Source organism: Parvularcula maris, assembly GCF_024505085.1.
Taxonomy (GTDB): Bacteria; Pseudomonadota; Alphaproteobacteria; order Caulobacterales; family Parvularculaceae; genus Parvularcula; species Parvularcula maris.
Map to the genome: position 1 here is coordinate 1 of NZ_JANIBC010000015.1, position 54992 is coordinate 54992.

Annotated in this window: 55 protein-coding genes and 1 pseudogene (1 of these 56 running past the window's edge); 36 read left to right on the forward strand and 20 right to left on the reverse strand. The window is 65.5% G+C overall.

Annotated features, from left to right (window positions below; all coding sequences use genetic code 11):
* Positions 1-134 precede the first annotated feature (134 nt).
* Positions 135-536, forward strand: coding sequence for a hypothetical protein (locus NOG11_RS12700; protein ID WP_256620144.1), 402 nt, complete (start codon positions 135-137; stop codon positions 534-536).
* A 62-nt stretch (positions 537-598) separates the two neighbouring features.
* Positions 599-967 (forward strand): Mpo1-like protein, encoded by a 369-nt coding sequence (locus NOG11_RS12705; RefSeq protein WP_256620145.1) that lies wholly within the window; start codon positions 599-601, stop codon positions 965-967.
* Here NOG11_RS12705 and gcvA read toward each other — a convergent pair.
* Entirely contained in the window at positions 918-1826 is a 909-nt protein-coding gene (gene gcvA / locus NOG11_RS12710; RefSeq protein WP_256620146.1) for a transcriptional regulator GcvA, read from the reverse strand. The two genes, NOG11_RS12705 and gcvA, sit on opposite strands and share 50 nt — an antisense overlap.
* Before the next feature lie 116 nt (positions 1827-1942).
* Here gcvA and cysG point away from each other — a divergent pair, with 116 nt between their 5' ends.
* The 8 genes from cysG to NOG11_RS12750 all read left to right on the forward strand — a co-directional run bounded on the left by cysG (position 1943) and on the right by NOG11_RS12750 (position 8228).
* Positions 1943-3328, forward strand: a complete 1386-nt coding sequence (gene cysG, locus NOG11_RS12715; RefSeq protein ID WP_256620147.1) for a siroheme synthase CysG — start codon at positions 1943-1945, stop codon at positions 3326-3328.
* Entirely contained in the window at positions 3325-3693 is a 369-nt protein-coding gene (locus NOG11_RS12720) for a DUF2849 domain-containing protein (protein WP_256620148.1), read from the forward strand. Before cysG ends, NOG11_RS12720 begins: the two co-directional genes overlap by 4 nt.
* 2 nt (positions 3694-3695) lie before the next feature.
* Positions 3696-5369: a nitrite/sulfite reductase gene (locus NOG11_RS12725; protein WP_256620149.1), complete on the forward strand. Its 1674-nt coding sequence runs from the start codon at positions 3696-3698 to the stop codon at positions 5367-5369.
* A complete protein-coding gene (locus NOG11_RS12730) occupies positions 5353-5751 on the forward strand; it encodes a DUF934 domain-containing protein (protein ID WP_256620150.1) in 399 nt (132 codons plus the stop codon). The genes NOG11_RS12725 and NOG11_RS12730 overlap by 17 nt, the downstream gene beginning before the upstream one ends.
* Complete coding sequence (locus tag NOG11_RS12735) at positions 5748-6464, forward strand: phosphoadenylyl-sulfate reductase (protein WP_256620151.1); 717 nt, start codon at positions 5748-5750, stop codon at positions 6462-6464. Before NOG11_RS12730 ends, NOG11_RS12735 begins: the two co-directional genes overlap by 4 nt.
* Before the next feature lie 83 nt (positions 6465-6547).
* Positions 6548-7048: a nuclear transport factor 2 family protein gene (locus tag NOG11_RS12740; protein WP_256620152.1), complete on the forward strand. Its 501-nt coding sequence runs from the start codon at positions 6548-6550 to the stop codon at positions 7046-7048.
* 310 nt (positions 7049-7358) lie between these two features.
* Complete coding sequence (rbfA, locus tag NOG11_RS12745) at positions 7359-7730, forward strand: 30S ribosome-binding factor RbfA (RefSeq protein WP_256620153.1); 372 nt, start codon at positions 7359-7361, stop codon at positions 7728-7730.
* Between the two features lie 114 nt (positions 7731-7844).
* Positions 7845-8228: a hypothetical protein gene (locus NOG11_RS12750; RefSeq protein ID WP_256620154.1), complete on the forward strand. Its 384-nt coding sequence runs from the start codon at positions 7845-7847 to the stop codon at positions 8226-8228.
* Positions 8229-8262: 34 nt separating this feature from the next.
* Here NOG11_RS12750 and NOG11_RS12755 read toward each other — a convergent pair whose 3' ends face one another.
* Both NOG11_RS12755 and NOG11_RS12760 read right to left on the reverse strand, forming a co-directional pair.
* The gene (locus NOG11_RS12755) at positions 8263-9615 is read right to left on the reverse strand and encodes a TrkH family potassium uptake protein (protein ID WP_256620155.1); all 1353 of its coding nucleotides are present in this window, start codon (positions 9613-9615) and stop codon (positions 8263-8265) included.
* 11 nt (positions 9616-9626) lie between these two features.
* Entirely contained in the window at positions 9627-10280 is a 654-nt protein-coding gene (locus NOG11_RS12760) for a potassium channel family protein (protein WP_256620157.1), read from the reverse strand.
* Positions 10281-10415: 135 nt separating this feature from the next.
* Here NOG11_RS12760 and truB point away from each other — a divergent pair, with 135 nt between their 5' ends.
* Together truB and NOG11_RS12770 are read left to right on the forward strand one after the other, a co-directional pair.
* Positions 10416-11375, forward strand: coding sequence for a tRNA pseudouridine(55) synthase TruB (gene truB, locus NOG11_RS12765; RefSeq protein ID WP_256620158.1), 960 nt, complete (start codon positions 10416-10418; stop codon positions 11373-11375).
* A 153-nt stretch (positions 11376-11528) separates the two neighbouring features.
* Positions 11529-11792, forward strand: coding sequence for a hypothetical protein (locus NOG11_RS12770; protein WP_256620159.1), 264 nt, complete (start codon positions 11529-11531; stop codon positions 11790-11792).
* A 104-nt stretch (positions 11793-11896) separates the two neighbouring features.
* Here NOG11_RS12770 and NOG11_RS12775 read toward each other — a convergent pair whose 3' ends face one another.
* Together NOG11_RS12775 and NOG11_RS12780 are read right to left on the reverse strand one after the other, a co-directional pair.
* Positions 11897-12049: a hypothetical protein gene (locus tag NOG11_RS12775; RefSeq protein ID WP_256620160.1), complete on the reverse strand. Its 153-nt coding sequence runs from the start codon at positions 12047-12049 to the stop codon at positions 11897-11899.
* A gap of 31 nt (positions 12050-12080) precedes the next feature.
* Positions 12081-12374: a hypothetical protein gene (locus NOG11_RS12780; RefSeq protein WP_256620161.1), complete on the reverse strand. Its 294-nt coding sequence runs from the start codon at positions 12372-12374 to the stop codon at positions 12081-12083.
* A 124-nt stretch (positions 12375-12498) separates the two neighbouring features.
* On the opposite strand from NOG11_RS12780, the gene NOG11_RS12785 reads away from it, so the two are divergent.
* Positions 12499-13893 (forward strand): amidohydrolase, encoded by a 1395-nt coding sequence (locus NOG11_RS12785; RefSeq protein ID WP_256620162.1) that lies wholly within the window; start codon positions 12499-12501, stop codon positions 13891-13893.
* A gap of 1 nt (position 13894) precedes the next feature.
* Positions 13895-15181, forward strand: coding sequence for an amidohydrolase family protein (locus NOG11_RS12790; RefSeq protein WP_256620163.1), 1287 nt, complete (start codon positions 13895-13897; stop codon positions 15179-15181).
* A 137-nt stretch (positions 15182-15318) separates the two neighbouring features.
* On the opposite strand, the gene NOG11_RS12795 is transcribed toward NOG11_RS12790, so the two are convergent.
* From NOG11_RS12795 to NOG11_RS12815, 5 genes are all read right to left on the reverse strand, one after another.
* On the reverse strand, positions 15319-15594 hold the full coding sequence (locus tag NOG11_RS12795; RefSeq protein WP_256620164.1) for an HPr family phosphocarrier protein: 276 nt from the start codon (positions 15592-15594) through the stop codon (positions 15319-15321).
* A complete protein-coding gene (locus tag NOG11_RS12800; RefSeq protein WP_256620165.1) occupies positions 15591-16010 on the reverse strand; it encodes a PTS sugar transporter subunit IIA in 420 nt (139 codons plus the stop codon). Before NOG11_RS12800 ends, NOG11_RS12795 begins: the two co-directional genes overlap by 4 nt.
* Entirely contained in the window at positions 16007-16456 is a 450-nt protein-coding gene (locus NOG11_RS12805) for a hypothetical protein (RefSeq protein ID WP_256620166.1), read from the reverse strand. Before NOG11_RS12805 ends, NOG11_RS12800 begins: the two co-directional genes overlap by 4 nt.
* A gap of 177 nt (positions 16457-16633) precedes the next feature.
* The gene (locus NOG11_RS12810) at positions 16634-18445 is read right to left on the reverse strand and encodes a sensor histidine kinase (RefSeq protein WP_256620167.1); all 1812 of its coding nucleotides are present in this window, start codon (positions 18443-18445) and stop codon (positions 16634-16636) included.
* Positions 18414-19109, reverse strand: a complete 696-nt coding sequence (locus NOG11_RS12815) for a response regulator transcription factor (protein WP_256620168.1) — start codon at positions 19107-19109, stop codon at positions 18414-18416. Before NOG11_RS12815 ends, NOG11_RS12810 begins: the two co-directional genes overlap by 32 nt.
* A gap of 171 nt (positions 19110-19280) precedes the next feature.
* Between NOG11_RS12815 and NOG11_RS12820 the strand changes: the two genes are divergently transcribed.
* The 3 genes from NOG11_RS12820 (at position 19281) to NOG11_RS12830 (ending at position 23520) form a co-directional block, all read left to right on the forward strand.
* On the forward strand, positions 19281-21335 hold the full coding sequence (locus tag NOG11_RS12820; RefSeq protein WP_256620169.1) for a TonB-dependent receptor: 2055 nt from the start codon (positions 19281-19283) through the stop codon (positions 21333-21335).
* Between the two features lie 3 nt (positions 21336-21338).
* Positions 21339-22520, forward strand: coding sequence for a PepSY-associated TM helix domain-containing protein (locus NOG11_RS12825; protein WP_256620170.1), 1182 nt, complete (start codon positions 21339-21341; stop codon positions 22518-22520).
* 67 nt (positions 22521-22587) lie between these two features.
* Positions 22588-23520 (forward strand): hydrogen peroxide-inducible genes activator, encoded by a 933-nt coding sequence (locus NOG11_RS12830; protein WP_256620171.1) that lies wholly within the window; start codon positions 22588-22590, stop codon positions 23518-23520.
* A 252-nt stretch (positions 23521-23772) separates the two neighbouring features.
* Here NOG11_RS12830 and NOG11_RS12835 read toward each other — a convergent pair whose 3' ends face one another.
* Positions 23773-25353 carry a winged helix-turn-helix domain-containing protein gene (locus tag NOG11_RS12835; RefSeq protein WP_256620173.1) on the reverse strand — a complete coding sequence of 527 codons (1581 nt, stop codon included), beginning with the start codon at positions 25351-25353 and terminating at the stop codon, positions 23773-23775.
* Positions 25354-25473: 120 nt separating this feature from the next.
* On the opposite strand from NOG11_RS12835, the gene NOG11_RS12840 reads away from it, so the two are divergent.
* Positions 25474-26538 (forward strand): serine hydrolase domain-containing protein, encoded by a 1065-nt coding sequence (locus NOG11_RS12840; protein WP_256620175.1) that lies wholly within the window; start codon positions 25474-25476, stop codon positions 26536-26538.
* Positions 26539-26547: 9 nt separating this feature from the next.
* Here NOG11_RS12840 and NOG11_RS12845 read toward each other — a convergent pair whose 3' ends face one another.
* From NOG11_RS12845 to NOG11_RS12855, 3 genes are all read right to left on the reverse strand, one after another.
* Positions 26548-26838 (reverse strand): 4a-hydroxytetrahydrobiopterin dehydratase, encoded by a 291-nt coding sequence (locus NOG11_RS12845; protein ID WP_256620177.1) that lies wholly within the window; start codon positions 26836-26838, stop codon positions 26548-26550.
* A gap of 249 nt (positions 26839-27087) precedes the next feature.
* Positions 27088-27978 (reverse strand): IS1 family transposase, encoded by an 891-nt coding sequence (locus NOG11_RS12850; protein WP_256620178.1) that lies wholly within the window; start codon positions 27976-27978, stop codon positions 27088-27090.
* Between the two features lie 195 nt (positions 27979-28173).
* The gene (locus tag NOG11_RS12855; protein WP_256620179.1) at positions 28174-29526 is read right to left on the reverse strand and encodes a hypothetical protein; all 1353 of its coding nucleotides are present in this window, start codon (positions 29524-29526) and stop codon (positions 28174-28176) included.
* Positions 29527-29880: 354 nt separating this feature from the next.
* Here NOG11_RS12855 and NOG11_RS12860 point away from each other — a divergent pair, with 354 nt between their 5' ends.
* From NOG11_RS12860 to NOG11_RS12880, 5 genes are all read left to right on the forward strand, one after another.
* The gene (locus tag NOG11_RS12860) at positions 29881-31401 is read left to right on the forward strand and encodes an MFS transporter (protein ID WP_256620180.1); all 1521 of its coding nucleotides are present in this window, start codon (positions 29881-29883) and stop codon (positions 31399-31401) included.
* An 89-nt stretch (positions 31402-31490) separates the two neighbouring features.
* A complete protein-coding gene (locus NOG11_RS12865; protein WP_256620181.1) occupies positions 31491-32531 on the forward strand; it encodes a DUF1036 domain-containing protein in 1041 nt (346 codons plus the stop codon).
* Positions 32532-32659: 128 nt separating this feature from the next.
* Positions 32660-33334 (forward strand): pyrimidine 5'-nucleotidase, encoded by a 675-nt coding sequence (locus NOG11_RS12870; RefSeq protein WP_256620182.1) that lies wholly within the window; start codon positions 32660-32662, stop codon positions 33332-33334.
* Positions 33335-33469: 135 nt separating this feature from the next.
* Positions 33470-34288, forward strand: coding sequence for a 2,3,4,5-tetrahydropyridine-2,6-dicarboxylate N-succinyltransferase (dapD, locus tag NOG11_RS12875; protein WP_256620183.1), 819 nt, complete (start codon positions 33470-33472; stop codon positions 34286-34288).
* An 85-nt stretch (positions 34289-34373) separates the two neighbouring features.
* The gene (locus tag NOG11_RS12880) at positions 34374-34721 is read left to right on the forward strand and encodes a MarR family winged helix-turn-helix transcriptional regulator (RefSeq protein WP_256620184.1); all 348 of its coding nucleotides are present in this window, start codon (positions 34374-34376) and stop codon (positions 34719-34721) included.
* A gap of 268 nt (positions 34722-34989) precedes the next feature.
* Here NOG11_RS12880 and NOG11_RS12885 read toward each other — a convergent pair whose 3' ends face one another.
* Complete coding sequence (locus NOG11_RS12885; RefSeq protein ID WP_256620185.1) at positions 34990-35898, reverse strand: c-type cytochrome; 909 nt, start codon at positions 35896-35898, stop codon at positions 34990-34992.
* A 137-nt stretch (positions 35899-36035) separates the two neighbouring features.
* Here NOG11_RS12885 and NOG11_RS12890 point away from each other — a divergent pair, with 137 nt between their 5' ends.
* Positions 36036-36899, forward strand: a complete 864-nt coding sequence (locus NOG11_RS12890; RefSeq protein ID WP_256620186.1) for a prephenate dehydratase — start codon at positions 36036-36038, stop codon at positions 36897-36899.
* 157 nt (positions 36900-37056) lie between these two features.
* On the opposite strand, the gene NOG11_RS12895 is transcribed toward NOG11_RS12890, so the two are convergent.
* Both NOG11_RS12895 and NOG11_RS12900 read right to left on the reverse strand, forming a co-directional pair.
* Positions 37057-37761, reverse strand: coding sequence for a response regulator transcription factor (locus NOG11_RS12895; protein WP_256620187.1), 705 nt, complete (start codon positions 37759-37761; stop codon positions 37057-37059).
* Between the two features lie 247 nt (positions 37762-38008).
* On the reverse strand, positions 38009-38686 hold the full coding sequence (locus NOG11_RS12900) for a YggS family pyridoxal phosphate-dependent enzyme (protein WP_256620188.1): 678 nt from the start codon (positions 38684-38686) through the stop codon (positions 38009-38011).
* Positions 38687-38696: 10 nt separating this feature from the next.
* Here NOG11_RS12900 and NOG11_RS12905 point away from each other — a divergent pair, with 10 nt between their 5' ends.
* Positions 38697-39287 (forward strand): thiamine phosphate synthase, encoded by a 591-nt coding sequence (locus NOG11_RS12905; RefSeq protein WP_256620189.1) that lies wholly within the window; start codon positions 38697-38699, stop codon positions 39285-39287.
* 100 nt (positions 39288-39387) lie between these two features.
* On the opposite strand, the gene NOG11_RS12910 is transcribed toward NOG11_RS12905, so the two are convergent.
* A complete protein-coding gene (locus NOG11_RS12910) occupies positions 39388-40617 on the reverse strand; it encodes a porin (RefSeq protein WP_256620190.1) in 1230 nt (409 codons plus the stop codon).
* A gap of 192 nt (positions 40618-40809) precedes the next feature.
* Between NOG11_RS12910 and NOG11_RS12915 the strand changes: the two genes are divergently transcribed.
* The 8 genes and pseudogenes from NOG11_RS12915 (at position 40810) to NOG11_RS12945 (ending at position 48067) form a co-directional block, all read left to right on the forward strand.
* Positions 40810-41265 carry a DUF3576 domain-containing protein gene (locus NOG11_RS12915; RefSeq protein ID WP_256620191.1) on the forward strand — a complete coding sequence of 152 codons (456 nt, stop codon included), beginning with the start codon at positions 40810-40812 and terminating at the stop codon, positions 41263-41265.
* A gap of 115 nt (positions 41266-41380) precedes the next feature.
* Positions 41381-43690, forward strand: a pseudogene (gene leuS, locus NOG11_RS12920) (leucine--tRNA ligase); the annotation flags it as partial.
* 27 nt (positions 43691-43717) lie between these two features.
* Positions 43718-44263 carry a class I tRNA ligase family protein gene (locus NOG11_RS15220; RefSeq protein WP_370468291.1) on the forward strand — a complete coding sequence of 182 codons (546 nt, stop codon included), beginning with the start codon at positions 43718-43720 and terminating at the stop codon, positions 44261-44263.
* Complete coding sequence (locus tag NOG11_RS12925; RefSeq protein WP_256620193.1) at positions 44263-44892, forward strand: hypothetical protein; 630 nt, start codon at positions 44263-44265, stop codon at positions 44890-44892. Before NOG11_RS15220 ends, NOG11_RS12925 begins: the two co-directional genes overlap by 1 nt.
* On the forward strand, positions 44889-45938 hold the full coding sequence (gene holA / locus NOG11_RS12930; protein ID WP_256620194.1) for a DNA polymerase III subunit delta: 1050 nt from the start codon (positions 44889-44891) through the stop codon (positions 45936-45938). The genes NOG11_RS12925 and holA overlap by 4 nt, the downstream gene beginning before the upstream one ends.
* Positions 45935-46663: a tRNA (guanosine(37)-N1)-methyltransferase TrmD gene (gene trmD / locus NOG11_RS12935; RefSeq protein ID WP_256620195.1), complete on the forward strand. Its 729-nt coding sequence runs from the start codon at positions 45935-45937 to the stop codon at positions 46661-46663. The genes holA and trmD overlap by 4 nt, the downstream gene beginning before the upstream one ends.
* Positions 46660-47061 (forward strand): 50S ribosomal protein L19, encoded by a 402-nt coding sequence (gene rplS / locus NOG11_RS12940; protein WP_256620196.1) that lies wholly within the window; start codon positions 46660-46662, stop codon positions 47059-47061. Before trmD ends, rplS begins: the two co-directional genes overlap by 4 nt.
* A 442-nt stretch (positions 47062-47503) precedes the next feature.
* The gene (locus NOG11_RS12945; RefSeq protein WP_256620197.1) at positions 47504-48067 is read left to right on the forward strand and encodes a hypothetical protein; all 564 of its coding nucleotides are present in this window, start codon (positions 47504-47506) and stop codon (positions 48065-48067) included.
* Positions 48068-49212: 1145 nt separating this feature from the next.
* Here NOG11_RS12945 and NOG11_RS12950 read toward each other — a convergent pair.
* Entirely contained in the window at positions 49213-50181 is a 969-nt protein-coding gene (locus tag NOG11_RS12950; protein ID WP_256620198.1) for a TraB/GumN family protein, read from the reverse strand.
* Positions 50182-50377: 196 nt separating this feature from the next.
* Between NOG11_RS12950 and NOG11_RS12955 the strand changes: the two genes are divergently transcribed.
* The 3 genes from NOG11_RS12955 (at position 50378) to NOG11_RS12965 (ending at position 54541) form a co-directional block, all read left to right on the forward strand.
* Positions 50378-51922, forward strand: a complete 1545-nt coding sequence (locus NOG11_RS12955) for a flagellin N-terminal helical domain-containing protein (RefSeq protein WP_256620199.1) — start codon at positions 50378-50380, stop codon at positions 51920-51922.
* An 89-nt stretch (positions 51923-52011) separates the two neighbouring features.
* Positions 52012-52293: a hypothetical protein gene (locus tag NOG11_RS12960; protein ID WP_256620200.1), complete on the forward strand. Its 282-nt coding sequence runs from the start codon at positions 52012-52014 to the stop codon at positions 52291-52293.
* A 97-nt stretch (positions 52294-52390) separates the two neighbouring features.
* Entirely contained in the window at positions 52391-54541 is a 2151-nt protein-coding gene (locus tag NOG11_RS12965) for a TonB-dependent receptor (RefSeq protein ID WP_256620201.1), read from the forward strand.
* A gap of 251 nt (positions 54542-54792) precedes the next feature.
* Here NOG11_RS12965 and NOG11_RS12970 read toward each other — a convergent pair whose 3' ends face one another.
* Positions 54793-54992 carry the 3' end of an ABC transporter ATP-binding protein gene (locus NOG11_RS12970; RefSeq protein ID WP_256620202.1) on the reverse strand. The gene runs 751 nt beyond the window's last position, so only the last 200 of its 951 coding nucleotides appear in the window; the start codon falls outside the window, past its right edge; it ends in the stop codon at positions 54793-54795.

Genomic DNA, 54992 nt, shown 5'->3' on the forward strand with positions numbered 1-54992 from the left:
GCGACGACGTACCGCCCGCTCCAGCCTCCACCACACACAGCCGCCCACGGGCGGTCCCTGGTGCTGCCCCGCTCATCGACAGGAGCTCACCTCTCCGTTAGATTGGCTGCGCCAGAGGCAGGGGAGAACGGCATATGGATCACGGTTTCTTCGAGTTCGGTCAGATCGGGGTGTTCACCTTCGTCATCCTGATCGTCTTCATCGGCGGGTTGTTTCAGTATCTCCGGGTCCGCTCCACCAACGAGACCCTGCGCAAGCTGGCTGAGAGCGGCCAGCCCATCGACCGGGAGCTCCTTGGCTCGGTGCGCAGCACGGAGAGCGATGGCGGCCCGTCGAGCTACTTCGTCGGCGGCATCGTCACCATCGCGGCGGCCGCGGCGCTTTACGTGTTCGGCCAGCAGCTCGGCGACATCACCGGCGATCCGCAGCTAGGCCCGGTCATGCGGGCGGTGGCGGTCTTCCCGGCGTTCATCGGCGGGGCTCTCCTCGTGGCAGGTCTCGTCGTCGGCCTCACCCGCAAGGGCCGGACCGAGTAGGCGCCGTTTCCCCGCCGCAGCATTCGGTGGTATGAGCGTCTTGCCGAAAAGCAGGAGGCACCATGCGCGACTACACCAGTTTCGAGCAGTTCTGGCCGCACTATCTGCGCGAGCATGCGGATAAGGGCACGCGGATGCTGCACTATATCGGCACCGCACTGACCCTCGTCGTGGCTGCTGCGGCGATCCTGACCGGCAAGCTCTGGATGCTGCTCCTGATCCCGGTGGTGGGCTACGGCTTCGCCTGGGTCAGCCACGCCTTCGTCGAGCGCAACAAGCCCGCCACCTTCACCTATCCGCTCTGGTCGCTTCTGAGCGACTACCGCATGTTCTTCCTGGCGATCACCGGGCGTCTTGCGCCGGAGCTCGAGAAGGCGGGCGTCACCGGGCCTGAAGCGAGCGCTCCGCCTCGGCCTTCAGCCACCCCGTAAAGGCGGAGACATCAGGCAACACCGCCTTCGCCTCGGGATAGACCAGCCAGTAGGCGAAGTCCGTCGGCGTTTCGTGGGCGAAAGGAATGACCAGCCGCGCGGCTTCCAGGTCTGCCACGGCGAGCGCGTAGCGGGCCAGCGCCACCCCCTTGCCAGCCACCGCCGCCTCGATAGCGAGGGACGACTGGTTGAAGCGCGGGCCTCTCGTGCCGGAAGCGGCCTCGATGCCCGCCGCGCGCAGCCACATCTCCCAGTTGGGCATGCCGTCCTTGTCGCTGTCGTCGTGGATCAGCGTGTGGTGGGCGAGGTCCTCGGGCGAGCGTAGGGCGTTCTGTCCCTTGGTGAGGGCGGGGCTGCAGACGGGGACGATGGTCTCCCCCATCAGCCGCTCGCTCACGAGCCCGTCATAACCGCCGCGCCCGAACCGCACCGCCACATCCACATCGGCCGAGCCGAAATCGACGATCTCCATATCGGCGTGGACATAGATATCGGTCTCGGGGCGCTGCTGCTGGAAGTCGTCGAGCCTGGGCACCAGCCATTTGGAGGCGAAGGAGGGGGCGACCGAAACGGTGACCTTGGAGGGGCCTGTTCCGGCCTGCATCAACCTCGTTCCGGCAGCGAGACGGTCGAAACCCTCCCTCATCTGCGGCAGGGCAGCGAGGCCCGCTTCGGTGAGCTGCAGGCCCTTGGGGTCGCGGGTGAAGAGGGGCGTGCCGAGCCAGTTCTCCAGGATCCGCATCTGCTGGCTGATGGCACCGGGGGTCACTGCCAGCTCGTCGGCCGCTTTAGAAAAGCTCAAATGACGTCCGGCGGCCTCGAAGGCCCTGAGGGCGTTGAGGGGCGGTAGTTTTCTCATCTTGTCCTCCTCAGTGAGGAAACCTAATCGACTATCGGACGAACATTCGTTTGCTAGGCAGCTTTGGTGACACCAGATAGGCCTGACGCCGAAGTTGGATAGGTTTTCTTAAGATCATGCGCTACTTCCCCGCATTCATGGACCTCCAAGGCCGCGACGTTCTCGTTTCCGGTGCCGGCGAGCTCGCCGTTCGGAAGGCTCGTTTGCTGGCTCCTTCCGGTGCCAGGCTCACCTTCTTCATGGCCAGCGACCATACGCTTGCTGCTGATGAGTTCGCAGACCAAGCCAGATTTGTTGCAGGCCCCATCAGCGATTCTGCTTTTGAAAACAGCCCCGCCCTTCTGATCGCCGCAACCGGCGATCCGGGCGAGGACGAGCGCGCCGCAAAACTCGGCCGAGCCTACGGCGTGCCGGTCAACGCCGTGGACATGCCCGAGCTCTGCGACGTGGTGATCCCCTCGATCGTCGAGCGCGGCGACCTCGTCGTCGGCATCTCCACCGGCGGCGCTGCGCCTGTTTTGGGCCGGAGGCTGCGGGAGCGGCTGGAAGCGATGCTGCCCAGCCGTCTGGGCGATCTCGTGGCCTTCGCGAAGGAGCGCCGCGACATCGTTGCAGCTAAGCTCTCCCCCAAGGAGCGCCGCGCTTTCTGGGAGCGGTTCTTCGAAGGCCCCGCCCGCGATGCAGTGCTTTCAGGCAACCGGGCAAGGGCCGAGCAGGCTTTCGCCGACGAGCTGCAGGGCAGGACCGAAGGCCATGTCTTCATCGTCGGCGCAGGACCGGGCGACCCCGAGCTTCTGACCCTCAAAGCCCTGCGCGTCTGCCAGGAGGCCGATGTGATCCTGCACGACAACCTCGTCTCGGATGAGATTCTTGCCCTCTGCAGGCGGGATGCCGAGCGGGTCTATGTGGGCAAGAAGCGCTCGAACCATTCTCTGCCGCAGGAAGCCATCGGCCAGCTCATGGTGCGCCTCGCGCGTGAGGGCAAAAGGGTGGTGCGGCTCAAGGGCGGCGACCCCTTCATTTTCGGCCGCGGCGGCGAAGAGCTTGATGCGCTCAAGGCCGCTGGCGTGCCTGCCACGGTGGTGCCGGGCATCTCCGCCGCCATGGGCTGCGCGGCCAGCGCTGAGCTGCCGCTGACCTATCGGGGTATCGCCCAGTCGGCGACCTTCGTGACCGCCGAGGCCGGGAACGGCGCGGAAACCGGCATCGACTGGCAGGCGCTGGCGAGGCTGGGCGGCACGATCGTCGTCTATATGGGCGTGCGCAAGGCGTCGGGCGTGGCCCATGATCTGATCCAGGGCGGCCTCGCCCCCCAGACCCCTGTCGCCGTCATCGCCGACGGTACGAGGGATACGGAACGCGTCATCAGGGCCGATCTCGGCTCGCTGGGCACAGCGGCGGCGCAGATCGAGGCGCCGGGCCTTCTCGTCATCGGCGAGGTGGCCGCCATGGCGCGCGGCGAGGAGCTGATCGCGCTCGCCGAAGAAAGGAGCGCGGCATGAGCGACGCGAGACCAGACCCCAACCGCCAGCCGGTCAAGATCCAGGCCGGCGGCGTCAAGAAGGGCAAGAACCAGGGCCTGAAAGTGGTCACTGCTAACGACCTTCTCACCGGGGAGGTTATATACTTCACCATGGATCGTCAGTGGTCGGTCAGCCTCGACGAGGCCCATGCGGTGGAGGGGCAAGATGCGCTGAACCTTCTGACCGAGGCGGCACTGGACGAAGCAACCGCCGTCGGCCCTTATCTCATGGATGTGGAGGAGGACCTCTCCCCCTCCGGCCGCGGGCGCCTGCGCGAGCTGATCCGCGAGACCGGCCCGACCATCCACCCCGAGTTCGCTCGGGCGAAAGGAACGGTGCACTGATCATGTACGTCTATGACGAATATGACCGGGCCATGGTGCTCGACCGGGTGGAGGAGTTTCGCGGCCAAGTGCAGCGGCGCCTCTCCGGCGCGATCACCGAGGACGAGTTCAAGCCCCTGCGGCTGATGAACGGCCTCTATCTGCAGCTTCACGCCTATATGCTCAGGGTCGCGGTGCCCTACGGCACGCTCTCGCCGCATCAGCTTCGCGTCCTCGCCTCGGTAGCACGGGACTACGACCGCGGTTACGCCCATGTCAGTACGCGGCAGAACTTCCAGTTCAACTGGCCGAAGCTGAAGGATGTGCCGGACATCCTCGCGCGGCTCGCCGAGGCCGAGATGCACGGTATCCAGACCAGCGGCAACTGCATCCGCAACACCACCACTGATCCTTTCGCCGGTGCTGCCAAGGACGAGGTCGAGGACCCACGCGTCACTTGCGAGGCGATCCGTCAGTGGTCGACCTTCCACCCCGAGTTCTCCTTCCTGCCTAGGAAGTTCAAGATCGCCGTGACGGCGACGGCCCATGACCGCGCGGCGATCCAAGTGCACGATATCGGCCTCGAGATCGTTCGTAACGAGGCTGGCGAGGCAGGCTACCGCGTCCTGGTCGGCGGCGGGCAGGGGCGGACGCCCCATATCGGTCACTTCATCCGCGAGTTCCTACCGAAGGCGGAGCTTTTCTCCTATCTCGAAGCGATCCTGCGGGTCTATAACCTGCACGGACGGCGCGACAACCTCTATAAGGCGCGGATCAAGATCCTCGTCAGCGAGATGGGCGTCGAGGCCTTTGCGAAGGCTGTCGAGGAGGAGTTCGAGCATTTCCGGACCCTCGGGCCGGGCGGCTCGGTGGACCTTCCGCCTACCGAGTGGAAGCGGATCGCCTCTCATTTCGAAGGACCGAACCTCAGCCCCCGCGATACCGACAGCGCAGCCTTTGGCGATGCTCTTGGGCAGGACAAAGGCTTCGCCCAGTGGGTCAGGACCAATGTCCACCCCCACCGTCAGCCGGGCTATGTCTCGGTGACCGTCTCCCTCAAGCCGCAAGGCAAACCGCCGGGGGACATCACGGACGACCAGCTCGAAGCGTTGGCGGACATCGCCGAACGCCACGGCTATGGCGACGTGCGCACCACCCACGAACAGAACATGGTGCTGCCCCATGTAGCGCTGGACGATCTTCATACGGCCTACCAAGCGCTTAGCGAGGCGGGGCTCGGCACGGCCAATCACGGCCTCGTCTCGGACATCATCGCCTGTCCGGGGCTCGACTACTGCAACCTCGCTAACACCCGCTCCATCCCGGTGGCGAACCGCATCCAGGAGCGCTTCGCGGACATCGAGCAGCAGCAAGCGATCGGTGAGCTGAAGGTCAAGATCTCCGGCTGCATCAATGCCTGCGGCCACCACCATGTGGGTCATATCGGCATCTTGGGTGTCGATAAGAAAGGCGAAGAGTTCTACCAGCTCACCCTGGGCGGCAGCGCCGATGAGAACGCCGCCATCGGCGACATCGTCGGGCGCGGTCTGTCCACGGAGGAGGTGGTCGACGCCGTCGAGCGCGTGGTCGAGCGCTATCTCGAGCTACGAGGCTCACCGGAAGAACGCTTCATTGAGGCCTATCGCAGGGTCGGGGCGGAACCGTTCAAGGAGGCGCTCTATGCCGACGCTGTTTGACCTGCGCGAAGGTGCTGTCCGCCAGGAGGGCATTGAGCCATCCGTCAGCATACCCTCGGGCCGTGACCTGGTTGCCGAACCGCTCGACCTGGAAGGCGTCACCGCCATCCGCCTCGACATGCCCGGTTTCAAGGACGGGCGCGCCTTCAGCCAAGCGAGGCTGCTGCGCCAGCGCTTCGGCTTCGAAGGCGACCTGATCGTCGGCGGACACGTCCTGCCCGACCAGGCGCAGGCGATGCTCCGTGTCGGGGTGAACCTTGTCGAGCTCGCCGATGACGTGCGCGTCGACGCTTTCGCCCAAGGCGTGAAAGCCTACCGCTACGCTTATCAGCGCCCTGCGGAAGGCCGTCCGGTCTTCGAGCTGAGGAGGGAAGAGCGATGACTGCCGCCGTGCTTCAGATGCCTGCTCAGTCCCCTGAGGAACGTGTTCGCGCTCTATCGAAGGAGTTTTTTGGCGCCTCCGCCGAGGATATTCTCGAACGCGCTATCGCCCACGAGTTCGCCGGGGAGATTGCCCTTGTCAGCTCGTTCGGGGCGGAGTCGGGGGTGCTCCTGCACCTCGTCTCGCGGGTGGCGCCGGACACGCCGGTGATCTTCCTCGACACCCAAAAGCACTTCGCCCAGACCCTCACCCACCGCCGCAAGCTGGCAGCGAGCCTGGGGCTGACCGATGTGCGCGACATCACACCGAACGAAGAAGAGCAGCAGGCGGAGGACCGCACCGGCGACCTTTGGCGCCGCGACCCCGATGCCTGTTGCGACCTGCGCAAGGTCCGCCCGCTGAAGGGTGCACTCGACGGCTTCGATGCCTGGGTCACCGGGCGCAAGGCCTTTCACGGGGGCGGCCGCGCGCATCTTCCGGCGTTCGAGTGGAACGGCACCCACTTCAAGGTGAACCCGCTGGTAAGTTGGGCGCAAAGCGATGTCAAAGCGTACACGGAAAAGCACGACATCCCCGCCCACCCGCTGGTCGCACAAGGCTACCCCTCCATCGGCTGCTGGCCCTGCACCATGCCGGTGGAGGAGGGCGAGGATGTCCGCGCGGGCCGCTGGTCTGGCTCCGGCAAGGTGGAGTGCGGCATCCATACGAGATAGGCGGCTGCACAAAACTGGCGTCCGTCCCTTGCGCTTCGTTCATTCTTTCCCAGTTGGTACTCATCAATGAGGGAGGAAGAGACGTGCTACGATCACTGATAGGCGGCGCTATCGCCGCGGTCATGTCTTACGGCCTGGCTGCTGCAGAAGATCAGTCCAAAGACCTTCTGCATGAGACCATGCTGCTTCTCGATGGGCAGGTCTTCAGGGCCGCGTTCGAGACCTGCGACGTGGCCGTTCTCAAGCGGCTGATGACGGAGGATCTCGAGTTCTACCACGACAAGGGCGGCAAGACCGACACCCTGGACGGCTTCATCGAAAGCGTCGTGCCTGGCTGCAAAGAGCAGCGCGCAGGGAAAAGGCCCAAGGTCGATCGCGTCCTTTATCCCGAAACCGTCCAGGTGCGGACCTTGGGCGATTGGGGCGTGATGCAGACCGGCAAGCACGGCTTCTACGGCCCGGACGAAAAGGGGGAGAGGATCCTCTACGAGACGGGTCTTTTCACCCACCTCTGGAAGAAGGACGGAGACGGCTGGAAGATCGCCCGCGTCATCAGCTACGACCATCTGCCGCCTGCGAAGTGAGACCAGGCCACGTGCACGGTTTTCACGCCGCCCTGGTTCGTGTCCAGAACGGCTGCTGGCAAGGCGCGGAGCCGCCGGAAGGGCCATCCCCTTGTCTGGCTTCGCAACGAAGCCAGGGGCCGTTCTGGCCGAACCCCGAAGGGGTCGCGGCTGAAGACCGCCGCTGCCGCGTCAGTCCTCCTCGAATATGCCAGCATGTCCTTCGTCGTCCTTCCTAACATCGCCCGCCTTCAGCCTTGACCAGGGCGGCGTGAAACCCGTGCACGGGGCCTAGCTTGCTAGGCCCCGCCGCCGGCCCTACCTCTAGCGGATGTCCAGAAGCCGCCACACGACCAAAGCCCCCTCCCAGCGCCAGCTTCGCGCCGGTGAGCTGATCCGTCACGAGCTCGCGCAGATCCTCCAGCGCGAGGAGGTGCATGACGACAGCCTGTTCGGGCTCAACGTGACGGTGACCGAGGTGCAGGCCTCGCCCGACCTGCGCAACGCCACCGTCTACGTCACCACCCTCGGCGGGCAGGAGACCGACGATGCGGTGCGGCGACTTTCGGTTGCGTCGGCGAAGATCCGCCGCGTGCTGGCGCCGAAGCTCGCCATGAAGTTCATCCCCGACCTTCATTTCAAGCGCGACGCCAGCTTCGACACGGCGGACAGGATCGACCAGCTCCTGCGTCAGGGCCGCTAGTTTCGACCCTGCCCAAGATCGGGTCTAGCCGGACCCGTTCTGAATTGTTAATGAGACGTTAGAGAAACCAGTACGCAGGGCGCCAGGGAGCCTCGCGGACCTTTGGAGGGTGGCATGTTTTTCCGGCGGAAGAAGAACGAGGACGAGTTCGAGCAGAGCTTCGGTGACGAGCCGAAGGTCGAGGGCAGCCTTCCCGACCTCGTCGAGGAGGAGCCTCAGCAGTCGCTCGCCCCCGTGCCGGGACACACCGCACCGGCGCTGGCCGGGGAGACCACCATCCGCCTCTTCCCCGGCTTTGAGACCGAGGACTTCGAGGTTGGTTTCGCCACCGAAATGGGTGATCCGAACTTAGTGATGCGCTGGAAGGACGGCGGCGAGTGGTTCACCGTGCCCGCCATGTTCAACCGCGCCGTCCTGTCCTCCATGGACGAGCGCGAAAGCGCCAACGACCTGCCTCGCCTCCTGCGCAGCTACGGCTACGACGTCGGTGGGCATTGATCCTTCCAGCGTGGCTTAGGGTACGACTTTCCGATCAGCCCAAATAGATCGGGCTCGACGGGTACCTCACCCGCGGCGGCGTCTTGGTGGCGAGGAAGAATCCCAAGGTCAGCGGTCCGACCCGGCCAATGAACATCAAGAAGCAGATCACCGCGCGACCCATCTGGGACAGCTCGCCGGTCACCCCCTGGCTGAGCCCTACCGTGCCGAAGGCCGATGCCGCCTCGAAGAGAAGCTCGAGGAAGTCACCGTCCTCGCTCAGCACCAGCACGAAGAGAGAGCCGACGATGATGCTGGCGCCGATGGTGATCAGCGCCATGACCTTGAGCACCTGATCGAGGGCGATGCCGTGACCGAAGGCGTTGAGCCGGTCCTGCCGCCTGAAGAAGGCGGCGGTGGCCAGCATGGCGAGAAGGAAGGTCGTGACCTTGATCCCGCCAGCGGTGGAGGTCGGGCCGCCGCCGATCACCATGAGGACGATGGTCAGAAGGGTAGTACCGTCCCTCATCCCGGCGGTGTCGGTGGTGTTGAAGCCCGCCGTCCTCGGCGTCACCCCCTGAAACCAGGACACCCAAAGCCTGTCCCCTAGGCCCGGCAGGCTGCCGAGGGTCTGCGGGTTGTTCCACTCGAGAAGGGCGAAGCCCCCCGCGCCGATGACGATCAGAAGCGCCGTCCCCGCCAGCATCAGCTTGGTATGCAGGCTGTACTGCCGCCACCCCCTCCGCCGGGACAGGTCGGACAGGACAGCGAAGCCCAGACCCCCGACAATGAAGAGGGCGGTGATGACGATGTTGACCAGCGGGTTCGACGCGTACCGGGTCAGACTGTCCGGGTTCAAGGAGAAGCCTGCATTGTTGAAGGCGGAGATCGAGTGGAAAAGCGCGTGCCAGAGCCCCTCGCCGAACCCCATCTCGGGCACCATGACAAAGGCCAGAAGCGCAAAGCCGAGAAGGACCGCGACGAGCACCACCTGAAAGATGACGGTGACGAGGCGCAGAAGCTGGTGAACCGAGGTCTGACCGAGATCCTCCTGGAGGAAGAGCTTCTGCGGTAGGCCGATGGGCAGCCCCAAGGAGGAGAGCACGATAACCGCAAAGGTCATCAGGCCCAGGCCGCCAAGCTGGATGAGTGCGGCGATCACCGCCTGGCCGAAAACGCTAAGTTCGCTACCGGGGTCGATCACGACGAGACCTGTCACCGTCACCGCCGAAGTGGCCATGAAGACCGCGTCCGACCAGGTGATGACGGTGATGCTGGCCACGGGCAGACGCAGCAGGACCGCCCCCAGACCGATCAGCCCCGCATAAAGAAAGGCGAGAAGGGCAGGGGGAGGCAGATGGATCGTCCCGCCCCGGACCAAGCTCGCTAGGCCTCTCGCTCTTGCCACGACCGCCTTGCCTAGTTGCGATCCACGAAGGACCGCATGGCCGGTCGCGTGCCGATGAGGAACAGGCTGTCGCCCTCGGCGACCTCCTCGTCCCCGCCGCAGGCCACGGGCACCTTGCCGCGTAAGAGTCCGAGGCAGCGAAGGTCGTAGCGACGCTCGAAGGGTATGGCAGCGAGCTTCTGGCCGTGCACGCAGCGCGGCGCCTCCACAAAGGCGAGGTGCAGCTCGCTGGTGAGGCGGACCGAGCCGCGCATGAGGGGGTTATGGAGGGACTGGGCGACGAGCTCCCCGAAGCTCTCCTCGGGGGTGAGTATCCGGTCGATCCCCACCTGCTGCAGAATGCGGTGATGGGTGGAGGATGCGGCCTTCGCCCAGACCTCGGGCACGCCGGTATCCTTGGCGTTCATCACGGCGAGAAGGTTGGCCTCGAGGTCGGACGCCATGCAGATCACCGCGACGTCGTAGGAGCCGAGCCCCGCCTCGGCGAGTGCCTTGGGCTCCCGCGCATCGAGGATCACCGAGCGGGTGAGGTCGTCGGCGAGCCTTGCGACCACCGACTCGTCCCTGTCGATGCCCAGCACATGGTCGCCGAACCTGGCGAGGTGCCTCGCCATGGCGGCCCCGAACGTGCCGAGCCCTATCACTGCGATACTGCGCGCTGTCATGCCGCCCCGTCCTTCAAAAGCGATGGAGTAATGGGGTGAGACGCCGTTTGGTTCGTTCGCGCAAGAGCGCTTGACCGGCGCGCGTCAGCCTTTATGCCCCTCCGCCATTTCTAAGTTCTAGCGGAGGCACGGCGGATGGCGCGGCGTAAGAAGGGCCGGAAGGTTCATGGCTGGCTGATCCTCGACAAGTCCTATGATGTAGGCTCGACGGAGGCGGTCTCGCGCATGCGCTGGTTCGCGGAGGCGCAGAAGGCGGGACATGCGGGCACGCTGGACCCGCTCGCCACGGGCATCCTGCCGATCGCCTTCGGGGAGGCGACCAAGACCGTGCCCTTCGTTCAGGAAGGGCTGAAGACCTACCGCTTCACCGCGCGTTGGGGGTTGCGGACCTCCACCGATGACCGCGAGGGCGAGGTGACGGAGGAGAGCGCTAAGCGTCCCTCTAGGGAAGAGATCGAGGCGGTGCTGCCTCGTTTCGAGGGCGAGATCGAACAGGTGCCGCCTCAGTTTTCAGCCGTCCTGGTGGACGGCGAGCGCGCCTACGACCTCGCCCGCGACGGCGAGAAGGTGGAGCTCAAACCCCGCATCGTCGACATCGAGGAGCTGCGCCTGGTCGAGCAGCCGGACGAGGACCACGCCGTCTTCGAGGCGGTGGTGGGCAAAGGCACCTATGTGCGCGCCCTCGTCCGCGACATCGCCGAGGCGCTGGGTACGGTGGCTCACGTTTCCGCGCTGCGCCGCACCCGCGTCGGCCCCTTTGGCGAGGAGCAGGCGGTGACGATGGAGGAGGTGACCGGCCAGCCGGACGAGCTGCGCCTGACCCCCGAGCACCGCGACCATGAGCGCTTCGACGGCTTTCTCGTCCCCGTCGGCGAGGCGCTGGCTGACTACCCTAAGGAGAAGGTGGCGGGCTTCGAGGCGGACAGGCTCCGCTCCGGCCAGGGCATCGTCCTCATCCCGCCCCGCGCCAAAGCACTGCGAGCCGGGGAGGCAGGTGAGCTCGACGTAGTGCTGGCAGAGGATGATCAGGGGGAGGTGGCGCTCTGCCGCCTGGACGGTCTGACGCTGCAGCCGACCAAGGTGTTCGTTCACTGAGAGAACCCGAGCCGTATGGTAGGTCAGGTAAGGCTCGTGTAAGCGGTAGGAACGACGAAGAGGAGTGTCAGCGTTATGCGTGGTTGGTCGAGGGTTTGGGTTTGTTGTGCTCTACTGATGGGCTGCGCCTCAAGCGGTTCCGGTACCGGTACCATGCTTACCAGGGCCGATTACGAGGCTGAGGTGGATTGCGCCGACTATGCGAGCGTTGAGCAGTGCTCATGTGTCAAGGAGACGGCGTATCGAGGCCAGGGCGACGTTCCCCTCTCCACGCTGACCGCAGGGCGTCTGACCCCCGAACAGCAGAAGCTGGCCGACCGAAACGTCAAAATCCTAACCTTGGCGATGTCCGTCGGGGCAGCCGAGACGTCTTGCGGTGTGCCCAAGGCGGAGACGCCTGATCAGGATTCCGATTAGTAGGGATGGCGGACTACCGGACATTCCGGGGCAAGACTGAGATGTAGAGAGTTCCGGAAAGAGGTGGGCGGCCAACCATTGCAGGATCAGCCGCCTTCAATGGTCTACTCTTCCTCTTCGCTCTCGCGAGCTTGGTCCTGGGCTTTCGCCTGGCCGGTCTCGTCCTCGACGGTGGCTTGGATACGCTGGGCTTCGTCGGTGGTCTGCTCGCGGTAGCGGTCCATCGTGCTGTCGTCGGTCATGGGTAGCTTGCGCATAGGGTTCTCCTCCTGAGTGCGGCTTTTCGAACTAGTGGTGGTCGCCGCCCTCATGGCGGTCGATGAACTTGACGAAGCGGCTGGTGCTGCCGTCGGCGGTTTCCTCCTGGAGGAGGGCGGCCAGCTCGTTCTTCTCGAAGGTGTTGAAGAAGCTGTTCCAGTCGGTGGTGGCGAGGTCGCCCTCCTCGTCCTGGAACTTGATGCGCAGGACGCCGCCTGCCTCGCCCTTTTCCTGGGTGTCGGCCACGAAGGCGGGCTCGCCGCCGCGCGCTTCGGCCCACTGCCTGATCGTGTCGTGGTCGGTGGTGGTCTGCGTGTCGCCCATAAAAGGCACCTCCTCTTCTACCCGTCCTGACACGCCGCAGATGAGCCGCGTTCCCCTGTTGCCGATGGGTCAGGGTTCCGTCAGAGAGGCTGTTTGACGGTGAATGGCAGCCTGGAGGAACGCGATGACGATGAGACGGCTCTTGATGGGGATCGGCCTTGCGGGCCTTGCCGCCTGCGGTTCCGGGGAAGACGGACGAAGCGCCTATCCCAACCCCGACCCCTTCCCCTCCACCTACGAGCCCTACCCGTCGGAGAACATGGTCATCCAGGGTGCGACGATCCTGACCGGCACGGGGAAGCGGATCGAGAACGGCTCCGTCCTGGTCCTCGGCGGCAAGATCCAGGCCGTCGGCGAGGCGGGCGAGCTCGACGTGCCGCGCGGCTTCACCGTGGTCGATGCGGAAGGCAAGTACGTCACGCCCGGCATCATCGACCTTCACAGCCATCTCGGCGTCTATCCGAGCCCCTCCAACGCCTCGACCTCGGACGGCAACGAGGCGACCTCACCCAACACCGCCGGGGTCTGGGCCGAGCACTCGATCTTCCCCCAGGACGCAGGCTTCGGCAGAGCTTTGGCGGGAGGGATCACCTCGCTCCACATCATGCCGGGCTCGGCGAACCTCTTCGGCGGACGGACCGTCACGGTCAAGAACGTCCCTTCACGGACGGTCCAGGGGATGAAGTTCCCCGGCGCCCCCTACGGCATCAAGATGGCCTGCGGCGAGAACCCCAAAAGGGTCTACGGATCGCGCGGCGGCCCCGCCACCCGCATGGGCAATTTCCGCGGCTACCGCCAGGCCTGGATCGACGCCAAGGCGTATAAGGACGAGTGGGACGGCTATGCCCGTAGCGTCGAGGCTGGCGAAGGCGGGAAGGCGCCGCGCCGCGACCTCGACAAGGAGACATTGGCGGGCGTTCTCGCAGGCGACATCATCGTCCACATGCACTGCTACCGGGGCGACGAGATGGTGCAGGTCCTCGATATGGCCGAGGAGTTCGGTTACGAGGTCGGCACCTTCCACCACGCCATCGAGGCCTACAAGGTCGCCGACATCCTGGCCGAGAACGATGTGTGTGCCGCCGTCTGGGCCGATTGGTGGGGCTTCAAGCTCGAAGCCTATGACGCCGTGCGCGAGAACGCGGCCCTCGTCGCCAACCAGCCGAACGGCTGCGTGGTGATCCACTCGGACGATCCCAACGGCGTCCAGCGCCTCAACCAGGAAGCGGCCAAGGCCATGGCTGACGGGCGGGCTCTCGGCATCGACATCGCGCCGGAGGAGGCGATCACCTGGATCACGGCGAACCCGGCCAAGGCGGCGGGCATCCTCGACCGCACCGGTACGCTGGAGAGTGGCAAGGACGCCGATCTCGTCATCTGGGACCAGGACCCCTTCTCCGTCTACGCACGGCCTGAGAAGGTCTTCGTGGACGGCGCCTTGATGTTCGACCGCGAGGACGAGACCCGTCAGCCGGTCTTCGACTACGAGCTCGGCCAGTCCGCGCTGGAGGATGCATAACATGCTGAAACGTACCCTGATCGCCTCGCTTCTCCTCACCGGCACGGCCCTCGCGCAGGAGGGGCCTTTGGTCATCACCAATGCCGAGCTGCACATGACGTCCGAGGACGGCGACGTCATCGAGAACGGCCAGCTGGTCATGCGCGGCGGTAGGATCGTTGCCGTGGGCGCGAATGTCTCCCAGCCGAGCGGCGCGACCGTCATCGACGCGGGCGGCATGCCGGTGACGCCCGGCTTCTTCGTGCCCATGTCGGGGATCGGGCTGACCGAGATCGGCGCCGTGCAGGAGGCCAACGATGCGTCCACGGACAACGAAGCGCTCTCGGCGGCGCTCGATGCCCGCGACGGCTATAACGAGGACACGAGCGTCATCGACGTGACCCGCGCGGGCGGCATCACCCGCGCCTATGTCACCCCCGATGCGGGCGGCACGCTGTTCGGCGGCTGCGGCATGGTGATCGCCATGGAGCGTGGGCCGGGCTCGATCATGGAGGGCTGCATCGGCCAAGTCGCCACCTTGGGCGAGGGCGCGGCGAGAAGCGCCGGCGGCAGCCGCCAGGCGGGCATCGCCATGTTCCGCCGGGCGCTCGAGGACGCACTTCTCTACGATGAGGACCCAGAAGCCTACGCCCGGTCCGACCACCACAACCGCCTGTCGGTCGAGGACGCCCGCGGCCTCGCTCCGGCGGCGACAGGCGAGCAGCTTCTCCTCGTCGACGTCAACGGCGCTTCGGACATCCGCCGGGTGCTGAGCATGAAGGACGAGTACGAGCTGGACCTCGTCATCGTCGGCGGGGCGGAGGCCTACAGGCTCGCCGAGGACGTGGCCGATGCGGATGTACCGGTCATCATCAACCCGATCGCCAACCTGCCCTCCAACTTCGAGCGCATGGGCTCGACCATGGAGGCGGCTTCGAGGCTTGCCGATGCCGATGTGACGGTGGCGTTCTACGACACTGGTACGGGGTACACGCACAATGCGAGGCTCCTGCCCCAGCTCGCGGGCAACGCGGTCGCCTCCGGCATGGACCACGCCGAAGCGATGCGTGCTGTCACCCTGGGCCCCGCGACGATCTTCGGCGTCGAGGATGCGCTGGGCACGCTGGAGCGCGGCAAGCTGGGCGATGTGGTGATCTGGGACGGCGACCCCTTCGAGGTCACCTCCCGGCCTCTTCATGTCTTCATCGAGGGCGAGGAGAAGAGCCTCGAGAACCGTCAGAGCAAGCTGGCCGAGCGGTACAAGGACCTCGGCCGCGGCGACAGGCCTTTTCAGTATCGGAACAGGTAGACACCTGCATTCCAGCGGCCTCCCCCTCAGCCTGCCGGCAGCTCCCCCTCACGGAGGGGGAGCGTTCCTCAAACCAACGCTCGTTCTGCTTCCCTCCCCCACCAGTGGGGGAGGTGCCCGAAGGGCGGAGGGGGCAGCTACTCCTCCTCGTGAAAGCCCGCTTCGATCAGCTCACGGACGGCCTTCACCGCTTCCTCCGCATCGGGACCTTCGGCGCGCAAAGTTACCTTACTGCCCTTTCCTGCGCCGAGCATGAGGAGCGCCATCAGGGAGCGGGCACCGACGGCTGTGCCGTCCTTGGACACCTCGATGCGCGACTGGAAGGCGCTGGCGGTCTCGCATATCTTGGCGGCGGCGCGGGCGTGGAGGCCGCGCATGTTGACGATGGTGACCCTGGCCGAGGCCTCGCTCACGCCGCTCCCTCTTCGCCCTTCAGTACCCAGGAGGCAACGGAGATGTATTTCCGGCCCGCCTCGTGGGCGCCCTTGACCGCCTCGTCTCGCGGCGTCGCGGTGCGGTAGTTTTCCGGCGCGAGCTTGATCAGCATGGGGAGGTTGACGCCTGCGATGACCTCGGCATTGGCCTCCTCCATCACGGCGATGGCGAGGTTGGATGGGGTGCCGCCGAACATGTCGGTGAGAATAATCGCGCCTTCCTCGCCGCTCGCCTCGGCGCAGGCGCGGACGATGTCCCGGCGGCGCTTCTCCATGTCGTCATCGGCCTCGATGCAGACGGCGCGAAGCCCCGGCTGGGGTCCGACCACGTGAAGGGCGGCCTGGAGTAGCTCCTTGGCCAGCTGCCCGTGGGTGACGACGACGATCCCGATCATGAAGACGCTCCGTGGTTTGACGGCCCAGGTTCGAATCCGCACCACAAGCTCTCGCCGGATGCAAGGGAGGAAAGTTGAAGGCGCAGGGCTGCTGCCGCGGGAAAGGCAGGGACTTCGATGACGGATGCCTCCGGGAGCTCGGGCGCGGGCGCGCCCACGCTGACAGCCCACCTGATGGATAGCGCTTCGCACCCCCTGACCCGCGCGATGCCCAGGCCGCGCAGGTGGAGGAGGGGGCCGAGCTCGCCGAGTAGGGCGCGGCCATCGCTATCGAGGCGGACGAGGTCGTCGGCGATGAGGGCGGTGCGCCGGTAGGGGCAGTGGGCGATCAGCTCGGCGGCCAGCGCCGACTTGCCGGAGCCTGGAGGGCCGCAGAGGAGAAGGCCTTGAAGGGGTTCTTGTTCGGTCAGCGCGATGCCTAGAGCCGTGCCGTGGAGGGCGGTCACTCGGTCGCTACGGGCCGCCGCAGCCCCCTCCGCCCTTCGGGCACCTCCCCCACTAGTGGGGGAGGGAGACAGAACCGGCGCTGCGATTGACTTCGCTCCCCCTCCCCGAGGGGGAGCTGCCGGCAGGTTGAGGGGGAGGGGCCGAAGCGTTCGCCACAAAAACGAACGCCGAGCCTCTTACGCTTCCCCGCCCTTCTGCACCGGTAGCTCCACCAGGAACCTGGCGCCTCCCGGTTGGTCGCTGAACTGGGGGTCGAGGGGCGGCATGTTCTCGCACCAGATGCGGCCGCCATGGCTCTCGCAGATCTGCCGGGCGATGGCGAGGCCGAGGCCTGAATTGGCGCCGAAGTTCTCGCCATTGCCGCGCTTGGTGTAGAAACGGTCGAAGACATGTTCGAGGTTCTCCTCCGGCACGCCCGGCCCCTCATCGGAGACGGTGATGACGAGGGGTGCACCCTGGCGAACCGGTTTCTCGAGCGCAACGGTCACGGCGCCGGTGGGCGGGGAGAAGCTGACGGCGTTGTCCACCAGGTTGCGGATCACCCGGCCAAGCGCGGAGGGGGCGCCATAGACCTTCAGCTTGCCGTCCGTATCGTCCCAGAAATTGACCCTGGGGCCGCCCGCCTTGGTCACAGCCCCGTAGCTGCCCGCCACATCGCCCGCGAGCTTGGACGCGGAGAGGGTGGTGCGCTTCTCGGTGGCGAGCTGCGCATCGAGGCGGGAAGCGCCAGCAATGTCCGAGATCAGCCGGTCCATGCGCTCGACATCGGAGGCGATGACCCGGAAGAGCCGCGTCTTTTGCTCGTCGGTCTGGCACTTCTCGAAGGTCTCGACGGCGGAGCGGATCGAGGTGAGGGGGTTTTTGAGCTCGTGGCTCACATCGGCGGCGAAGTCGTCGATGCTCTCGATGCGGTGGGTCAGCGCCTCGGTCATGGCGCGGAACGAGCGCGAGAGGCGGCCCACCTCGTCCTGGCGGTGATCGAGATTAGGAAGCTTCACCTGGCCCGCCCGCCCGACGCAGGAGCGCACCTTGTCGGCAGCGTTCGCAAGCTGGCGGAGGGGCTGGGTGATCGCGGCCGTCAGGGTGACGGCGGAGAAGCTCGACAGGGCGAAGACGGTGACGAGGAGGGGCAGGAGCAGCGTGCCGAGCCTGGCGCTGACGGCCTCGACATCGGTGCTTTCGGCGATGACCAGCGCCTGGACCTTGCCGTCCTGAAGAAGCGGTAGGGCCGCCGCCGCGTGGAGCGCGCCGCCCTGATGGTAGCGCAGCCTCGTTCCGCCGCGGCTGTCACCGCGCAGGATGCGGACGGCATCGGTCTCCGGGGGCAGGGTGCTGATGCGCTCCTTGAGGGGCAGCTCGAAGAGGAGCTTGCCGAGAAGACCGCTCGCCAGCGCCTGGCCGCGGGAGACGAGGGAGGCTTCGGGTATGGCGGCGGGGATGGGGACGGCCTCCGGCTTGACCTCGGCCGCGCTGCCGCTCTCGGCCACCTGGCGCAGCTTGCCGCCGTCGAGGACGTAGTAGGAGAGCCTGCCGTCGAAGCCCTTGGCCGCCTCGGTCAGCACCAAGGTGGCGGTGATCGGGTCGCCGACGCAGCTCCCGTCGCCGCAGATGCCGAGGGCTTCGGAGGAGAGAGCAGCGCGAGCGAGGGAGGCCTGCCGCTCGATGGTCTCGAGCCGGGCCTCGATCAGCCCGTCGCGATAGGCAGAGAGCCCCAGCCCGGCAAAGACGAGGAGGATCGCCGCCAGCGTGTTGCCGATGAGCAGCGCGCCGCCGAAGCGGGAGAAGACGTTGCGGCTCCGGCGCACCTTGGTGGCTTTGGGGAAGGCAGCACGAGCCTCCTCACGGCTGCGCGCAGCCGCTTCGGCAGCCTTGCGCAGCGCGTTCTCACCGGCCTTCTCGGCAGGCTCCCGTCCCTCGGCATGCTCCTTCGCGCGAAGGCGAAGGAGGCTTGCGGGGTCAATCCGTTTTGTACTTGTAGCCGACGCCATAGAGGGTCTCGATCCCGTCAAAGGCAGGGTCCACCTGCCTGAACTTCTTGCGGATGCGCTTGATGTGGCTGTCGATGGTGCGGTCATCGACATAGATCTCGTCGTCATAGGCCGCGTCCATCAGCGAATCGCGCGATTTGACGAAGCCTGGCCTGTTGGCCAGCGACTGCAGGATCAGGAACTCGGTCACGGTCAGGGTCACCTCCGATCCCTTCCAGGCGCAGGCGTGGCGCGGCGCATCGAGGGTGAGGCTGCCGCGGCGCAGGACCTCCGAACCGCCCGCCTCCTCCTGCGGAGCCGAGGTCGCCCGGCGCAGCACCGATTTGATCCGCTCCAGAAGAAGCCGCTGGCTGAAAGGCTTCTTGACGTAGTCGTCGGCCCCCATCGTCAGGCCCAGCATCTCGTCGATCTCTTCATCTTTGGAGGTCAGGAAGATGAAGGGCACCGAGCTCTCGGCGCGCAGGCGGCGCAGAAGCTCCACCCCGTCCATGCGGGGCATCTTCACATCGGACAGGACGAGGTCGGGGCTCTTGGCGAGGATACCGTCGAGGGCGGAGGAGCCGTCGGTGAAGGTCCTGACGCCGTAGCCCTCTGCCTCGAGGGCGATCGAGACCGAGGTCAGGATGTTCTCGTCATCGTCGATCAGCGCGATGGACGCAGTCATCAGCCGTCACTCCCACCTTCCCCAGCGGACACTAGTCCTAAGACGCAAAGGTAGGAGGGCGGTGAAAAGGGCGGGGCAAATTGCAAGGATCGGCTGCACATGCGAATGATTTTCATTTACGCGGAAGTCAGTTCCCTCTAGGCCGCCCTGGCAGTTTCGAGTTTCCCCGCCATGCCGCCGCAAAACCGCGCTTTTCTTCTCAGTCTGAGCCTGCCCGCCCTCATGTCCGCCATGGCCCATGCCGAACCCGGCGGCGCAAGCGACCGGCTCGACGAGATCGTCGTGACCGGGGAGCGGACCGATAGGAGCCTTAAGGAGACCGCCTCCAGCGTCGCGGTGACCACGGCAGCCCGGCAGGACGCCCTGGCGGGTCTCGATACGCTGGAGCAGATCATCAGGCAGACGGTGGGTGTGAACCCGGCGAACGAGGGCAACCAGGGGCCGACGATCCGCGGCGCCAATACGAGCGGCGTGCTGACCAGTCTGGAGTCCTTCTTCGGCGGCTCGCAGCCGCGCACCACGATCACGGTAGATGGCCGCCAGCTCACCTTCAACGAGTTCGTCTTCTCGCCCGCTTCCACCTGGGACCTCGATCAGGTGGAGATCTTCCGTGGACCGCAGACCACGACCCAGGGGCGGAACGCGATCTCGGGGGCGATCCTCATCGAGACGGCGGACCCCAACCACGATGTCCTCGAGGGGCGGGCGCAGGTGGTGGTAGGCAGCCTCGATACGCTGCGGACCTCCGGCGTCATCTCCGGTCCCATCGGTGACGGCCAGCTCGCCTTCAGACTGGCGGCCGACTACCTCGAGGAGGAGAGCCCGGTCACGCCCCTTGGTGTCGAGGAGGATATTGGTGCCGACCTGCGCGCCATCGAGACGTTGAACCTGCGCGGGAAGCTCGGATGGAAACCCGATGCGCTAGAAGGGTTCGAGGCGCTCTTCACCGTGACGCATACGGACACCCAGCGCCCGCAGACCGACAGCGTCGACCTCCCCTTCGAGGACCGCGAACGCTTCAACCCCGGCTTCTCCGTCTTCACCACGGGCAGCACCGGCGGCATTTTGGAGACGGGCCTGACGCTGTCGGACAAACTCAGCCTACGCAACACCGCGACCGTCACGACCATCGACGTGGAGCGGCTGGCGCCTGTAGGCACGGGCAATGCGGACATCGAGAACGACGAGTTCAGCAACGAGTTCGTAGCCGAGTTCGGCGGAGAGACAATGCTGAGCGGCCTTTTCGGGGTCTATGTCTGGGAGCTGGAGAGTGACGAGCGGCTGGACCTCTCCGCCTTCGGTATCGGCACGGGTACGTTCACGGACGAGCGCTCCAGCCTGGGCGTCTTCGGCCAGACGACATGGTCGCCGACGGAGGCTCTGCACCTGACCCTTGGCGGGCGTTACCAGCGGGATGCCCAGAACCGGGAAGGCGGCTTTGACGGCATCATCCCGGTCGATTTTGATGAGACCTTCGACGCCTTCCTTCCGAGGGCGGAGCTTGCCCTCGACGTGACGCCCCGGACCCGCATTGGCCTGACGGCGGAGCGCGGCTTCAACGCCGGCGGCTTCACCTTCAACTTCGATACCTTCGCCACCGAGCTGTTCGAGGAGGAGACCCTCTGGAACTACGAGGCTTTCCTGCGGAGCGATCTGGCGGGCGGCACGGTCAGCATCGCGGCCAATCTGTTCTACACGGACTTCGAGGACCTTCAGATCGCCACCCTGGTCGAGCTGGGACCGGAGTTCTTCGCCAATGTCTTCAGCAATGTGCCCGAAGCCCGCTCTATCGGCGCCGAAGTGGACGTGAGTTGGTCGCCGTCCGATGCGCTGACCCTCACCGGCGGTGTGGGCCTGGTCGATACGGAGTTCACGAGCGATTCCGTTGCGGGGGCGGAGCTCGACGGCAACGAGTTCCAGCGCGCCCCCGGCGTGACCGCTATCGCCAGCGCCGTGTGGCGTCCGCTGCCTCGCTGGACCCTCAGCGCCTTCGGTCGCTACACGGATGGATTCTTCAGCGACGACTCCAATCTGCCCGAGAACGAGGTGGACAGCTTCTTCGTCGCCGACGCGCAGGTCAGCTACGAGCTCGGCCGAGCCCGCCTGTTCGTCGACGCCACCAACATCTTCGACGAGACCTTCGAAACCTTCGTCTTCGATAGAGGCAGCACGGCCAGCCTCGGTGAGCCCCGCCGCGTCACCGGCGGGATCGATGTGAGGTTCTAGAGCGTGGATGTCGCCAGCCCCGTCGCGGTCAGGCTGAGGGCGAAGAGGACCTCTCTTCGCCGCCTGGTCCACGCCGTCCATGGTTGGCTGGGCGCAGCGGCGTCACTGTTCATTCTCCTCGTTGCGCTCAGCGGTGTACTGATCTCCTTCTCCGGTCCTCTCATGGGATGGGAGACCGGCGCCTATGCCGTCTCCAGCCCCCGCCCCGAAGGTTCCTCCGCCGACCTTTCCGAGATGATCGCTGCGGCGAAGGCCGAAGCGGGTCCTGGTTTCATACCCCTCGGCTATCTCGGTCCGCATGCGGAGATCGTCACCGAGGCGGAGATGGTCTACGGCCTCTCCGCGCCGCCTGACGAGGGAGGGGAGGTCGAGATCGTCGCCTTCGATCCCGGAACGGGCGAGACGACCGGCACCTTCCTTCTGGACCGGACGCTGACCCACGGTCTGATCGACTTTCATACCAGCCTTCTCGCAGGTCCGGCAGGGGCGGTTCTCGTCGCTATCGTCGGTCTACTGATGAGCCTTCTCGCGGCGCTCGGCCTGTGGCTATGGTTGCCGCGGACCCTCAGCCAGGTTCGAGGCAAGGCCTTGAGCTTTCGCGCGGCACGCAAGCTTCTGCGCCAGAGCCTCAGCATCCACAGCCTGGCCGGTTTCTGGCTCGGGGCGGCAGTGATCCTCTGGGGGCTGAGCGGTACCTACTGGTCGAAGCCTGACTGGTTCGCGTCCGCCCAGACCGACCGTGCCGGAACGGACCTGCCTCAAGCCTTCGAAAGCGAGGGTTGCGGCGAGAGCGTTTCAGCCTCCGAGGCCGCCGCCTTGGCCCTCTCCCTCCACCCAGGCAAAACGCTTCTGGAGGCCGAGTTCGCCGCCCCCTGGCAGCCCTACCATGTTCTCTACCTCACCAAGGAAGGCGCTATAGACAGGGACGATGGCGACACTCGCGTCTGGGTCCATGCTGCCTGCGAAGCCATCTCTTATACCGTGTCGAACGGAGGTGCAGGTCATGCGGCGGGGCTCGCCAAGGCATTCCATTCGGGCCGCCTCTTCGGCCCGCTACGGACTGTGGTTGTGGGCCTTCTCGGCGTGGGCCTAGTCCTTCTTTCGGTGACCGGCCTGCATCTATGGTGGGTGAAGACCGCCTCGCCGATGATCGCGGCCAGCCGAGCGCGCCGGGGATCGAGATAGAACGGCGCAGGTCTTTTCTCTGCCTTTGTGCGCTGCAACGGCCTTCGACACAGGCTAGGCCCGTCCCATGAGCCAGTCTTCCGAGCCGACCCTTCGCCAGCTTCGCTACCTCGTGGCGCTCGGCTCGACCTTGAGCTTCCGCCGGGCGGCGGCGATCTGCGGCATCACCCAGCCCTCCTTCAGCGCGCAGATCAAGGCGCTGGAGGGCAGCCTCGGCGTGCTGGTCGCCGAGCGGGGCACGGGGGCGGTGACCATGACGCCGATCGGGCGCGAGCTGGCGGCGGCCGCAGTGGAGATCCTCGACCGGGTGGATGGGCTGCGAGCCAAGGCCGCCGAGGGGCCGGTGGCCGGGGTGCTGCGGCTAGGGGTCAAGGCGACCCTCGGCCCCTATCTTCTTCCCAGGGTGATCGAGAACCTCCACCGCACCCATCCCGAGCTCAAGCTCTTCATCCGCGAGGGGGCGCCGGTGGACCTCGAGATGGAGCTGGCTGCGGGCCTTCACGACATGCTCCTGGCGCAGCTTCCCATTCTTTCCCAGGACATCTCCTCGGCGAGGCTGTTCCGCGAGCCGCTCTTCCTTGCGGTCGCCGGGGACCATCCTTTGGCCTCCAAAACGAGCTTCGAGCCGGAGGACCTTCGCGGCCTCGACGTCCTGACCCTCTCCCCGCGCTACCACCTTCACGAGCAGGTGCTGCGGCTCTGCGAGGAGCATGGCGCCAGGATGCGGCGCGACTACGAGGGCACGAGCCTCGACGCGCTGCGCCAGATGGTGGGGATGGGGCTGGGCGCGACCTTTCTGCCCGGCCTCTATGTCGCCTCCGAGGTGCACAACACGAAAGACGTGGCCGTGCTGCGCTCCTCGCGGCTGCGCATGTCCCGCACCATGGGTCTGGCCTGGCGGCGAGCCTCCGCCATCGACCCGGCCCGCGAGGCCATCACCCAGGCGGTGGGCGAGGTGCTGAAGGGCGGCAGCGAGTACGCGATCCTCGACCGGAGCTGACGAGGGCCACCTCTGCCCATGCCGGTTACCACCGCCGCCGATAGGATTGCCCTATGCGGATTGCCCGTGAGATCGGCGCCGTGCATATGAGGGGTGCGGACGAGGAAGCCCGTGCCTTCTGCCCCTGAGGCCGGTTTTGCCCTCCCTGCCTTCTTGGTCCGCCACTGCTGGGACGACGCGGCACTCCCGACGCCGCCCTCCCGGTTCGGAGGCAGCGGCCGTCCTGACCTGAGCCGCTGCCTCCGCGATTTTTCAGAGCGTGCCGCCGAGGGAAGGCGCCGGAAGGTCGATGAACTCGGCCAGGCTTCGGGTCGCCATGATCAGCTCTTCTTGGGCTTCGAGCTCCAGTCTCACGCGATCCACGACGCGGCGCCCCTCCTCCGATGCCATCAGCTCGCGGAGATAGGGGGACTGCTTCAGCCAAGCGATATCGCGCCAGCCGAGGTCCACCGCCTGCGAGAGCGCGTCGAGGGCTTCGACCTCCCTGCCGAGACCGGCCATGATTTCGGCCAGCGCCACCCTCGACCAGGTCGACATCCTTTTCTCCTCAAGGCTTAGCGTCGACGCAGCGAGCCAGGCTTCGGTCGGCGGGTTTTCTCCGGTACCTGCCTCCAGGGCTGCAAGGTCCCATGCCGCCCAGGCGCCCGCCGCTTCGAACGACCGCCGGGCCTCATCGTGCCTACCCAGCATCAGCGCCGCTCGGCCCCGAAGCTGCAGAATGATCGGCGCCGAGCGGTCCTCTCCCCTGGTCTGATCCAGAACTTCGAGAGCCGCCTCCGCCTCGCCCCGGCGTAGGTGCGAGCGCGCCAGCTCGCTCAGCACCACCACTTGCCCTGGGTTCATCGACAGCGCCCTCGCCCGCCAGGCCTCGGCGGCGGGGTGGCCGATCAGCTCCAACGCCTGGGCGATCTGAATCTCGGCGTAGCGTGATGCTCCCCCCGCCTCCTGCGCCTGCCGTTCGAGCATCAGCGCCTGGTGGAGGTCCCCCTGGATGAGGTGCACATAGGCCGCGCTCGAAAGAGCCGAGGCGTTGGTCGGGTCCAGCCGATAGGCGTAGCGGTAGGCGGTCAGGCCCTCATTCGATCTTCCTTGGGCGTCGAGCGAGTATCCGAGGGAGGACCATGCGCCGCTGCTCTTGGGCTCGGCGGCGATCAAGGCGCGGGCCAGCGCCTCGGCCTCTTTCTTCTCCTCGAGGCCGCCGCCGAACTTGGTGGCTTTCGTGGTCAGGGCGAAGCTGAGCGCCAGACGCGCATCGAAGTTCTCCGGTTCCCTCGCGACCGCCTCTCTCAGGAGGGCCAAGGCGCGATCGGTCTCGCGGAACTGGTGAAGGGCGAGCTGCTGCTTCGCACGATGAACGAGGATCGCCGTCTCCGACTGGGGACCGGTATGGGCGGCGCCTGGCGTTTCCCGCTCGCCGCCCAGCGCACCTAGCGTTACCGCGACCGCCGCGATGGCCAGGCTAGCAGCCGCTGCCAGACGGGACGGCTGGACCTTCCACAAGCTCGGCGGCGGCGTGTCAGCTTCCGCTCGGGCGACGCTCGCGGTAGCGGCGTAGCCCGCCCCGCGGACGGTTCTGATATAGCGCGGCCTCTTCGGGTCGTCGCCAAGGGCTTTGCGCAGCAGCGCGATGCGCTGCGCCACCGTCTCCGCGCTCACATGCTCCAAGCGCCAGACCCGGCGCGCGAAGTCATCGACACTGAGAGGATGAGGTGCGGCCTCGAGGAGCGCCAGCAGGGCATCGAAGCTCAGATCCGGCAGCTCGACAGGCTCGCCGCCGCGGCGCACGGACCGCGCTTGGCTATCGACCGACAGATCATCGAGCATGAACCGCATGACGCTATCCTAAAGCCTTTCTTGAAGACGCGCTTCAAGAAAGTTCGGGCGTCTTCAAGTGACGCCGCACCAGCCTCCCAGCAGGATCTCCTCGTTTCGACGATATCAAGGGAGCGATCCATGAAGACATTCCTCATCGCGGCTGGCGCACTGGCCGGCAGCGTCACCCCGCTGGCGGCCCAGGGCCGCTGGAGCGATATGAGCACCCTCGAAGAGGCCATCGGTAAGGGTGAGTACGGCACCGTCACCAGCGTCCTGATCATGGAGCGGGGGCGCACGGTCTATGAGGGCTATTTCAACGGCGCCGATGCGGAGACCCTGCACAACACCCGCTCGGTGACCAAGACCATCACCGGCATGGCCGTCGGCGCCGCCGTCGATGAGGGCCTGATGACCGCGGACACCGCAGCGGCGACCTTCTTCACCGACATCGCGCCCTTCGACCATCCCGACCCGCGCAAGCTGGACGTGACCATGCAGGACCTTCTCACCATGAGCAGCATCCTCGAATGCGACGATAACGACAATTTCTCCCGCGGCACCGAAGCAAGGATGCACAATGTCGAGGACTGGGCCTCGTTCTTCTGGGACCTGCCGATCAGGGGCTACCCCTCCTGGTCCGAAAAGCCCGCAACCGCCAAGTATGGCCGGGTCTTCGCCTACTGCTCCGCCGGGGTGGAGATGGCCGGCTGGGCGGTCGAACGCGCCAGCGGCGAGACCTTCCAGAACTATGTCCAGGCGAAGTTCTTCGGCCCCATGGGGATCGAGCGTTTCGAATGGCAAGAGAACGGGCTCGGCCAAGCCCATAAGAGCGGCGGTCTCGGCCTGACGACTAGGGGGCTCGCCAAGTTCGCGGAGATGCAGCGCCGCGGCGGCCTTCACGGCAGGCGCCGCATCCTCTCGAAGAGCTGGACCGAAGAAGCCGTCAAGCCCCGCGTGGTCGCCGATGCCGAGCGCGACATCGAGTACGGCTATCTCTGGTGGCTCGACTCCTACGAGACCTCAAACAATCGGTACACGGTTCAGTATATGAGCGGCAACGGCGGCAACCGCGTCGGCGTCATGCCGGAGCACGAGGTGATCTTCGTCATCACCAAGACCGATTACAACCAGCAGGACATGCACCCGAAGACGAACGATCTCATCGAGAACGAGATCGTCCCCCGTCTGACGAAGCGTCGGTAGGTCCGGACCCTAGCCCCGTATCCGGTCGATGAACGCCGCCATCTTCTCGTCGCGTTCGGACAGGCCGCCTGCGTCGTGGGTGGTGAGGGTGATCTCGACGCGGTTGTAGACGTTGAACCATTCGGGGTGGTGGTCGTGCTTGTCGGCATAGACCGCCACCCGGCTCATGAAGCCCCAGGCCTCGTTGAAGTCGGCGAAGGTGAGGGTGGTTTCGGCGGCGTCCTTGCCTTCGGCCTCCTTCCAAGCGGGATGGTCGGCAAAGAACTGCTGGCGGGCCTCGGCGGTGAGTTTGTGAACCATGGAAGCCGGTTAGCCTTGCCGGACGCTCCCGCCAAGGACCTGGGTGCCGGGCCGCTCATCTCTCACATCGGGAGAGATCGGCATCTCTGATGCCGAGTGGGGGCAAGCTGTGTGGGAGCTCAATCGAGTAGGGGACGTGAGAGCCTCAGAAAGCCCTCACCCAAAACCCTCCTGTCGTCAGGTTTTGACCTCTCCCGAAGGGAGAGGTGGCGGGAGGAACCAGCTCCCAAACCGCTGCCTGGTAGTGGGTCAGTTTGAATTTTCTTTCTTGCGGTAGGCCTTCGGGCGGTTCGGCTTGGGTGCCCGCTCATCGACCAGCTTGATGATGTCTTCCACGTCCCAGATGCGATCCGTGAGGCCAGCCGCCATCGCTGGCGTCCACTTGTTGAGCGACTTGTGCTGACGGCAGAAGTTGTAGTTCATGAAGTGCAGCGCGCCCGCCAGAGCGTGGTTCTCCACTTTCTTTGAGAAGGCGTTCGTTAAGCGCGTGAAGCGGCGCATGTTCATCCGCATGGTGAGGTTCTGACGCTCTACGAACGACGTGGAGACCTTCGCCATATCCGGCTCGCCTTCGATGACATCCTTGCGTGTCTTGCAGCACTCGCCGGGGCTGTAGCGGCGCTCCTGCGGCTTGCCCTTGGGCTCTTGGAACAGCTTCACGAGCTGGGCGTAGTCCACGTCTGCGCCGAACGCTTCTTCGATGGCTTCAAGGTACGGCTTATGACCATCGGTCGTGATCTGAACCCGCGAGGCGAGACGCGCCGCCAGATCGGAGATGAAGAGGCGAGCGTAGGAGCTGTCGCGACCGCCGATCAGGTATGAAATGCAAAGCTTGCTGTCGGCGTCGATTGCCGTCCACGTCCACACGTCGCCAGCGTCTTCGGGAGCGGCCTTCGCATCGGCGACGTTCTTCGCTTTGGCGTAGCAAAAGGACCAGATTTCATCGCACTGGACGCGCTCGGCTTCGACCTCGCGCACCATTTCGTTATGAAAGGCAGCGCAGGCTTCACCCGCTTCCACTAGCAGCTTCGAAACCGTGTTTTTGGAAACTTCGGCGATCCGCGCCGTGCCCCGGATCGACATGCCATCGAGAAGACACTTCAAGATGGTCTTGCGGGTATGAAGGGGCAGCTTGTTCATGCCCCTTCATATTGACCTTTATGCTTGAGCGTCAAGCATCAATGGTCAGTTTGCTGCTTCTTCCTCTGCCGATACTCTGCAAAGAGTTTACTGATCTGATTATCGAATTTGCCCATAACCTCAGCTAGTTGCGGGCTGGGTGGTGCAGGCTCGTGGCGGTTGGCGTTGCTTTGACGAAACCCGCGTCCTTGTCGATCAAACGCTCGCTGCATCGTCATCCTCCTGAGGCGCATCCCGAGATATAGCTATTCGCTCGAAATATCTAGCGTTCAAATCAGGTGGAAAGTAATGTTTTCTCTTAACCCAAACGAAACCTTCAGTTTTCGAGATAACAGCAACGTCAATAGGCCCGCCGACTGTCTCAAACCCCCGCGAGACTTTCCGCTTCGTAGAGGTCAGATCTACTAGTGCTTCTGCTGTCTTTGCCATCTCAGGCTTCGGCATGAACTCAATCATGGATATTATATCACTTCGAGCATCGGTCTGGATGGCCTCAAAAGCCTCTTTGTCAATTTGCTCTTTGAACTGACTGATTGCTTCTTCAACGGTCGTCTTGAGGTCGTCATATGCCCCATCGGATGGGAGGGACTCAATGACTTCCGAGAGGACTTTGTTCACAGCGTTCGAGCAATATTGAGACAGTTGGTCGCGCACCTCCTGGTCGAGACCATCCACGAAACGGTCCACAACATCTCGCTGCGCGAACGGAACAATGTCTGCCCTCGGCTTGGAGCGGTCAATATCGCAGGTGTAATCACACTCGTATTTGAGTCGGTCACCGATCATCCCGCCGATCTTGAAACTAAGCAGAGATGGAAAGCGTTCCTTCTTGCCAAAACCAAAAACAACAAGTCCGGTATATCCGCCAGCGAAACTTCTCAGTAGAACAAGCTCGAGTACGCGAACGGCTTTTCTCTTTACCTCATCAGGAAGGGGCAACATTGCAAAGTCATTGACAAAACTCTCAAGGTTTTCGATATCGGCAGCCGAAAGCTGAGGTTGGCTCTCCGACCCGAAGAACCGAAGCTCGGGATCGGACTCCAATATTGAAATACGTTCGTCTAGCTCTTTGCTGTATAATTCCTCGTAGCGTGCCTGGGACCGTTCCCTAAAGTCTTTGATTGACTGGTCAGGCTCCCCGTTCTTACTGGCCTCAACCGCTTCGCGGGTCATTGTATACGATACCTTGTGCTGGATGCTGTCCCACATCTCGCCCAAAGTGGCTTCAATTTCCTCGTTGATTAGCTCCGACGCTGCCCCCTTCCCCTCGTTGTTCAGAAATTCGAGAAAGGCGAACGCAGCATTCTCAACCTTGTCGAAAGCACCTGCTTGATCACGGAACTCGCGAACCAGGGATTGGAGAGGAATGCCGAGAAAGTGCATCCCGCTATAAACCATGATGCCGATCGGCTGGGCCGTAGTCAGCTCGAAAATTTTGTCGGCGCTATCGTATGTCTTGGAAAAATTTGCGCCATGAGTGATTGTCACTGCGCTGTCGGCCGCCACGGCAACGGCAGTTTTGTTCAAAATCGCAACTTCAGCTGTCACACTTCCAGCGCTCCTTTGCGGCAATCCGAGCAATCTCTGCGCGCCGCTCAGGAGACAGTTTGCGGGCTCGGGAGACCCCGCCCTTCAATCCACCCTCGCGACCGAGCTTCACTTGCTCAGTCTCATTTGATTCGCAATCTTCAGACTCAGCCCCGGTAGCTAAGTCAACAATCCGCTTAGCCAGCTGGTTCGCATCGCGAGGGCGCTTGGGGTTCTTTCCGGTCATGCCCCAAGATATGGCACCTTGCGGGCCCGGGGACAAACCCCCGTCAATCCCGCCGATTTTCAAACTGACCCACTACCCGCTGCCTTCCCGTATCGACACGTAGATGAGCGAGCCGCTACGTGCCCGGCATGGCCGATGTGACGAGCTGCACCGATCCCGCCCGCACCAGGCCAGCATCAAAGAACGAGGCTCGGCCCTGCGCCAAGAGCGACCGCAAATGGGTGCTGACGGCGGCCATCCTCGCCTCGGCGCTCGGCTTCATCGAGGGGTCCGTGGTCACCCTCGCCGTCCCTGCGATCAGGCAGGGGCTCGGTGCGAGCTTCGCCGAGATCCAGTGGATCATGAACGGCTATCTTCTGATGCTGGGCGCCTTCATTTTGCCCGCCGGGGGGCTCGGGGATCGGTTCGGGCAGCGCGACGTGATCCTCGTCGGCATCGTCGTCTTCATCGCCACCTCGGTCTGGTGCGGCCTCGCCCAGTCGCCCGAAGAGCTGATCGCGGCTAGGGTGGTCAAGGGGGCAGGCGCGGCGCTGATGGTGCCGGGCTCCCTGGCGCTGATCGCCAAGAACTTCCCCAAGGAAGAGCGCGGCGCGGCCATCGGCCTCTGGTCGGGCGCGTCGGCGGTGACCACGGCCCTCGGTCCCGTCCTGGGCGGCGCGATCCTGCAGGGGGCAGGGGAGGAGGGCTGGCGGATGATCTTCTTCCTCAACGTGCCCCTCGGCGCCCTGGCCGTGCTGGTCCTTCTCAAGGTGCCGCGCGACGAGGGAAGGCCCGAGCGCAAGATCGACCTGCCGGGCGGCGTGCTCGCCGCGCTGATGCTGGGCAGCCTCGCCTACGCCCTGACGGTGCTGGGCGAGGAGGGCGGCCGCGTTATGGCGGCGGTCGGCTTCCTCGGCTTTGCGGCCGCACTGGCGGCGCTTCTCGCCGCCGAGCACCGCTCGCCATCACCCATGATGCCGCTCGGCCTTTTCGCCAGCAAAAGCTTTTCGGGTGCGAACCTCCTCACGCTTCTTCTCTACCTGGCTCTCGGCGGGGTCCTGTTCTTCGCGCCCATGACGCTGATCGAGATGCATGGCCTGTCGGAGGGGGCGGCGGGGCTTCTCTTCGTGCCGTTCTCCTTGGTCATCGCCGCAGCCTCACGGCTCACCGGGGGATGGGCCGACAAGGTGGGGTTCCGCCTGCCTCTGACCCTAGGCCCCGTCGTCGCCGCTATAGGCTTCGCCCTGGTGGGCTTCTTCATCATGCGCGGCGCGTTCTATGTCGGCGTGCTGCCTTCCATGGCGTTTTTGGGCCTCGGCATGGGGATCGCCGTTCCTCCCCTCGGCGCTGCCGTGATGGCTTCGGTGCCGGACGACCGGGTGGGCGTCGCCTCCGGCATCAATAACGGCGTCAGCCGGGTCAGCCAGCTCCTCGCCGTGGCGGCGCTCGGTCTTCTGGCGTCTCTGGCGTTTCGCGCCAGCCTGCCCGAGGGGGCCGGGGCGGCGGATTTCGGCGAGGGGAGGGAGGTGCTGCCCGCCGAGGCCTTCGCTTCCGCCATGGGGGCAGGGTTCACCGCCATCACCGCTGCAGCCGTTCTTCTGTCCCTCCTCGCTGCGGCCACGGCCTTTCTCACCCAGGACGGGCGGCCCCCCGCCAACACTGCGACGTGACAGTTTTGTCCGCCTCGCCCGGTGGTGCTTGATCCGTTAAGCTTAATGACGGACAAGAGAAGCTCAGCTGGATAGCGGCGGGGCGCGTCTTGGTCAGGCATCTTCCCATTCTGGGGCTCATCATCCTTGTGGCGGCGGCGTTTGCGGGCGGCTCCTCGGCGCGGGCCGAGTACAGCCTGTGCAACAAGACGAGCTACGCGCTCTCGGCGGCGCTCGGCTTCGTGGAGGAGGACAACCTCCTCACCCGCGGCTGGTGGCGGCTTCGTCCCGGCGAGTGCAAGAAGGTCATCTCCGAAGAGATCCAGGCGGGCCGCTACTACGTCTATGCCGAGGCGATCCCCGGCCACCGGGGCGAGCTCAAGACCTGGTCCGGCGGCACGCCGCTCTGCGTTCAGAACGACAGCCTCTTCACCCTGCGCGACCAGTCGGTCTGCGCCGAGGACCCGTCCCGCCAGCGCGACTTCAACGGCGTCGACATCGCAGCGGAGGACGGCGGCAACTTCACCACCGACTTCACCGACGAGAACAACTTCTCCACCTACCAGGCCCAGGTGGCGGGCATTCAGCGGCTCCTCGCCGATGTGGGTTTCGACATCGGCGCCGTGGACGGCCAGCTCGGTGCCACCACCAAATCCGCTCTTCGCCAGTACAGAAGGTCGAGGGGCATCGGCCAGGACGGGGTGATCGACGACCAGGTGATGGACCAACTCATTACTGAGGTGAACAACGAGGACGCCAAGCTCGGCTTCTTCTTCTGCAACGAGACGCTCTTGCCCGTCTGGTCCGCCTTCGCCCAGCCAGCGCGCAACGGGGAGGGCTACGAGGCGTCCGGCTGGTGGCGGCTTGAGCCCTCGTCTTGCGCCAAGGTCAGGCGCGGCGAGCTCTCCGCCGAGCCCTACTATGTCTACGGCATCATGCAGGCCGAGGATCAGGAGCTGCAGCTCGCCGGCGGCGACACCGAGTTCTGCGTCAGCGCCGTGCAGTTCGAGGCCCGCTCCGACGTCGCCTGCGCCGAGAGCGGCTTCGACGTGGCCAGCTTCCGCCGCATCGACACTGGCAGCGAGAAGGCCTGGACCTTCGTCTTCCGCCCCGAACAGTTCAACGCCGAGCTGAGCCAGGCGACGCAGTGAGTTCTTCCAAAGGCCTCGCTGGCGCGGACGATGCAGCTTCGCGGCGGTTCCAAACTGCGGGACCTGTCAGCACGTGCAGCGATGCATCCAGCGAGGCCGCCGAAAAGATCAGACAGGACTTCACGCATGTGAAGTCCTGGGTGTTCGACCTCGACAACACGCTCTACCCCGCAGGCTGCAACCTCTTCGCCGAGATCGACCAGCGCATGACGTCCTTCATCGAGGAGGAGCTGGGTCTCCCCTTCGAGGAAGCCCGACGGGTGCAGAAGAGCCTCTATGTCGAGCATGGCACGACCCTGGCGGGGCTGATGCGTGAGCACGACGTGGACCCCCACCACTTCATGGACCACGTGCACGAGATCGACCTCTCGCCCCTCACCGTGCTGCCTGGTTTGAAAGAGGCGGTCGAAGCGCTACCGGGGCGCAAATTCGTCCACACCAACGGCTCGGTGCGCCATGCCGAGAACGTCCTCGGCGCCCTCGGTTTAGAGGGAGTGATGGAAGATATCTTCGACGTGGAACTAGGCGGCTGGGTGCCCAAGCCCCACGCCTCGAACTACGCGCTCTGCAAGGACCGTTTCGGCCTAGACCCCAGCTCCGCTGCCATGTTCGAGGACATGGCGGTGAACCTGGAAGTACCCCATGAGCTCGGCATGCGGACGGTCCTGGTCACCTGCCCCGACGCCCCGTGGATCGCCGACGAGCCCGAGGAGAAGCGGCCGGGGCTCGCAGTAGAGGGGGCGGAGCACATCCACCACGTGACGGACGATCTGGTGGGGTTTTTGAGAACGGCTTCAGGCTGACCCGTAGGGCGGAACGCGAAGCTTTCCGCCAATACCTACGCGCCTACTCAAGGCGGAAAGCTTCGCGTTCCGCCCTATGCTTCTTGTTCAAATTCACCGCTAGGCGCGACGGCTTCCCGCCGCTATGGCGCGCCCATGGATACGAACACGGCCCGCACCCTTATCGACGACGGTTTTGACCAAGGCTCCGACACGAAGGAGCTGCGCGAGGCGGTGAGCTTTGCGCTGCGGGGGCTCGATGCCGGGCGGTTCCGGGTTGCCTCGAAGGGTGAGGGCGGCGAGTGGGAGGTGCATCAGTGGCTGAAGAAGGCCGTGCTGCTCTCCTTCCGCCTGACCCCCAACGCGGTGATCCCCGGTGGACCGGGCGAGGCGTCCTGGTTCGACAAGGTGCCTTCGAAGTTCGAGGACTGGTCCGAGGCCGAGTTCAAATCCGCAGGCTTCCGCGCCGTGCCGCCTGCCGCGGTGCGCAGGGGCAGCTTCATCGGCAAGGGGGCTGTGCTGATGCCGTCCTACGTCAATATCGGCGCCTATGTGGGCGAGGGGACCATGGTCGATACCTGGGCCACCATCGGCTCCTGCGCGCAAGTGGGGGCGAACTGCCATATCTCCGGCGGGGTCGGCATCGGCGGCGTGCTCGAGCCGCTGCAGGCGAACCCGGTGATCATCGAGGACAACGTCTTCATCGGCGCCCGCTCGGAGGTGGCCGAGGGGGTGATCGTGCGCGAGGGCTCCGTCATCTCCATGGGCGTGTTCCTCGGCGCCTCCACCAAGATCGTCGATCGCGCCTCGGGCGAGGTCCGTTACGGCGAGGTGCCGCCCTACTCAGTCATCGTCCCGGGCACGCTGCCCGGCAAGGATGCGGCCGCTCCGAGCCTCGCCTGCGCCGTGATCGTGAAGACCGTGGACGAGCGCACGCGCTCCAAGACCGGCATCAACGAGCTCCTACGCAGCTAGCCCCGGCTGCTCTTTCCAACCTGTCAAGTCTTTCAATGCCTTGCCTGTTTCGCTATCGAAACAGGGCGGACGGCAAGGATTCCCGATGAGCCAGAACGATCTTCTGACCCCCTGGCGCGAGGTGATGGTGGAGATGGTGCGCGGTGACCAGCCCGACCTCTCCATGCGCCAGTGGGCGCTGCTCCTGACGGTCTATCTGACGCCTGGTCCCCACACGGTGCGGCGTCTGTCGGAGGACCTGGAAGTTCCCAAACCCGCTATCAGCCGGGCTCTCGACGCGCTCTCCATCCACGGCCTCGTCAAGCGCGAGCGCCATGATGCGGACCGCCGGGTGGTGCTGGTGCGCAAGACGGCTGACGGCTCGGAGTTTCTCGACCGCTTCGCCGAGGCGGTGGACGCCTCCGAGCGCTCGGCGGATCTGGGGTATTACTAAGAGCCTGCACAGCGACCCAAAACGGGCGTTTGTATCGTTTGCAAAGAGACGGGGACATAGGCGCTGCTGGCTCCTCCCCCTCAGCCTACCGGCAGCTCCCCCTCAAAGAGGGGGAGTGAAATGGGTAGCCAACGCCTTTCAGCTTCCCTCCCCTACGAAGTGGGGGAGGTGCCCGAAGGGCGGAGGGGGCGACCTGCGTTTGCGAGAGAGACAAACGCAAAGAAGGCGGGCCGCAGCCCGCCTCCGTAAGCTTCAGATAACCGCGACCTTACTGGCCGCTGCCCTCACCGGCGTCCGGCTCGGGGGCATCGGGGCTGTCGCCGTCGGCGGTGCCGCCCTCGGGCAGGGCGTTCTCGTTGCCGGGAGCGCCTTCGTCGGGGGTGTTGTCCTGGGGCACTTCGCTGAGATTGGCGGGCTGTTCGCGGGTGGCGTCGCCTGGATAGCCGTCATTGCCGGGGTTGTTCACCTGGCTGTCGGGCAGGGTGGCTTCGCCGGGCTCGGGCACTTCGAAGTCGACCCGGTCGGCGGCCTCACCGGCTACCTCCTCCATCGGTGTCTCGCCCTCGCCCTCGGCCATCTCTTCGCCCTCCTCAGCGGGGGGCTCGCAGGTCGGATAGGCGGCAGGCTCGCCGCTCTTCAGCGTGCCGAGATAGGCGAGGATGTCCGCGCGCTTGTTGTCCTTGCGGATCTTCTGCGCCATCTGCGTGCCGCTGATATAGCTCTGGCTGTCGTAGAGATAGGCGTCGAGCTTCTCATAGGTCCAGGCACCCTCCTCGGACTGGAGCGCCGAGGAGTAGCCGCCATAGGCGCCGACCGAGGCGATGTCGCGGTTCACCACTTCCCAGAGGTTCGGACCCGTGCCTTGGGGACCGCCCTGGTCGAAGCTGTGGCAGGCCGCGCAGACACCGGCGGAGCGGGCGCCGCGCTCGGCGTCGGCCTCGGCGAGAAGGCAGCCTAAGAAGATCTCTTCCTCTTCGGCCTGGCCCTCGCCGCCGCCGACCAGCTCTGCGTAGGGGGTGTAGCTGAGCCCGAAGGGGTTCTCCTCTTCATAGTGGTGACCGTGGTGGCCACCGGCCAGCTCCACCACCGTGCCCGCGATCACGGGCAGGCCGATGAAGAGCAGAAGGACAACCAGCACCGCCCCGGCGAGCTTGTTACTGAAAAGAGGATCTTTCATCTGACGGCTCGTACCTTGTACCTAGTGTGTGCGAGCACGCGCGGGCGTGCTCTCAGCATTCGGGCGCCCATAGCGCCCGAGGCTCGTCACCGCAACGCGCGCTTTGATCGCGGGCGCCGCTTTTTGGGGGAAAGACATTGAAAATAGCCTATCAGGGTGAGCCGGGAGCCTTTTCCGAGCTGTGCTGCCAGGCTCACGCTCCCGCCTACGAGCCCGTGCCGCACCCCACCTTCGACGCTGTCTTCGGCGCGGTGACCGGCGGCTCCTGCGAGGCGGCCATGGTGCCGGTGGAGAACTCGCTGGCGGGACGGGTGGACGATGTCTACCGCCTGCTCCCCGACCGCAAGCTCAGCATCGTCGCCGAGCACTTCCTGCCGGTGCACATGCAGCTCATGACCCTGCCGGGCGCCGATCCGAAGGCGCTCAGGACGGTGCGCTCCCACCCCATGGCGCTCAGCCAGTGCCGCCGGACGATCAGGGCGAGGGGCCTGATACCCGATGCGGCGCGGGACACGGCCGGGGCGGCGAGGGAGCTGCGCGACGATCACGACCCGAGCGTTGCCGTCATCGCGCCGCGCTCCGCCGCCGAGCGCTACGGCCTCACTATCATCGAGCCCGACTGCCAGGACGCCGACCGCAATGTCACCCGCTTTCTCAGGCTCGTTCCGGAAGCGGAAACGTCGGAGGCCTGGCCGAAACGGGGCCGGAGCCCGATGCTGACGAGCTTCGTCTTCCGCGTGCGCAACATCCCGGCGGCGCTCTACAAGGCGCTGGGGGGCTTCGCCACCAACGGCGTCAACCTGACCAAGCTCGAAAGCTATCAGGAGGATGCGAGCTTCGAGGCCACGCGCTTCCAGGTCGAGGCGGAGGGGCACCCGGACGATCCGGCCATGCAGCGCGCCTTGGAGGAGCTCACCTACTTCACCGCCGACCGGAAGATCCTAGGCGTCTTCGCCGCCGATCCCTACCGGCTGCAGCGGATGGAGGGGGAGGGGGTTTAGACTTGCGGGCAAGCGCACCACTAGTCGCTCCCGGCCCCCTCAGCCTGCCGGCAGCTCCCCCACTCGTGGGGGAGCGAAATAAGAGCCCGACATGGGTACTGCTTCCCTCCCCCACCAGTGGGGGAAGTGCCCGAAGGGCGGAGGGGGCTTCGGGCCGTCAGTGAACGGCCTTCTCCAGTGCCAGCCTGTAGCCGCCGCTCTCGGTCAGGAGGAGCGCGTTCTCGCCTGGCTTGGGCTCGATCTTCTGGCGCAGGCGGTAGACATGGGTCTCCAGCGTGTGGGTCGTGACGCCCGAGTTGTAGCCCCAGACCTCGTTGAGGAGGATGTCGCGGCTCACGGGCTGGCCGCCCGCGCGGTAGAGATATTTGAGGATCGAGCTCTCCTTCTCGGTGAGCTTGATCTTCCGGTCCTGGCCGTCGACCAGCATCTTCACCGCGGGCTTGAACTCGTAGGGGCCGATCTTGAAGACCGCGTCCTCGGACTGCTCGTGGCTGCGCAGGTGGGCGCGCAGTCGGGCCAGGAGGACAGCGAACTTGAACGGCTTGGTGACGTAGTCGTTGGCACCTGAATCGAGGCCGTTGATGACGTCGTCGTCGCCGTCCGAGCCAGTCAGCATGATGATGGGCGACTTGAAGCCTTGGTCGCGCAGTTTTCGGCAGGCCTCGCGCCCGTCCATGTCCGGCAGGCCGATATCGAGCAGCACCAAGTCGATGTGCTGCTCCTTGGTCAGCCGCTCGATCGCGTCGCCCGCGGTCTCCGCCGTGCTGAGCTGAAACTCGCTATGGGCCGCGAACTGATCGGTCAGAGCCTCACGCAGGAGCTCGTCGTCCTCGACCAACAGGACCTTCGCTGCTCTGGCCATATTCCTTGCCTCCAAGACCCGGGAGGGGTCGCCCCGCCGGCCTTCCAAACTTGTGCTCTACTACCCTGCGGGCTGCCTCGTTCAGGAGCAGGCCCCTTGCGCCACCACGCTTCCTACGTGTTTCGTTAGAAACCGCCAGCTTTCGTGATTTCACACCGTGTTGAACGCAAGAACGCTCAAGCTTCTGACATAGTTCCCGAGTTTGGCAAAACCTCCTGCGACATTCCATCCTGTCGCAGGTGAGCCTTCACGGAGAGGGGCGAGGCCCGAATATCCCGCTGCCCACACGAACCTCCGTCGAGCCGAGGCTTACGGCCGCCTCATAGTCGCCGGACATGCCCATGCTGACACGCGCAAGGTTCGAGCGCTCCGCCAGCCTCCTCAGAAGAGCGAAATGGGGGGCGGGAACGGCGCCCGCGGGCGGGATCGCCATCAGACCCACCACCTCTAGCCCCAGCTCGTCCCGGCAATGTTTGACGAACGAAACGGCCTCCGAAGGGGCGACCCCCGCCTTCTGCGGCTCCTCGCCCGTGTTGACCTGAACGAAGACGGGGAGACTGCGTTCCTGCTTCTCCATCTCGGACGCTAGGACCTTGGCGATCTTGGGGCGGTCCACGGTCTCGATGACATCGAACAGGGCCACGGCATCGGCGGCCTTGTTGGACTGCAGGGGGCCGATCAGGCGCAGCTCGAGACCCCCGAACTCCTCGCGCAGGGCGGGCCACTTGCCTGCGCTCTCCTGCACCCGGTTCTCGCCGAACTGGCGGTGGCCAGCCTCTAGAAGGGGCCGGATGTCCTCCGCCGTGAACATCTTGGAGACCGCCGTCAGCCCCACGTCGCCGGGGTCCCGGCCCGCCTCCTCAGCCGCCTTTGCGATCGCTTCACGGACTTGGTGCAGGTTGCGGATGCGCTCTTCGCCGTTCATGGACCCGCCTGTGGCAGACTTCACCTCCCGTGTCATCGTGCTGAACGAGGCGGCATGGCGTCTACGCCGGGCCGCCCCTAGACCGGCGGAGCTGCCCTTCGCCCTGGCTCTCTTCAGCGATGAGAAGCGGACGCCGGACATCCTGAAGATGGCGGAGGGGCTGCCCGATGGGGGAGAGCCCATCGCTGTGATCTTCCGCCATGACGGTCTGCCCGCAGACGAGCGTCTGCGCTTGGCGGGCGAGGTCCGGGACGTGGTGCAGGCCAAGGGGCATCTGTTCCTCATGGCGCGCCGCCCGCTGCCCGGTGCGGACGGTGTTCACGCGGGGGAGGGGGAGGGGCTGCGCACAGCCCCTGTCCATGATGAGGACGAGATCGTGCGCGCCGTCATGGACGAGGTGGACGCGGCCTTCCTGTCGCCGGTCTACGCCACGCAGAGTCACCCCGGCGCGACCCCGCTGGGCCGCAGCCGGGCGGTCGCGCTAGCGCAAGCGGCTAGGGTGCCGCTTCTAGCATTGGGCGGCATGAACGAGCGCACCGCCGCGAGCCTGGAGGGCGCCCCGTTTCAGGGCTTTGGTGCGATCGGCGCGTTCACAGGGTGATGGGTAGACTGCGGGTTGAAGCCCCAGTGAACCTAACAGAGAGACGAAGCACGCGAGCGAAGCGAAAGCGAGCGGTGGCGCCAGAATAAAAAGCGAGCCTCTAGAACCGGATCGAGCTCTCGAGCATCACCGCCGTGGTGTCTTCCTGGCCGCCAAGAAGGCCGGGGCGGTCGCTGTCCACGAACTGGGCGGCGGCGCCGAGGGTGATGCCGCGGCCCAGCACATAGGCGACACCGGCCTGGGTCGTCTGGGTCTTGCGGTCGAGGGCGAAGGGCAGGTCCACATTGAGCTGCGGGCCGATCAGAAGGCTCGCATCACGCTCGGCATCGGCCTGGCCGTAGCCCAGCATCATCCGCCAGTCGCCCGCGGTGTAGGTGATGCCCGCATCGAAGGCGAGGTAGTCGCTGGGGCCGGCCACGTCCTCATCGATGCCCGTATTGGTGGTCTTGACCGAGCCGCCGATGGTCAGGTCGCCGTAGGCCACGTTGAGGCCGAGGGAGACGGCCTGGTAGTCGTCCAGCAGGATCTCCTGGATCGAGGCGTCGCCGTTCTCCTCGTCGGCATGGACGAAGCTGGCGCCGAGGCCGAAGCTGAGCCGGTCGCCGCCGAGCCGGAAGCCGTTCTCGTAGTAGAGCGCCGCCTCGGACACGTCGCGCCAGCGCTGCTCCTGCAGGAGGACCCGGCCATCGGGGCTGACCGCGAAGCCGCCCTCGGGCGCGCACTCCTCGATGCCGCAGGTCCTGAACTGCGGCGCGTAGGAGATGCCGAGCTGGAGGTTGCCGATCACGCCGCCGAAGAGCCCCGCGGGGGGCATGTAGGTGATCTTGGCTGCGCTGCCGGAGAAGTCGTTGACCGTGTGCACGTCGTTGAGGCCGGTGGGGTCCGCCCGCCAGTCATTGACGCCGAGCGCCCTGAAGATGTTGGGCGAGGTCACCGCGAGCTTGGCCGCGGCCCCCTCATGGGCACCGACGGAGAGGCTGCCGAAGCCGCCGCGGGCGAAGAGGAAGGCGCGGTCCACGAAGAGGTCGCTGCCGTCCAGGGAGAAGCCGCGCGTGCCGCCTGCGCCCAGAGAGGAGTAGCGCCCACCGAGCACCTGGCGGTCGAGCCGGTCCTCGTCGAAGCGGATGCCCGCCTCGGCCCCAAGCTCCAGGCCGGAAGCGGTGAAGGTGGTGCCGCGTACGCTGAGCCGCGCATCCACATCGCCGACGAGCTCGTCATCGGCCAGCCCCGTGGTGGCGACCAGGTCGCCTTCCACCACGATGGGATCATCCTGCGCGAAGGCGCTGGATGCGGCCAAGAGGACCGTGCTGGCGAGAAGCGCTCTCATCATAACCCTAGACGTACTTCAAACTTCACCTTGGAGGGGAAATGGGAACGCCGAAAGCCCTAAACTAGCCGCTAAGCTGCAAAACTGCGTTTTTCGGCCCCCCTGCGGCTTCCCTGCAACCATATCGGGCCGTGGGGGTTTGAAAGGCGGTGTAGGGGTGCTACCTGCCCTCCCAAGATTTCACGGGGTACTCCTTTGCGTTCCGAACACCATCGCCTCTTCAAGATCTTCGGCACGGCTGCCCTGGCTGCCATCCTGGCGGCCTGCGCCAATACCGGGGAGGGCCGCGACCTGAATGTGGGTGCGTCGGACGGGACGAGGGCGGTGACCACGGTCAACCGCTATCTCTGGACGGCCTCGCTCGAGACCATCAACTTCATGCCCATCGACACGGTGGACCCGGTGGCGGGCGTGCTCACCACCGACTGGTTCGCCAGTGCCCAGGCACCCAATGAGCGCTTCCGCACGAACGTGCTGGTGCTGGACACGGCGCTGAGGGCCGACGCGCTCAAGGTCAACGTCTTCCGCCAGGTCCAGGACCCCGCCACGGGCCGGTGGAGCGATGCGGCCACCAACCCCAACACGGCCCGCGAGATCGAGAACGCGATCCTGACGAGAGCCCGCGAGCTGCGCCTCAACGCGGTGAACTAAGCGAAGCGGCCTTTCGACGGGGCGCTTTCCTTCCGATGCGAGTTTACTATGCTGAGCGGCGTCCCTAGGGCGCCGCAATCCTTTCCCCTATCCGCAAGGCTGACGATCCATGGCTCGCTACAACCCCGCCTCCGCTGAACCGAAATGGCAGAAGGCCTGGGACGACGCGAAAAGCTTCGAAGCCAAAGAGACGGGGGCGGAGAAATACTACGTCCTGGAGATGTTCCCCTACCCCTCAGGCAAGATCCATATCGGGCATGTGCGCAACTACGCCATGGGCGACGTCATCGCGCGCTACAAGAAGGCCCAAGGCTACGACGTTCTGCACCCGATGGGCTGGGACGCTTTCGGTCTGCCTGCGGAGAATGCGGCGCGGGACCAGGGCGGGCATCCGCGCGAGTGGACCTACGGCAATATTGCAGTGATGAAGGAGCAGCTCCAGCGCATGGGGCTGGCCATCGACTGGAGCCGCGAGTTCGCGACCTGCGATCCTGAGTACTACGTCCACCAACAAAAGCTGTTCCTGGAGTTCCTGGAGAAGGGTTTCGTCGAGCGTCGCGAGAGCCTAGTGAACTGGGACCCGGTGGAGATGACCGTGCTCGCCAACGAACAGGTGGTGGACGGCAAGGGCTGGCGCTCCGGCGCGCCGGTCGAGAAGAAGTCCATGGCCACCTGGTTCTTCAAGATCACCGACCGGGCCGACGACCTCCTCGCCGCCCTCGACGATGGCCGCCTCGAAGGCTGGCCCGCTCACGTCAAGGAAATGCAGAGGAACTGGATCGGCAAGTCCGAGGGGCTGAAGATGAGCTTCCCTCTGTCGGGGAATGATCTGCCCCAGGACAGCCTGCCGATCTACACGACCAGGCCCGACACGCTCTACGGCGCGAGCTTCCTGGGCGTCGCGCCCGATCATCCGCTGGCGAAGCACTACGCGTCAAGCGATCCCAAGGTGGCTGCCTTCGTCGCCGAGTGCGCGGCGCAGGGCACCTCCGAGGCCGATATCGAGAAGGCCGAGAAGAAGGGGGTGCCGCTGCCTATCACCGGACGCCATCCGTTCACGGATGAGGAGCTGCCGGTCTATGCCTGCAACTTCATCCTGATGCAGTACGGCACCGGCGCTATCTTCGCCTGCCCGGCCCATGACCAGCGCGACCTCGATTTCGCGCGGAAGTATGGGCTGCCGGTGAAGCCTGTCATCTCACCCGTCATCCCGGAAGGCGAAGCCTATCCGGGACCCATGGACCAGGCATCTGATAACGGCTCCATGGGTCCCGGATCTTCGGCTACGCCTACGTCCGGGATGACGGATGATGGGAGAGTGGAGGCCTATACCGGCCCGGGCCACATGATCCACTCGGGCTTTCTCGACGGTAAGTCCACGGACGAAGCGCTGCCCAAGGCCATCGCGAAGATCGAAGAGATGGGCTGGGGCGAGGGCACCACGAACTACCGCCTGCGCGATTGGGGCCTCAGCCGTCAGCGCTACTGGGGCTGCCCGGTGCCGATCATCCACTGCGAGGCCTGCGGCGCCGTGCCCGTGCCGGAGCAGCAGCTGCCTGTCTCCCTGCCCGAGGTGGACCCGGAGGAGTTCAAGACCCCCGGCAACCCGCTGGACCGTGAAGGCGCGAGGGCCTGGCGCGAGACCCCTTGCCCCTCCTGCGACGGCCCGGCCCGCCGCGACACCGACACCATGGACACCTTCGTCGACAGCTCCTGGTACTATGCCCGCTTCGCCTCTCAGCCTACGGACAAGCCGGTGGACAAGGCCGAGGCCGATGCCTGGCTGCCGGTGCAGCAGTATATCGGCGGCATCGAGCACGCCATCCTCCACCTCCTCTACGCCCGCTACTTTATGCGTATGATGAAGGAGTGCGGCTATACGGAGCAGGACGAGCCGTTCACGAACCTCTTTACCCAGGGGATGGTGACGCATGAAGTGTACAAGGGTCGTTACATTACAGGCTTCGAAAGTTTTGTTTTCCCAGAGGATGTTGCTCCAAGAAGCACATTTTTCCGCAGTACTGATGAGGCTGAGAAGTATATCAATATCTGGAAAGAGGTCGTAGAACGCTCGAAAAGAGAGCAATACGAAGCTACTTCTTATTCAGGTGGCACAGATATCGATCCTTCCAAAACCAAATTGGCGAAAGATCATCCCCTACTGAAAGTCGACCTGGACGCCTGCCTTTGGACGTATGACCAACAAAACTGGGAAACGGGGGATGGCAAGCCATACATATGGGCGGGCGTAACACCGGTAGCCCGTTTCCCCATCGAAAAAATGTCCAAGTCCAAGAAGAACGTGGTCAACCCCATGGCCATGGCGGACGCTTACGGCGCCGACGCCGTGCGCTTCTTCATGCTCTCGGACAGCCCGCCCGAGCGCGACGTGGAGTGGACCGAGGCAGGGGCTGAGGGCGCCTGGCGCTTCGCCAACCGGGTCTATGAGACGGTGGAGAAGGGTCGTGGCCTCGCCTCCGCCGGTCAGCCTTCGGACGATCTGCCCGAGGCGCTTCTCGGCATCCGCAAGGCCGCGCACCGCACCGCCGCGGGCGTCACCGCCGATATCGAGCATTTCCGCTTCAACAAGGCCATCGCCCGCCTCTACGAGTTCCTCGGGACCCTGAAGGGCCTGAAGACCGAAGGCGATGCAGCGCCCGTGGCCGCCGAGGCGCTGACCTTCCTCACCCAGCTCACCGCCCCCTTCATGCCGCACCTCGCCGAGGAGTGCTGGGAGCTCTTAGGCCATGACGGCCTCTGCTGCGACGCGGCCTGGCCTTCCGTCAACGAAACGTTCCTCGAGGACGACACGGTCACCCTGCCTGTTCAGGTCAACGGCAAGCGCCGGGGTGAGATCAAGGCGTCCAAGGATGCGTCCAAGGAGGACATCGAGGCCATGGCCCTAGCGCAGCCCGACGTGGCCCGCTTCATGGAGGGCAAGACGGTACGCAAGCTGATCGTCGTGCCCGGCCGCATCGTCAACGTGGTGGCAGGCTGATGATCCGGTTTGCGCTTGCCCTATCCGCCGCCCTGCTGCTTTCCTCCTGCGGCTTCAAACCCCTCTACGCCGAGGTTCAGACGGCGGAGGGGGAGAGCCGGCTGTCCGACATCGATTTCCGCATCGTCCGTGCACCGGTACAGCCGCGCGACGTGATGATCGAGGCGCTGCAGAGGCGGTTCCGGGACACGGCGGCGGAGCCGCGCTACACGGCGAACATCGCTCTGCGTCAGCAGTCACAAGGCGTCGCGGTCAGCATCGACAGCAATGCCAGCCGCTTCAACTACAGCCTCTTCGCCACGGTGACGTACCGTGACAATCAGACCGGAGAGCAGCGCGTGCAGACCCTGCGCAGCATCGCCTCCTACGCGGTGGTGCCGGGGCTCTATGCCTCGCTGGTGGCGGAGGAGGACGCCGTTCGCCGGGCGACGCTAGACCTCACACGGAAGATCGAGACCGATGCTGCGCTCTACGCCGCGGGCCAGGCGCCCCAGACCGCCAACGGCTCGCTGCTGCAGGGCAACGGCCAGACCGACAGCCTGCGCCAACTCGAGAACGAGGCCGACCGCCAGCGCGAGCTCGAAACCGAGGACGAAGACGTCGAGCTGATCACGGACCCGGTGCCGTGACCGCCCTCAAGGGAGCGGCGCTGAAGCAGTTCCTGGAGGACCCGGCGCCGGGCGTGGTCTGTGCCTTGGTCTACGGTCCCGAGCAAGGGCTGGTGGCCGAACGGGCACGGATGATCGCCAAGGCCGTCGCCGAGGATTTGGACGATCCCTGGCGATCGGTGACCCTATCCGATCAGGACGCCTCGGACGCGGCGAAGCTCACCGACGAGGCGGCCGCTCAGAGCTTCCTCGGCGGACGCCGAGCCATCCGTGTGCGAAGCGCCGGGCCGCAGCTTGCAGGCGCCGTGACCTCGCTCCTGACGGCGGCGGAGGCGGGGACGCTGCAGGGCGCCGGGCTGGTGGTGATCGAGGCGGGGGACCTGAAGAAGACCTCCGCCCTCAGGAAAGTCTGTGAGAAGAGCACCGCTGCTGCCGCCATCCCCTGCTACGCCGAGGGCGGGCGGGACGCGATGGCGGCGATCCGCCGTCAGCTTGCGGATGAAGACCTCACCATCGGCGACGAAGCGTTGATGCTGCTCTCTGTGGCCCTGGGGGAGAGCAGGGGGCTTCTGCGTCAGGAGGTGGAGAAGCTCATCCTCTACAAGGGGACCAGGGCGCAGCGCCAGAGTACGGAAGAGGTGACCCCGGAAGATGTGCGCGACTGCCTCGCCGAGGTGGCCCAGGACGATGCGGGCGCGGCGCTGGCGGCGTTTTCGGGGCGCACTGCTCCGCTCTCCGACATTCTCTTCGGTGCCGAGGAGCTCGGCACATCGCCGGTGACCCTGCTCCGCCAGGCCCAGAACCGGGTGCTGCGCCTTCTGCCTGCCGCCAAAGCGATACAGTCCGGCGACAACGCTGCAGGCGCCATGCGCAAGATGAAACCGCCTGTCTTCTTCAAGGAGGAGGCGGAGACCAAGCGCCAGCTCGAACGCTGGACGGCAGGCGGTCTCGAAGCGGCACTGACCAAGCTCTACGAAGCCGAGGCCGCGACCAAGATCACCGGCGCCCCCGCCCGCCTGATCGCCGAGCGGGCGCTGTTCGAGATCGCCAGGGGATCAGGGCGGTGAGCTGGCGGGCGGGGATCGTCAGCCTCTACCCCGATGCCTTTCCGGGACCCTTGGGTGTGGGCGTTTTGGGCCGTGGGCTGAAGGACGGGCTCTGGTCCTACGACGTTTATAACCCGCGGGACTTCGCCGGGGATAAGCACCGCACCGTCGATGACACCCCGGCGGGCGGCGGGCCTGGCATGGTCATGCGGGCCGACGTCCTTGCCCGAACCATCGACGCCGCCGAGAGCGTTCCGGGGCCGAAACTGCTGCTCAGCCCTCGCGGGCGGCCCTTCAGCCAGGCTAGAGCGCATGAGCTGGCCGAGGGGTCTGGCGCCCTCTTCGTCTGCGGCCGCTTCGAGGGGATCGACCAGCGGGTGATCGAGGCGCGGGGGCTCGAGGAGATCTCCCTTGGCGACTTCGTTCTGGCGGGGGGCGAGGTGGCCGCCATGGCCATGATCGAGGCTTGCGTGCGCCTCCTCCCCGGTGTACTGGGCGCCCCGGCCTCGCGGGAGGAGGAGAGCTTCGAGCAGAACCTGCTCGAGTATCCTCAGTTCACAAGGCCTAGGGAGTTTGAAGGGCGGCCCATCCCCGATGTGCTGCTCTCCGGCGACCACCAGAAGATCCACCAGTGGCGACGGGCAGAGGCCCTGACCCTGACGCGCGCGCGACGACCGGACTTGCTCGGGGAGGCTCCCCAAAGGGCGCGGTCCAATCCGCCGAATGAAGAGACGGACGAGACATGAACATCATCCAGCAGCTCGAAGCCGAGCTGGCACAAGAGCTGAAACCCGAAGTCCCCGAATTCGCCCCCGGCGACACCGTGCGTGTCCAGGTGAAGGTGCGCGAGGGCCAGCGTGAGCGCCTCCAGGCCTTCGAAGGCGTCTGCATCGCCCGCTCCGGCGGCGGCATCAATGAGAGCTTCACCGTGCGCAAGATCAGCTTCGGCGAAGGCGTCGAGCGGGTCTTCCCGATCTACTCGCCCCTCGTGGACGCGATCGAGGTCGTGCGCCGAGGCAAGGTCCGCCGTGCCAAGCTCTACTACCTGCGCGGCCGCCAGGGCAAATCCGCCCGCATCGCCGAGAAGGTCGACACCAAGCGCCAGGCAGCAGCCGCCGCCAAGAAGGCGAAGAAGAAGGGCTGAGCCCTTCAGGGCGGAAGGCGAAGCTTTCCGCCACTCCCCCCGGATATCGAAGTCCGCTTCAAGCTCGGGCGGAAGATCGTTTGCGGCAGGGGCCTCACCTACTAGAGCACCGGACTGTTCCAGGGAATCAGTCCGGTGCTCTAGCCGGTTCAACTTACCGGCTGATACCGGCGGTGAAGGTGGTCGTCCTCCAGTGCCCGAACGGCGGAAGCGCCTTCGCATTTCTCGAACCGTAGATGTCTGTTGACTACTCTCAAGACAAAACGTGTTCACCACGAATTATCCTAGAGCGTTTCGAACTCATTACGGTTCTTTTAACCCGCGCTCTAGCTGTTTGTTTTGTCGCATTTTAGAACCGCCGAACCGGTATTCCTTTCGGCTGAAAATATTCTAGACAAAAGATTAATATAGCCACTATGTTCCCCGACGAGGGGGACCGTCCATGATCAAATTCGCATTTGCCGCCGCCGCCATCAGCCTTGCCAGCCTTTCGGCCGCGTCCGCCGCCATCATGTACGACGAAGCCATCGATGGCGACATATCCGGTACGACCGTCTTAGCGCTGAACCTCGGGTTGGGCACGAACGTCGTCACGGGTACGGTGACAGCCAATCTCGACGGCGAGACCGATGCCGACCTGTTTCAGATTTTCGGACTTGAAGATTTTGCGATCACATCTGCGACGTTCGTCGCGACCGTCGAGGGGACGGAAGGCGGCTTCGTGAACTCGAACGCCATTCCCGTGATCAGCGGCGGGACCCTTCAGGACCTGCTTGGCGCCGGCATCTCGCGAACCCTCGACCTGAGCACCCTGGCCACCGCGTTGATCCTAGTCGATGCACAAGGCTTGCCGCCCGGCTCGGACTTCCCGCGGGTCGTCAGCTACACGCTGACGATCAACGCGGCGCCTGTGCCCGTGCCCGCCGCCGGACTCCTCTTCGCTTCGGCCCTCGCGGGCGGCATCGCGGCGCGGCGGCGCAGGCGTCCGTTACCGCAGCCCGCCTGAATGGAGAGGGCGGGTATCACGCCCCGCCGGTCGATCAGCGTACAATATGTTCGCCGTAGGAGCAGGTCATTCCGCTCAGGCATTCTGACGGTAGCAACTCCTTTCTTTTTTCATTCCGGGGCGGCCACCTCTTCTGGGCCGTATGTCTCCTCCCCCCGTCATCCCGGACAGCGAAGCTGATCCGGGACCCATGGACAGGTGGTATTCGTTGTTCGGTCCGTTGCATTAGTGAAAGCTGACCGGTCCATGGGTCCCGGATAGCCTTCGGCTTCCGGGATGACGTGAGAAGGCACACAGCACGATCATCCGCTTGGCGCGGACATAAGAAACAAACGGGGACCCAGCGCGCGGCGCTGCCGCAGCTTGGGTGTGAAACTGTGAAAGGTGCTTTGGCATGAGGGAGGCCCATCTCCCTACGCCGCGCGCCAGCTTGGTAAGGCTCTGAACAGGGGCCAATCCTTAGCTCGCCCTGCTCGGGTCCAGCCTGCGGGTAGACGGTAAGCGGACGCGCCGCCCCCAGGACCACCCGCCCCGAAGCCTCACCAAGGCAGCAGACCGAGGTGGATGGCCACTGCTGTGGCCTTCTTCGCCTATATTCGGTCCCCCCGGACCGAACATTCCGCTGATCGCGGACCGGCTACGAAGCCTCCCGCCCCGTGTGCCTGCTGCGATGGGCGGGGAAGATAAAAGAAGGGGAGAGGGCGGGGATAAGTTGGCCGCCGCCGCTGCCCCCTCCGCCCCTCCGGGGCACCTCCCCCATTCCATGGGGGAGGGAAGCAGTGACCGGCGTTGGCTTACTACTTCGCTCCCCCACTGGTGGGGGAGCTGCCGGTAGGCTGAGGGGGCGGGGGCGCGGCGAAAAGCCTCGCGTTCCGCCCTACGGAAGAACCACCACTTCGTCTTCCCACGGCGTAGCGAAGCGGAGACCGTGGGACCCAGCTCCTGCCCGCGACGCCTATCCTGCTGTTCGGAGATGGGTCCCATGGATCGCTGCGCGACCATGGGAAGGCGTCATTGAGAGCTGTAAGCTTTGAAGGCGAGTGGGGAACTGTAGGCCGGAACACAGTAGGTGATCCGCCGTGGCTCGGTTGCCCCCACGAACGGCGGCACGCTCCGCGAGCCGCCCTACGATGGTGCCGCCTCCGCTAGTACCGCTTCACCTCGTAGCCGCGGCGGCGGAGGTGGGTGGGGAGGCTCTCGTCTCCCACCATGTGGCCTGCGGGGATGGCGACGAGAAAGATGCCCTTCTCGTCGGTCAGCACGCGGTCGAGCTGCTGTGCCCAGGACTGGTGGCGCTCGATGATGACGCGCTCCTTCACCTGGGGCGGGGCGGCGTAGATGGGGCCGTTGAGGAGGAAGTCGAGGCGGTCGAGATCGCCCTCGTACCAGGCGCTGAGGATGTCGGCGTAGTAGGGCTGTCCCAGCGCCAGGCGTTCGAGGAGCGCGAGGAGGTAGGGGGCGTCCTCCTCGTCCCGGCCCGCCGCCTGCACGGCGAGCATATCCGCCGCGCTTTCGAGGTAGCGAAGGCGCTTGCCCCCCTCCACGGCCTCGCGGGCGATGACGATATCGAGCTGTCCTGCGGGATCGCCCCCCGCGGCGACCTGGGCGAGGGTCCGGCTCTGCACGGCGGCGAACCAGGGGCGGAAGGTGCCAAACTCCGACGCGCTGGCGCCGATCGTGCTCAGGGCATCGGTGACCGTCTCCCGGTCGGAGCCCTTGTAGAGCTGGGTCAGGGTCTTGCCGGAGCGCAGCTCGGCGGTCTGGGCGACGACCACGCCCATGGAGCGCTGGCCCTCGCGGGAGATGAAGTCGGCCTCGAGGAAGACCGTGCTCGCCTGGCCGAAGGCGGCGCGCACGCCCTGGTTCTGCCAGTTCGTTCCCGGCGGGATGAGGGGCACCGTGCCGATCATGTAGACGATGGTGTCGGGGTCGCTGACCTCCCAGAGGGGGACGCGGCTCTCCTCGGTGACGGCGGAGGACAGGGTCTGCGGCCGCTCCTCCGCCGCGATGGGCAGGGTTCCTTTCGTCGCCGCAGGCTCCTGCGTGCCGCTCCCGTCGCCGCAGCTCGCAAGCGCGCCGAGAAGCGGAAGGAGAAGCAAAGCAAGCCTGGTCATCACGCCGGTCCGTCTGAAGCGTCCCACCTTGGGTAGGCAAGCATGGTTGTTCATTGATGAACAGGCCCGAAAGACAAGCGCTGCCGGTGACTGCAACGGTTTCTTCGGCTTCGTTGACGCCCGATAACCTTGTGCGTGGGCTGCTTAACAATATCGGCACGACTTGTCCGCTAGAAGGGTGACAGGAGAGAACATCGTGCTGCTTACAAACGCTTCTGCTCAGATCGCGCTCAAGACGCTCCGCGTGGCCAACAGCAAGCTGGACGCCACCCAGCAGCGCATCTCCACGGGGCTCAAGGTGCAGAGCGCCAAGGACAACGCGGCGTTCTTTCTCGTCTCGAACACCCAGCGCTCGGACATCACCGTTCAGGACGGCATTCGCGAGAACCTTCTTTACGCCCTCGGTGCCGTCCAGGCCGCCCAGTCGGCGCAGCCCTCGATCGACCAGTCGATCCTCAACATCAAGAACGCCATCGTGGCGCTGGAGACCGGCACCGCTGAGGCGCAGCTCGAAGAGGTGATCAAGAACCAGATCGAGGAGATCAAAAAGGTCATCCGCGGCACGAGCTTCAACGGCATCAACCTTCTGGAGCGAGAGAACCTCGAGACCCTGATCATCGGCGCGAGCCGCGACGGTGCGTCGGGCTCCTACGACTTCCAGACCTTGACGCTTCAGGGCGCAGGGCTCGGCCTCAAGACGCCTGCGGTCTCGGGGACCGTGCCGCCTTTTCCCGGCGCAGTGATGGACCTCAACAGCCAGGTCATCAGCGGCACGCCGGGGCAGCTCCAGGTCACCAACCCGACGCCGCCCAACACTGCGGGCGTGAATGTCGGCACCAATGGCTCGGGCGGCATCGCCCAGCGGACCTTCGCCATCAGCTTCGAGACCGGCGCCGACATCAACACCACCCAGGTGATCTACGAAGAGGGCGGCAATGTCCGCGGCGTCAACATCTCGATCCGCAACGGCAACCTCGTCTTCGGCGGCTACAATTTGCCCAATGGCGACCCCGGCATTCAGTGGCCCTATAGAGAGGTGACGGCGGGCATCGAGGCCAACACGCGCTACACCGCGCAGCTCGTCCTCGACGGCAATTCGAGCGCCACGGGCGAGTTCAGGGCCTATGTGAACGGCGAGCTGATCGACACGGCCACCGGCGTGGGCATCCTGTTCGACCACCCCGGCGGGATCGGCGTGGGACGGATCAACGGCAACGCGGTGCTCAACGGCGCGGTGATCAATGCCAGCGCCGCCACCCAGTTCCAGGGCCAGATCGACAAGATCGTCACCTACAACCAGACCTTCAGCGCCGCCGCCTTCGACCAGGTGAACACCTATCTCGCCGAGGGCTGGCTGCCGACGGGGGGCATCCAGTACTATGTCGGCTCGCCGGAGCGCCGCGAGCAGGCCACCCTTATCGAGCTTCTGGACTCGCTGATCCCCCTCGACCAGGCGGGCTTCTCGACCACCACCGCCCTCGAAGTGCTGGACGCCGCCCAGTCCAAGGCGAACCGCGCCTTCGCCGAGATCGGCTTCATCGAGGGACGGCTGCAGCGCCAGCAGGACTACCTCTTCAACCTCTCCGGCTCCATGGAGGAGGGGGTTGCGGCCCTGGTGGAGGCGGACCTGGCCGAGGAATCGGCCAAGCTCCAGTCCTTCCAGGTGCAGACCCAGCTCGCCCAGCAGAGCCTGTTCATCTCGAACCAGCGTCCCACGGTGCTGCTGCAGCTCTTCAACTAAGCTGTGACACTATAGCCACAATGGGCGAGCTTCGGAGGTCCCCGGCGTGATCGGCTAGCCCCCCTCGCCAAGGGGTGTTAGAGGGCGGCATGGTCGCAGGGCACCTTCTTCGTTGGCTGCTGCTTGCCTGGCTGGTCGCGGCACCCGCCTTCGCGGCGACGCACGACCTCTCCCACAGCGACGAGAAGGCCTCCGCGACGACGGAGTGCGTGCTCTGTCACCTGGCCGGCGATGAGAGTCTCGAAGGCAGCGAGACGGTGCTGGCCGAAGCGCTCGTCCTGTTCGAGCGCGAGGTCGAGGCCGCCCTCAAGACGCACGAGCCAGCGCCCCTGTTCCGCCGCAGCATCAGAGGGCCGCCGTCCGTCGTCTGAACGACCGACCGACGATCTTCCCTTCTGAACAGTTCGAGCTGGCCTCTTCACGCGCGCTGCGCGGAGCCGCTCGGCGACATGCTTTGCGAGTTCCACCATGGGTTTTCTTCTTCTGACCACGAGCCTGTTCGGCTCGATCTCCGCCCCTGCCGCCACCGCTGCAGTGTCCTCCGCCCTCCACGACCCCGACGAGGACGTCATCATCGTGACCGCGTCGCCGCTGGACCGGCCTAGCGATCAGCTCATCGCTCCCGTCTCCATCCTGGAAGGCGAGGAGCTGCAGCGCCAGCTCCGCGGCACGCTGGGCGAGACGCTGCGCCGTGAGCCGGGCGTCACCTCGACCTCCTTCGGTCCCGGCGCCAGCCGCCCGATCATCCGCGGCCTCGGCGGCGACCGTGTCCGCACCCTGACCAACGGCATCGGCTCCATCGACGCCGCAGCCGCAAGCCCCGACCACGCCACCCCTATCGAACCTGCACTTGCCGAGCGGATCGAGATCGTCCGCGGTACCGGCCTCCTGCGCTACGGCAGCTCGGCCGCGGGCGGCGTCGTCAACGTGCTCGACGGCCGGATCGCCAGCGAGACGCCCGAGGACGGCCTCGAAGCGGCGGTCCGCGTGGCAGGCACCACGGTAGACAACGGCATCGAGACCTCCGCCAGCCTGCAGGGCAAGCTCTTCGAACTCGGCGGCCTCGACGTCGTCTATAGCGGCCAGGTCGCCTATCGCGACGCCGAGGACATCGACATTCCCGGCTTCGCCGAAAGCGATATCCTGCGTGCCCTTGAAGAGGAGGAAGAGCACGAGCATGACGAGGAGCACGAGGACGAGGAAGAGCGCGGCACGCTCGAGAACTCGTTCCAGGAGACCCTGAGCTTCGCCAACGGCCTGTCCTTCATCGGCGAGCGCGGCTTCTTCGGCTTCTCCGTCCAGCGCAACGAGACCCAGTACGGCGTTCCCGGCGGCCACGGCCATGGGCACGGCCACGAAGAGGAAGAAGGCGAAGAGCACGAGGGTGAGGAGCACGAAGAAGAGGAAGGCGGCGTCTTCATCGAGCTCGACCAGACCCGTGTCGATGTGAACGGCCGCCTGGAGATGGACGGCCCCTTCCAGCGCTTCGACATCTTCGCCGGCTACGCCGACTACGAACATATCGAGTTCGAGGGTCCCGGTGAGCCCGGTACGGTGTTCTCGAACGAAGGCTTCGAGATCCGTGCAGAGGCGGCGCAGCAGCAGCGCGGCAACTGGCGCGGCGCCACCGGCGTTCAGTATCGTGGCCGCGAGTTCTCCGCCATCGGCGAGGAAGCCTTCGTGCCGCCCACCGAAACCGATCAGTTCGGTGTCTACACCTTCCAGGAGCTCAGCTTCGGCGAGGGCGTGATCGAGGCCTCGGCCCGCTACGAGCATACGGAGCAGCTCAACACTGTCACCGGCGTGGACCTCGACTTCGACGGCATCTCGGCGGCCATCGGCGGCAGCTACCCCCTCGCCGAGGGTGTGACGGCGACCTTGAACCTCTTCCGGACGGAGCGCGCTCCGACGACGGAGGAGCTCTTCTCCGACGGCCCTCACCTCGCCACCAGCAGCTTCGATATCGGCGATGCGTCGCTTGACAAGGAGACGGCCCTCGGGATCGAGGCTGGCATTCGCTTCGCCAACGACAGGGCCTCGCTCAGCATCAACGGTTTCTACACCGACTATGAGGACTTCATCTTCCAGCAGGCCGACGGCACCACGGGCGCGGACATCCTTCTGGCGCGCGGCGAAGACGACGAGGAAGAGCTCGAAGAGTTCGGTGAGCTGATGGTCCTCAACTTCGTTGCCGAGGATGCCCGTTTCGCCGGTGTCGAGGTGGTCGGACGGGCCGACCTCTTCGAGGCCAACGGCTTCGACGTCAGCACCGATGTGGTGGTGGACTATGTCGATGCCGAGAGCGACAGCGACAACCTGCCCCGCATTCCGCCGCTCGGCGTGATCTGGGGTATCGACGCGGTAACCGGCCCCCTCGCCCTGCGCGCCGAGGCCGAGTACGCCTCCGAGCAGGACGATACGGCGGAGTTCGAGCTGCCCACGGACAGCTTCACCGTCGCCAACTTCTACGCGGACTATCAGATCACGGACCGGGTCACCCTCTCCGGTGCGCTGCTCAACGCCTTCGACGAGGAGGCGCGCATCCACGCCTCGTTCTTGAAGGACGTCGCCCCTCAACCGGGCCGGAACTTCCGCATCGCCCTGCGCCTGACCTACTAGGTCGGGGATCGAGACTTACCTCTCCCGCTTCGCGGGAGAGGCCGAAATCTTCCGATTTCGGGTGAGGGCTTCGGCGAAGCCGTTGCGCGTGCGACGAAGGTTACCGCTCAGGTCCCCTCACCCTCGGTCCCTCTCCCGCAGGCGGGAGAGGGAGGCGATCGCCGCTACCCGTCGCTCCCATAGGTCATCTCGAGGAAGACATCCTCGAGGTCGGCCTCCACCGTCGATAGGTCGCGTACGGAGATNCGCCGCTACCCGTCGCTCCCATAGGTCATCTCGAGGAAGACATCCTCGAGGTCGGCCTCCACCGTCGATAGGTCGCGTACGGAGATGCCGGCGCTGTTGAGGCCGGAGAGAAGGTCCGCCACCCGCGTCTCGGAGGGGCGGTAGTCGATATAGATGTTGCCGTCCGCCTTCACCTGCGCGCCTGGCAGGGAGGCGAGGTCGCCGG

Excerpts from the sequence above, each read along its gene's own strand:
- NOG11_RS12820 (WP_256620169.1), top strand. The coding sequence starts at position 19,281 with ATGCCGCCGCAAAACCGCGCTTTTCTTCTCAGTCTGAGCCTGCCCGCC.
- NOG11_RS12810 (WP_256620167.1), bottom strand. The coding sequence starts at position 18,445 with ATGGCGTCGGCTACAAGTACAAAACGGATTGACCCCGCAAGCCTCCTT.
- gcvA (WP_256620146.1), bottom strand. The coding sequence starts at position 1,826 with ATGAGAAAACTACCGCCCCTCAACGCCCTCAGGGCCTTCGAGGCCGCC.
- NOG11_RS12815 (WP_256620168.1), bottom strand. The coding sequence starts at position 19,109 with ATGACTGCGTCCATCGCGCTGATCGACGATGACGAGAACATCCTGACC.
- NOG11_RS12950 (WP_256620198.1), bottom strand. The coding sequence starts at position 50,181 with ATGACCAGGCTTGCTTTGCTTCTCCTTCCGCTTCTCGGCGCGCTTGCG.
- NOG11_RS12840 (WP_256620175.1), top strand. The coding sequence starts at position 25,474 with ATGAAGACATTCCTCATCGCGGCTGGCGCACTGGCCGGCAGCGTCACC.
- NOG11_RS12830 (WP_256620171.1), top strand. The coding sequence starts at position 22,588 with ATGAGCCAGTCTTCCGAGCCGACCCTTCGCCAGCTTCGCTACCTCGTG.
- NOG11_RS12850 (WP_256620178.1), bottom strand. The coding sequence starts at position 27,978 with ATGAACAAGCTGCCCCTTCATACCCGCAAGACCATCTTGAAGTGTCTT.
- truB (WP_256620158.1), top strand. The coding sequence starts at position 10,416 with ATGGCGCGGCGTAAGAAGGGCCGGAAGGTTCATGGCTGGCTGATCCTC.
- NOG11_RS12790 (WP_256620163.1), top strand. The coding sequence starts at position 13,895 with ATGCTGAAACGTACCCTGATCGCCTCGCTTCTCCTCACCGGCACGGCC.
- NOG11_RS12785 (WP_256620162.1), top strand. The coding sequence starts at position 12,499 with ATGACGATGAGACGGCTCTTGATGGGGATCGGCCTTGCGGGCCTTGCC.
- NOG11_RS12800 (WP_256620165.1), bottom strand. The coding sequence starts at position 16,010 with ATGATCGGGATCGTCGTCGTCACCCACGGGCAGCTGGCCAAGGAGCTA.
- NOG11_RS12845 (WP_256620177.1), bottom strand. The coding sequence starts at position 26,838 with ATGGTTCACAAACTCACCGCCGAGGCCCGCCAGCAGTTCTTTGCCGAC.
- NOG11_RS12770 (WP_256620159.1), top strand. The coding sequence starts at position 11,529 with ATGCTTACCAGGGCCGATTACGAGGCTGAGGTGGATTGCGCCGACTAT.
- NOG11_RS12730 (WP_256620150.1), top strand. The coding sequence starts at position 5,353 with ATGCCGACGCTGTTTGACCTGCGCGAAGGTGCTGTCCGCCAGGAGGGC.
- cysG (WP_256620147.1), top strand. The coding sequence starts at position 1,943 with ATGCGCTACTTCCCCGCATTCATGGACCTCCAAGGCCGCGACGTTCTC.
- NOG11_RS12720 (WP_256620148.1), top strand. The coding sequence starts at position 3,325 with ATGAGCGACGCGAGACCAGACCCCAACCGCCAGCCGGTCAAGATCCAG.
- NOG11_RS12860 (WP_256620180.1), top strand. The coding sequence starts at position 29,881 with ATGGCCGATGTGACGAGCTGCACCGATCCCGCCCGCACCAGGCCAGCA.
- NOG11_RS12900 (WP_256620188.1), bottom strand. The coding sequence starts at position 38,686 with ATGAACGGCGAAGAGCGCATCCGCAACCTGCACCAAGTCCGTGAAGCG.
- NOG11_RS12965 (WP_256620201.1), top strand. The coding sequence starts at position 52,391 with ATGGGTTTTCTTCTTCTGACCACGAGCCTGTTCGGCTCGATCTCCGCC.
- NOG11_RS12910 (WP_256620190.1), bottom strand. The coding sequence starts at position 40,617 with ATGATGAGAGCGCTTCTCGCCAGCACGGTCCTCTTGGCCGCATCCAGC.
- NOG11_RS12735 (WP_256620151.1), top strand. The coding sequence starts at position 5,748 with ATGACTGCCGCCGTGCTTCAGATGCCTGCTCAGTCCCCTGAGGAACGT.
- NOG11_RS12725 (WP_256620149.1), top strand. The coding sequence starts at position 3,696 with ATGTACGTCTATGACGAATATGACCGGGCCATGGTGCTCGACCGGGTG.
- NOG11_RS12885 (WP_256620185.1), bottom strand. The coding sequence starts at position 35,898 with ATGAAAGATCCTCTTTTCAGTAACAAGCTCGCCGGGGCGGTGCTGGTT.
- NOG11_RS12880 (WP_256620184.1), top strand. The coding sequence starts at position 34,374 with ATGAGCCAGAACGATCTTCTGACCCCCTGGCGCGAGGTGATGGTGGAG.
- rbfA (WP_256620153.1), top strand. The coding sequence starts at position 7,359 with ATGTCCAGAAGCCGCCACACGACCAAAGCCCCCTCCCAGCGCCAGCTT.
- NOG11_RS12835 (WP_256620173.1), bottom strand. The coding sequence starts at position 25,353 with ATGCGGTTCATGCTCGATGATCTGTCGGTCGATAGCCAAGCGCGGTCC.
- NOG11_RS12945 (WP_256620197.1), top strand. The coding sequence starts at position 47,504 with ATGATCAAATTCGCATTTGCCGCCGCCGCCATCAGCCTTGCCAGCCTT.
- dapD (WP_256620183.1), top strand. The coding sequence starts at position 33,470 with ATGGATACGAACACGGCCCGCACCCTTATCGACGACGGTTTTGACCAA.
- NOG11_RS12895 (WP_256620187.1), bottom strand. The coding sequence starts at position 37,761 with ATGGCCAGAGCAGCGAAGGTCCTGTTGGTCGAGGACGACGAGCTCCTG.
- NOG11_RS12700 (WP_256620144.1), top strand. The coding sequence starts at position 135 with ATGGATCACGGTTTCTTCGAGTTCGGTCAGATCGGGGTGTTCACCTTC.
- NOG11_RS12750 (WP_256620154.1), top strand. The coding sequence starts at position 7,845 with ATGTTTTTCCGGCGGAAGAAGAACGAGGACGAGTTCGAGCAGAGCTTC.
- NOG11_RS12925 (WP_256620193.1), top strand. The coding sequence starts at position 44,263 with ATGATCCGGTTTGCGCTTGCCCTATCCGCCGCCCTGCTGCTTTCCTCC.
- NOG11_RS12780 (WP_256620161.1), bottom strand. The coding sequence starts at position 12,374 with ATGGGCGACACGCAGACCACCACCGACCACGACACGATCAGGCAGTGG.
- rplS (WP_256620196.1), top strand. The coding sequence starts at position 46,660 with ATGAACATCATCCAGCAGCTCGAAGCCGAGCTGGCACAAGAGCTGAAA.
- NOG11_RS12705 (WP_256620145.1), top strand. The coding sequence starts at position 599 with ATGCGCGACTACACCAGTTTCGAGCAGTTCTGGCCGCACTATCTGCGC.
- NOG11_RS12960 (WP_256620200.1), top strand. The coding sequence starts at position 52,012 with ATGGTCGCAGGGCACCTTCTTCGTTGGCTGCTGCTTGCCTGGCTGGTC.
- NOG11_RS12775 (WP_256620160.1), bottom strand. The coding sequence starts at position 12,049 with ATGCGCAAGCTACCCATGACCGACGACAGCACGATGGACCGCTACCGC.
- NOG11_RS12760 (WP_256620157.1), bottom strand. The coding sequence starts at position 10,280 with ATGACAGCGCGCAGTATCGCAGTGATAGGGCTCGGCACGTTCGGGGCC.